The organism is Agromyces fucosus (assembly GCF_004134865.1).
Taxonomy (GTDB): Bacteria; Actinomycetota; Actinomycetes; order Actinomycetales; family Microbacteriaceae; genus Agromyces; species Agromyces fucosus.
This window is the reverse complement of sequence record NZ_SDPO01000002.1, coordinates 1,073,965-1,129,908: the sequence shown is the minus strand read 5'-3', so window position 1 is coordinate 1,129,908 and position 55,944 is coordinate 1,073,965. Positions and strand designations below refer to the sequence as shown.

Annotated in this window: 57 protein-coding genes, 2 tRNA genes and 1 pseudogene (2 of these 60 cut by a window edge); 29 read left to right on the top strand and 31 right to left on the bottom strand. The window is 67.4% G+C overall.

Annotation, left to right across the window (positions count from 1 at the left end; all coding sequences use genetic code 11):
- Together xylB and ESP57_RS10990 are read left to right on the top strand one after the other, a co-directional pair.
- A protein-coding gene (gene xylB / locus ESP57_RS10995; RefSeq protein ID WP_165877441.1) for a xylulokinase crosses the window boundary here: on the top strand, positions 1-1,060 show its 3' portion. 464 nt of this gene lie to the left of the window's left edge; only the last 1,060 of its 1,524 coding nucleotides appear in the window; its start codon lies beyond the left edge, outside the window; the stop codon is at positions 1,058-1,060.
- A 63-nt stretch (positions 1,061-1,123) separates the two neighbouring features.
- On the top strand, positions 1,124-2,197 hold the full coding sequence (locus ESP57_RS10990; RefSeq protein WP_129231556.1) for a Gfo/Idh/MocA family protein: 1,074 nt from the start codon (positions 1,124-1,126) through the stop codon (positions 2,195-2,197).
- Here ESP57_RS10990 and ESP57_RS10985 read toward each other — a convergent pair.
- The 5 genes from ESP57_RS10985 to ESP57_RS10965 form a co-directional block, all read right to left on the bottom strand.
- Positions 2,153-2,803, bottom strand: a complete 651-nt coding sequence (locus tag ESP57_RS10985) for a DedA family protein (protein ID WP_129231555.1) — start codon at positions 2,801-2,803, stop codon at positions 2,153-2,155. The genes ESP57_RS10990 and ESP57_RS10985 overlap by 45 nt on opposite strands.
- A 117-nt stretch (positions 2,804-2,920) precedes the next feature.
- A complete protein-coding gene (locus ESP57_RS10980) occupies positions 2,921-4,228 on the bottom strand; it encodes a DJ-1/PfpI family protein (RefSeq protein ID WP_129231554.1) in 1,308 nt (435 codons plus the stop codon).
- 4 nt (positions 4,229-4,232) lie between these two features.
- On the bottom strand, positions 4,233-4,628 hold the full coding sequence (locus tag ESP57_RS10975; protein ID WP_129231553.1) for a hypothetical protein: 396 nt from the start codon (positions 4,626-4,628) through the stop codon (positions 4,233-4,235).
- 111 nt (positions 4,629-4,739) lie between these two features.
- Positions 4,740-5,378, bottom strand: coding sequence for a response regulator (locus ESP57_RS10970; protein WP_129231552.1), 639 nt, complete (start codon positions 5,376-5,378; stop codon positions 4,740-4,742).
- On the bottom strand, positions 5,375-6,457 hold the full coding sequence (locus ESP57_RS10965; protein ID WP_056007163.1) for a sensor histidine kinase: 1,083 nt from the start codon (positions 6,455-6,457) through the stop codon (positions 5,375-5,377). Before ESP57_RS10965 ends, ESP57_RS10970 begins: the two co-directional genes overlap by 4 nt.
- A gap of 117 nt (positions 6,458-6,574) precedes the next feature.
- Between ESP57_RS10965 and ESP57_RS10960 the strand changes: the two genes are divergently transcribed.
- On the top strand, positions 6,575-7,057 hold the full coding sequence (locus tag ESP57_RS10960; RefSeq protein WP_129231551.1) for a hypothetical protein: 483 nt from the start codon (positions 6,575-6,577) through the stop codon (positions 7,055-7,057).
- A gap of 62 nt (positions 7,058-7,119) precedes the next feature.
- Here the strand turns inward: ESP57_RS10960 and ESP57_RS10955 are convergent, their stop codons facing one another.
- Together ESP57_RS10955 and ESP57_RS10950 are read right to left on the bottom strand one after the other, a co-directional pair.
- The gene (locus ESP57_RS10955) at positions 7,120-7,491 is read right to left on the bottom strand and encodes a hypothetical protein (RefSeq protein ID WP_129231550.1); all 372 of its coding nucleotides are present in this window, start codon (positions 7,489-7,491) and stop codon (positions 7,120-7,122) included.
- 109 nt (positions 7,492-7,600) lie between these two features.
- The gene (locus ESP57_RS10950) at positions 7,601-8,854 is read right to left on the bottom strand and encodes an amidohydrolase family protein (protein WP_129231549.1); all 1,254 of its coding nucleotides are present in this window, start codon (positions 8,852-8,854) and stop codon (positions 7,601-7,603) included.
- 103 nt (positions 8,855-8,957) lie between these two features.
- Here ESP57_RS10950 and ESP57_RS10945 point away from each other — a divergent pair, with 103 nt between their 5' ends.
- On the top strand, positions 8,958-9,434 hold the full coding sequence (locus ESP57_RS10945; RefSeq protein ID WP_129231548.1) for a MarR family winged helix-turn-helix transcriptional regulator: 477 nt from the start codon (positions 8,958-8,960) through the stop codon (positions 9,432-9,434).
- 104 nt (positions 9,435-9,538) lie between these two features.
- Here the strand turns inward: ESP57_RS10945 and ESP57_RS10940 are convergent, their stop codons facing one another.
- The gene (locus ESP57_RS10940; RefSeq protein ID WP_129231547.1) at positions 9,539-9,898 is read right to left on the bottom strand and encodes an MmcQ/YjbR family DNA-binding protein; all 360 of its coding nucleotides are present in this window, start codon (positions 9,896-9,898) and stop codon (positions 9,539-9,541) included.
- Positions 9,899-10,030: 132 nt separating this feature from the next.
- Here ESP57_RS10940 and ESP57_RS10935 point away from each other — a divergent pair, with 132 nt between their 5' ends.
- Positions 10,031-10,807, top strand: coding sequence for an SAM-dependent methyltransferase (locus tag ESP57_RS10935; protein WP_129231546.1), 777 nt, complete (start codon positions 10,031-10,033; stop codon positions 10,805-10,807).
- Here ESP57_RS10935 and ESP57_RS10930 read toward each other — a convergent pair.
- Entirely contained in the window at positions 10,773-11,357 is a 585-nt protein-coding gene (locus ESP57_RS10930; protein ID WP_129231545.1) for a TetR/AcrR family transcriptional regulator, read from the bottom strand. The genes ESP57_RS10935 and ESP57_RS10930 overlap by 35 nt on opposite strands.
- Positions 11,358-11,433: 76 nt before the next feature.
- Here ESP57_RS10930 and ESP57_RS10925 point away from each other — a divergent pair, with 76 nt between their 5' ends.
- Positions 11,434-12,006: a dihydrofolate reductase family protein gene (locus ESP57_RS10925; RefSeq protein WP_129231544.1), complete on the top strand. Its 573-nt coding sequence runs from the start codon at positions 11,434-11,436 to the stop codon at positions 12,004-12,006.
- 42 nt (positions 12,007-12,048) lie between these two features.
- Here the strand turns inward: ESP57_RS10925 and ESP57_RS10920 are convergent, their stop codons facing one another.
- The gene (locus tag ESP57_RS10920) at positions 12,049-12,546 is read right to left on the bottom strand and encodes an SRPBCC family protein (protein WP_165877440.1); all 498 of its coding nucleotides are present in this window, start codon (positions 12,544-12,546) and stop codon (positions 12,049-12,051) included.
- Positions 12,547-12,649: 103 nt separating this feature from the next.
- Between ESP57_RS10920 and ESP57_RS10915 the strand changes: the two genes are divergently transcribed.
- A complete protein-coding gene (locus tag ESP57_RS10915) occupies positions 12,650-13,123 on the top strand; it encodes a winged helix-turn-helix transcriptional regulator (protein WP_129231542.1) in 474 nt (157 codons plus the stop codon).
- Between the two features lie 4 nt (positions 13,124-13,127).
- Here the strand turns inward: ESP57_RS10915 and dnaB are convergent, their stop codons facing one another.
- The 7 genes and pseudogenes from dnaB to ESP57_RS10880 form a co-directional block, all read right to left on the bottom strand.
- Entirely contained in the window at positions 13,128-14,501 is a 1,374-nt protein-coding gene (gene dnaB, locus ESP57_RS10910; protein WP_056007924.1) for a replicative DNA helicase, read from the bottom strand.
- Between the two features lie 475 nt (positions 14,502-14,976).
- Positions 14,977-15,429, bottom strand: a complete 453-nt coding sequence (gene rplI, locus ESP57_RS10905) for a 50S ribosomal protein L9 (protein WP_056007140.1) — start codon at positions 15,427-15,429, stop codon at positions 14,977-14,979.
- 11 nt (positions 15,430-15,440) lie between these two features.
- Entirely contained in the window at positions 15,441-15,701 is a 261-nt protein-coding gene (gene rpsR, locus ESP57_RS10900; RefSeq protein ID WP_022892391.1) for a 30S ribosomal protein S18, read from the bottom strand.
- Positions 15,702-15,790: 89 nt separating this feature from the next.
- Entirely contained in the window at positions 15,791-16,315 is a 525-nt protein-coding gene (locus tag ESP57_RS10895; RefSeq protein WP_056007138.1) for a single-stranded DNA-binding protein, read from the bottom strand.
- Positions 16,316-16,413: 98 nt separating this feature from the next.
- Positions 16,414-16,776 (bottom strand): annotated as a pseudogene (gene rpsF / locus ESP57_RS10890) (30S ribosomal protein S6); the annotation flags it as partial.
- Between the two features lie 156 nt (positions 16,777-16,932).
- Positions 16,933-17,742 (bottom strand): hypothetical protein, encoded by an 810-nt coding sequence (locus ESP57_RS10885; protein ID WP_129231541.1) that lies wholly within the window; start codon positions 17,740-17,742, stop codon positions 16,933-16,935.
- A complete protein-coding gene (locus ESP57_RS10880) occupies positions 17,739-19,178 on the bottom strand; it encodes a CCA tRNA nucleotidyltransferase (RefSeq protein WP_129231540.1) in 1,440 nt (479 codons plus the stop codon). The genes ESP57_RS10885 and ESP57_RS10880 overlap by 4 nt, the downstream gene beginning before the upstream one ends.
- 104 nt (positions 19,179-19,282) lie before the next feature.
- Between ESP57_RS10880 and ESP57_RS10875 the strand changes: the two genes are divergently transcribed.
- From ESP57_RS10875 to ESP57_RS10850, 6 genes are all read left to right on the top strand, one after another.
- Positions 19,283-21,733, top strand: a complete 2,451-nt coding sequence (locus ESP57_RS10875) for a DUF6049 family protein (protein WP_129231539.1) — start codon at positions 19,283-19,285, stop codon at positions 21,731-21,733.
- A complete protein-coding gene (murJ, locus tag ESP57_RS10870; RefSeq protein ID WP_056007121.1) occupies positions 21,726-23,345 on the top strand; it encodes a murein biosynthesis integral membrane protein MurJ in 1,620 nt (539 codons plus the stop codon). The genes ESP57_RS10875 and murJ overlap by 8 nt, the downstream gene beginning before the upstream one ends.
- A gap of 131 nt (positions 23,346-23,476) precedes the next feature.
- Positions 23,477-24,451 carry a thioredoxin-disulfide reductase gene (gene trxB, locus ESP57_RS10865; RefSeq protein WP_129231538.1) on the top strand — a complete coding sequence of 325 codons (975 nt, stop codon included), beginning with the start codon at positions 23,477-23,479 and terminating at the stop codon, positions 24,449-24,451.
- Positions 24,452-24,505: 54 nt separating this feature from the next.
- Positions 24,506-24,829, top strand: coding sequence for a thioredoxin (gene trxA, locus ESP57_RS10860; RefSeq protein WP_056007113.1), 324 nt, complete (start codon positions 24,506-24,508; stop codon positions 24,827-24,829).
- A 163-nt stretch (positions 24,830-24,992) separates the two neighbouring features.
- Positions 24,993-26,315, top strand: coding sequence for an aminotransferase-like domain-containing protein (locus ESP57_RS10855; RefSeq protein WP_056007109.1), 1,323 nt, complete (start codon positions 24,993-24,995; stop codon positions 26,313-26,315).
- 17 nt (positions 26,316-26,332) lie between these two features.
- Positions 26,333-27,292, top strand: coding sequence for a D-alanine--D-alanine ligase family protein (locus tag ESP57_RS10850; RefSeq protein WP_129231537.1), 960 nt, complete (start codon positions 26,333-26,335; stop codon positions 27,290-27,292).
- Between the two features lie 154 nt (positions 27,293-27,446).
- Here the strand turns inward: ESP57_RS10850 and ESP57_RS10845 are convergent, their stop codons facing one another.
- The 8 genes from ESP57_RS10845 to rpmH all read right to left on the bottom strand — a co-directional run bounded on the left by ESP57_RS10845 (position 27,447) and on the right by rpmH (position 37,692).
- The gene (locus ESP57_RS10845) at positions 27,447-28,427 is read right to left on the bottom strand and encodes a ParB/RepB/Spo0J family partition protein (RefSeq protein WP_129231536.1); all 981 of its coding nucleotides are present in this window, start codon (positions 28,425-28,427) and stop codon (positions 27,447-27,449) included.
- Positions 28,427-30,463, bottom strand: a complete 2,037-nt coding sequence (locus ESP57_RS18730) for a ParA family protein (protein WP_243648507.1) — start codon at positions 30,461-30,463, stop codon at positions 28,427-28,429. The genes ESP57_RS10845 and ESP57_RS18730 overlap by 1 nt, the downstream gene beginning before the upstream one ends.
- A gap of 4,122 nt (positions 30,464-34,585) precedes the next feature.
- Positions 34,586-35,215, bottom strand: coding sequence for a 16S rRNA (guanine(527)-N(7))-methyltransferase RsmG (gene rsmG / locus ESP57_RS10830; protein ID WP_115959540.1), 630 nt, complete (start codon positions 35,213-35,215; stop codon positions 34,586-34,588).
- A 16-nt stretch (positions 35,216-35,231) separates the two neighbouring features.
- Positions 35,232-35,729: a Jag family protein gene (locus tag ESP57_RS10825; RefSeq protein ID WP_129231534.1), complete on the bottom strand. Its 498-nt coding sequence runs from the start codon at positions 35,727-35,729 to the stop codon at positions 35,232-35,234.
- Positions 35,730-35,732: 3 nt separating this feature from the next.
- On the bottom strand, positions 35,733-36,692 hold the full coding sequence (gene yidC / locus ESP57_RS10820; RefSeq protein WP_056007097.1) for a membrane protein insertase YidC: 960 nt from the start codon (positions 36,690-36,692) through the stop codon (positions 35,733-35,735).
- Positions 36,693-36,700: 8 nt separating this feature from the next.
- A complete protein-coding gene (gene yidD, locus ESP57_RS18900) occupies positions 36,701-37,174 on the bottom strand; it encodes a membrane protein insertion efficiency factor YidD (protein WP_165877385.1) in 474 nt (157 codons plus the stop codon).
- 1 nt (position 37,175) lies between these two features.
- A complete protein-coding gene (rnpA, locus tag ESP57_RS10810; protein ID WP_129231532.1) occupies positions 37,176-37,547 on the bottom strand; it encodes a ribonuclease P protein component in 372 nt (123 codons plus the stop codon).
- A gap of 7 nt (positions 37,548-37,554) precedes the next feature.
- Complete coding sequence (gene rpmH / locus ESP57_RS10805; protein ID WP_055854070.1) at positions 37,555-37,692, bottom strand: 50S ribosomal protein L34; 138 nt, start codon at positions 37,690-37,692, stop codon at positions 37,555-37,557.
- A gap of 429 nt (positions 37,693-38,121) precedes the next feature.
- Here rpmH and dnaA point away from each other — a divergent pair, with 429 nt between their 5' ends.
- From dnaA to ESP57_RS10745, 12 genes are all read left to right on the top strand, one after another.
- A complete protein-coding gene (gene dnaA / locus ESP57_RS10800) occupies positions 38,122-39,543 on the top strand; it encodes a chromosomal replication initiator protein DnaA (protein WP_056007090.1) in 1,422 nt (473 codons plus the stop codon).
- Positions 39,544-40,030: 487 nt separating this feature from the next.
- Positions 40,031-41,179 carry a DNA polymerase III subunit beta gene (dnaN, locus tag ESP57_RS10795; RefSeq protein WP_115959520.1) on the top strand — a complete coding sequence of 383 codons (1,149 nt, stop codon included), beginning with the start codon at positions 40,031-40,033 and terminating at the stop codon, positions 41,177-41,179.
- A gap of 104 nt (positions 41,180-41,283) precedes the next feature.
- Complete coding sequence (gene recF, locus ESP57_RS10790; protein WP_115959518.1) at positions 41,284-42,519, top strand: DNA replication/repair protein RecF; 1,236 nt, start codon at positions 41,284-41,286, stop codon at positions 42,517-42,519.
- Positions 42,512-42,994, top strand: coding sequence for a DciA family protein (locus tag ESP57_RS10785; RefSeq protein WP_056007076.1), 483 nt, complete (start codon positions 42,512-42,514; stop codon positions 42,992-42,994). Before recF ends, ESP57_RS10785 begins: the two co-directional genes overlap by 8 nt.
- 123 nt (positions 42,995-43,117) lie before the next feature.
- Complete coding sequence (gene gyrB / locus ESP57_RS10780) at positions 43,118-45,136, top strand: DNA topoisomerase (ATP-hydrolyzing) subunit B (RefSeq protein WP_056007073.1); 2,019 nt, start codon at positions 43,118-43,120, stop codon at positions 45,134-45,136.
- A gap of 82 nt (positions 45,137-45,218) precedes the next feature.
- On the top strand, positions 45,219-47,726 hold the full coding sequence (gyrA, locus tag ESP57_RS10775; protein ID WP_424219769.1) for a DNA gyrase subunit A: 2,508 nt from the start codon (positions 45,219-45,221) through the stop codon (positions 47,724-47,726).
- Positions 47,727-47,732: 6 nt separating this feature from the next.
- Positions 47,733-48,212, top strand: a complete 480-nt coding sequence (locus ESP57_RS10770) for a DUF3566 domain-containing protein (RefSeq protein WP_129231531.1) — start codon at positions 47,733-47,735, stop codon at positions 48,210-48,212.
- A tRNA-Ile gene (locus tag ESP57_RS10765) sits at positions 48,203-48,276 on the top strand. Before ESP57_RS10770 ends, ESP57_RS10765 begins: the two co-directional genes overlap by 10 nt.
- 46 nt (positions 48,277-48,322) lie before the next feature.
- A tRNA-Ala gene (locus ESP57_RS10760) sits at positions 48,323-48,395 on the top strand.
- Between the two features lie 242 nt (positions 48,396-48,637).
- Positions 48,638-49,219 (top strand): RNA polymerase sigma factor, encoded by a 582-nt coding sequence (locus ESP57_RS10755; protein WP_129231530.1) that lies wholly within the window; start codon positions 48,638-48,640, stop codon positions 49,217-49,219.
- Entirely contained in the window at positions 49,216-49,746 is a 531-nt protein-coding gene (locus ESP57_RS10750; protein ID WP_129231529.1) for a hypothetical protein, read from the top strand. The genes ESP57_RS10755 and ESP57_RS10750 overlap by 4 nt, the downstream gene beginning before the upstream one ends.
- A 159-nt stretch (positions 49,747-49,905) precedes the next feature.
- Positions 49,906-50,160: a hypothetical protein gene (locus ESP57_RS10745; protein ID WP_129231528.1), complete on the top strand. Its 255-nt coding sequence runs from the start codon at positions 49,906-49,908 to the stop codon at positions 50,158-50,160.
- A gap of 364 nt (positions 50,161-50,524) precedes the next feature.
- Here ESP57_RS10745 and ESP57_RS10740 read toward each other — a convergent pair whose 3' ends face one another.
- Together ESP57_RS10740 and ESP57_RS10735 are read right to left on the bottom strand one after the other, a co-directional pair.
- The gene (locus ESP57_RS10740) at positions 50,525-50,902 is read right to left on the bottom strand and encodes a hypothetical protein (RefSeq protein ID WP_129231527.1); all 378 of its coding nucleotides are present in this window, start codon (positions 50,900-50,902) and stop codon (positions 50,525-50,527) included.
- A gap of 292 nt (positions 50,903-51,194) precedes the next feature.
- On the bottom strand, positions 51,195-51,593 hold the full coding sequence (locus tag ESP57_RS10735; RefSeq protein ID WP_129231526.1) for a DUF1801 domain-containing protein: 399 nt from the start codon (positions 51,591-51,593) through the stop codon (positions 51,195-51,197).
- 79 nt (positions 51,594-51,672) lie between these two features.
- Between ESP57_RS10735 and ESP57_RS10730 the strand changes: the two genes are divergently transcribed.
- The gene (locus ESP57_RS10730; protein WP_165877439.1) at positions 51,673-52,122 is read left to right on the top strand and encodes an NUDIX hydrolase; all 450 of its coding nucleotides are present in this window, start codon (positions 51,673-51,675) and stop codon (positions 52,120-52,122) included.
- Between the two features lie 209 nt (positions 52,123-52,331).
- Here ESP57_RS10730 and ESP57_RS10725 read toward each other — a convergent pair whose 3' ends face one another.
- Positions 52,332-52,583 (bottom strand): hypothetical protein, encoded by a 252-nt coding sequence (locus ESP57_RS10725; protein ID WP_056007061.1) that lies wholly within the window; start codon positions 52,581-52,583, stop codon positions 52,332-52,334.
- A 616-nt stretch (positions 52,584-53,199) separates the two neighbouring features.
- Entirely contained in the window at positions 53,200-53,718 is a 519-nt protein-coding gene (locus ESP57_RS10720) for a hypothetical protein (RefSeq protein WP_056007912.1), read from the bottom strand.
- A gap of 119 nt (positions 53,719-53,837) precedes the next feature.
- Between ESP57_RS10720 and ESP57_RS10715 the strand changes: the two genes are divergently transcribed.
- Positions 53,838-54,377 (top strand): peptidylprolyl isomerase, encoded by a 540-nt coding sequence (locus ESP57_RS10715; protein ID WP_056007058.1) that lies wholly within the window; start codon positions 53,838-53,840, stop codon positions 54,375-54,377.
- A gap of 111 nt (positions 54,378-54,488) precedes the next feature.
- Here the strand turns inward: ESP57_RS10715 and ESP57_RS18845 are convergent, their stop codons facing one another.
- The gene (locus ESP57_RS18845) at positions 54,489-54,620 is read right to left on the bottom strand and encodes a hypothetical protein (protein ID WP_279387793.1); all 132 of its coding nucleotides are present in this window, start codon (positions 54,618-54,620) and stop codon (positions 54,489-54,491) included.
- A gap of 22 nt (positions 54,621-54,642) precedes the next feature.
- On the opposite strand from ESP57_RS18845, the gene ESP57_RS10710 reads away from it, so the two are divergent.
- On the top strand, positions 54,643-55,236 hold the full coding sequence (locus tag ESP57_RS10710) for a rhomboid family intramembrane serine protease (protein WP_341539082.1): 594 nt from the start codon (positions 54,643-54,645) through the stop codon (positions 55,234-55,236).
- 277 nt (positions 55,237-55,513) lie between these two features.
- Here ESP57_RS10710 and ESP57_RS10705 read toward each other — a convergent pair whose 3' ends face one another.
- Positions 55,514-55,789, bottom strand: a complete 276-nt coding sequence (locus tag ESP57_RS10705; RefSeq protein WP_341539081.1) for a cell division protein CrgA — start codon at positions 55,787-55,789, stop codon at positions 55,514-55,516.
- Between the two features lie 36 nt (positions 55,790-55,825).
- Between ESP57_RS10705 and ESP57_RS10700 the strand changes: the two genes are divergently transcribed.
- On the top strand, positions 55,826-55,944 hold the 5' end (the start) of the coding sequence (locus ESP57_RS10700; protein WP_082571194.1) for a class E sortase. It continues 673 nt past the right edge of the window; 119 of the gene's 792 nt are visible here — the first part of the coding sequence; its start codon is at positions 55,826-55,828; its stop codon lies beyond the right edge, outside the window.

Sequence of the window (55,944 nt, the reverse complement as noted above, 5' to 3'; positions counted from 1 at the left end):
CTGGATGGCCGAGTACAAGCCCGAACTGCTGGGACAGGCGGCCACCGTGCTGCTGCCGCACGACTACCTGACCTTCCGCCTCACGGGCCGGTTCGTCACCGATCGATCCGACGCATCGGGCACCGGGTACTTCGCGGCGCACGAAGGGCGGTGGCGCACCGACCTGCTCGATCGCGTCATCGGCGCCCGAGACTGGGACACGATGCTTCCCACCGTCCTGGGGCCCGACGAAGCCGCAGGGACGATCGCCGCGGCCGTCGCCGACGAGCTCGGCCTCGACAGGGACGTCCTCGTCGGCGCCGGCGGCGGCGACCAGCACCTCAGTGCTGTCGGGATCGGGCTCGCGAACGGCGACGTTGCGTACAGCCTCGGCACGTCGGGCGTGGTGATGACCGCGAGTGCACACCCGGTGTTCGACCCCGAAGGCATCGTGACCGGTGTCGCGAGCGCGGTCGGCGGATACCTCCCACTCGCCTGCACGTTGAACGCGACGAAGGTGACCGACTGGGCGGCGCGAATGCTCGGCGTCAGCGTCCAAGGGCTGGGTGAACTGGCGCTGCGCGGCAACCCGGCCGACCGCCCCGTGCTCGCCGCCTTCCTCGATGGCGAACGCACCCCGAATCGGCCCGACGCCGTCGGGGTGCTCGCCGGTCTCACCACGACGACCACCCGCGAGGAGCTGGCTCGGGCGGCGTTCGAGGGCGTTCTGCTGGGGCTGGTCGAGGCGCACGCGAGACTCGGCGCAGTCGGAGCAGCAGCCGACGGCGAGGTGACGATCACGGGCGGCGGCGCGCGGTCCTCCGCCTTCCGGCAATTGCTCGCCGATCTCCTCGGCCGACCGATCAGCACGCGGGACTCCGCGGAATCGACCGCTCGCGGCGCGGCGCTCCAAGCGTCGGCGGTACTCCGCGAGCGTTCGGTCGCCGACGTCGCCGTCGAGCTCCGGCCCGACACGACGAGCGTCACCGATCCGCAGCACGAGGCCCCGGCGCGACTCCGCGACCAGTATCGGACGCTCTCCGCCTGGACAGGTGCCGACCGTCGACCCGACGCTCCATGACTCCCTCCGCCTGAACCGTTCGAACCGATGCGCCGTCGTGCGCAGAATCAAGGAGTACCGATCTTGTTCCCCACCACGTTCCCCGAAGCCGAGCTCTTCACTCCCGGTACCGATGCACCGGCGCTGCGTTGGGGGTTGCTGGCACCGGGGTGGATCGCGGACCTCTTCGTGTCGGCCGTGCACGAGCACACCGATCAACGATTCGTCGCCGTGGCATCGCGGTCCGCTGAACGCGCCCGATCGTTCTCGGCACAGCACGGTATCGCCAAGGCGTACGACTCGTACGAGCAGCTCGTCGCCGACCCCGAGGTCGACGTGGTCTACATCGCCGCGCCGCAGAGCGAGCACCTCGCACTGGGCCTCCTGGCCATCGCCGCGGGAAAGCACGTCCTCGTCGAGAAGCCGATGGCGACGACCGCCGACGAGGCTCGCGTGCTGGTCGCGGCCGCTCGAAGCGCCGGGATCCTGCTGATGGAGGCGCTGTGGAGCCGCTACCTGCCGCAGACCTCCGTGGTGCGCGCGCTCGTCCGCGACGGGGTGCTCGGAGACATCCGCTCGATCGCCGCTGATCACGGCCAGGCCATCCCCGACTACCCGCATCACCGCCTCCACCGCCGCGAACTCGGCGGAGGGGCACTGCTCGACCTCGGCATCTACCCCGTCCAACTGGATTCGATGGTGCTGGGCGCGCCGACCTCGATCACTGCGATCGGCGGCCTCCTCGACACCGGCGTGGACGCCTACTCGACGCTCGTGCTCGGACACGGGCCTTCCGTCCAATCCACCCTCACCACCACGCTCGTGGTGCGCACCCCGTCGACCGCGGTCATCGCCGGCACCGCGGCGAGGCTCGAGATGGCCGGCTCGTTCTACATGCCGACCACCCTCCGCCTCGCGGACAACGACGGCAACGCTCTCGTCTGGAACGACCCCACCGGAGTGACGTCCATGGCCGGGCTGTCGTGGGAGGCGACGGCACTGGCGCGATTCGTCGGCCAGGGTCGAACCGAGTCGCCCGTGCACACCCTCGATGAGACCGTCTCGATTCTCGAGACCCTCGACGAGGCGCGCCAACAGCTCGACGACGCGGCGTCAGGCCCCGCTCGTCCTGACGAGGTCGTCCGAGGTGCTGCGTGAGGCAGTTGTCTCGCGTCGCCGACGGGCCGCAGTAAGGCGGTCGATGACCAGCCCGATCACGAGGGCGAAAGCCACGCCGATCACGGCGCTGAGCAACGGCCGGCCCTCGAGCCACTGGCCCGCCACGATCCCGATCGTCGCGCTGTACACCGCCCACGTCACCCCGGCGACGGCGCTGATGGGCAGGAAGCGGCGCCAGGGATAGCGCAACGCACCCGCCGACATGTTGACGACGACGCGGCCGACCGGGATGTAGCGGGCACCGAGGATGACGGGCGTGCCCCGCTGCACCAGCGCTCGCTGAGCACGAGCGAAGGCCGCGGAGACCCGCGGAACTCGCATCCAGCGGAATCGCGTCGTGCCGACTGCGCCGCCGATCGCGCACGCGATGTTGTCGCCGATCGTCGCACCGATCGCCGCGACGAGGCACAGCAGCAGCAGCGTGGAGGGGTCGCCGGCGGATGCCGCGACGGCGGCGGCGGCCACGAGCACCATCTCGCTCGGGATCGGCGGGAAGAAGCCGTCGATGACGGCCGTCGCGAACATGATGAGGAGCAGCCAGGGCGACGCCGCGGCCTGCAGGATGAAGTCGTTGAGAACGTCCACATCTCGACGCTATGAACGCCATCGTCGTCGGCGCATCGGTCCGCGGTATCGCCCGCCTGGTACTTCGGAGTGATCTCCGCACGTCGCGGGTACCCGCGTCGTACGGTGCCGCGACGCTCAGCCGGTCTCCCGACGACGCCTCCGGGCGCGGAGGAGTGCGAACACGCCGACCGCGATGAGCACGCCGAGGAGGGCGAGGGCGACGGGCCGGATCGTCTCCGCCCACGGCCAGACCGGACCCTCGAGCGTCAGGTCGTCGACGGGGTACTCGAGCACCTTCGCAGTCCATCGCGCAGTGGCCGCGTCGGTCGTTCGGGCGAGGTCCTCCAGCACCGTGTCGAATGCGAAGCCCGCCTCCTCGTGTGGCCGCTGCACCGGCTCCATCCCGGGGAGCGCGTCGTGCCCGGTCGTTCCAGGCAGGACGAGCCGGTCGAGCCCGAGCCCGATCCCGTCCGCACGCGGCACGAAGGTGAGGCCGTGCCGAGACTGCACCGGTCCGGGTCCCACGGCGACGGTGTCGACGGCGAGCGATTGACCGTATGTGTCGAACACCGAGGCGAGCTCGATCTCGCCCACCCCGTCGGTGAGTTGGACGCCGACGTGCGGCCGGTCCCAGCCGAATGCCGTGTTGAACGCCACAACCGCATCGGATGGCGCGAGCCGCGACTCCTCGATGGGTGCGGCGCCCTCGGGGTCGTAGTGCGGCCACTCGATCGCGCGTGCCGCCTCGGCAGCAGCATCCCCGCCGACGAGGCGATCGACGACGTGCAGGGTTCCATCGATGCCCGACAGAATGCCGGCGGTGCTGACGAAGTCGCCGTCGTCGACGTACCTCGTGCCGCGATCCCATTCGACCGCCGGGTACGTGTCGGCCCATTCGTCGAGTCGCAGCCAGTGCGCAGTGGCCCGGTGGCCGTCGAGGAGCCCGGCCGAGGCGACGACGGCCGCCCCGTTGCAGATGCTGAGGATCAGCGTTCCGCCGTTCGCTTGCCGTTCGAGCCAGTCGGTGACGGGCTTCGTCGTGGGCCGGCCGACATCGGGCATCGCGGGGACCACGATGAGATCCGCCGGCCCGCCCACGAGATCTTCGAGCTCTGCGAAGGTGAGGTCGGGCACGAGGTCGAGTCCGCCGGTCAATGGCAGGGGGTTCGCATCGGATGCCACGGTGTAGACGTTGAAGGCACCCGTCGTGGCGAGGATCTCGTAGGGGGCGAGCGTGTCCGACACGACGGCGCCCCTGCCACCGACCACGACGACGGCCGTGGGCAGGGCCGGGTCGTATTCGGCCGGCGCGGGCGGCGGGGATGCGCCGTCGGATCGCGGCTCGTTCAGGGCGAGGGCGCCGACGACAGCGGGGGCGCCGAGCGCTGCCGGAAGCACCGCCGCGGCGAGCAGGAGCACGATGACTCGGAGGAAGGCACGCATTCGATCACCACCCGTACTCGCGCCGGCGGCGCAGCATCGCGATCAGCATGGCCGGCAGCATCAGCACGTGGCCGGCGGTCATGAGCCCCATCGCCGACAGCGCCCCCACCCAGTGGAACGGGAGCAGCACGAGGAACGACAGGTACATCGCCGCGGTCATCTCCGCGATGGCCGGCAGACCGTGGCCGCGGATCCGCATCCACACGGCCATGCCGATCGACATGTCGGTGGCCATCACGAGCACGTGCGCGGTCGTGTTCTCTGTGAGTCCGGGCCACGCCCAGGCCCAGATCTGGCCCAGCACGACCATCCCCAGCACCATGGCGATCACCATTTCGAGCCCGTGCAGCGCGAACCGCCACACCGACGGCCGTCGTCGGGTCATCGTTTCGTGGTTCATCTCGACTCCTCTCGGAATTCCAGCGTTCGGATACCGGAATCCTCCGAGAGTCGGAGGGGTGCGTCAGGTGCAGAAGGTCATGCCTCGGGTCACGTCTCGGCTGTGACCCCGTCAGAGGATGCCGACGTCGCGAGCGCGGAGGGCCGCCTGCGTGCGGTCGCGCACGTCGAGCTTGGCCAGCACGCTCGTGACGAGATTCTTCACCGTGCCTTCCGCGAGGTACAGGGCCCGGGCGATCTCCCGGTTGCTGCGCCCGTCGGCGAGCAGCCGAACCACCTCGACCTCACGCTCGGTGAGCGGATGCTCCGGCGCCGGTGCTTCCTGCGGCAGCTTCGCCACTCGTGCGACGACCTTCGCAGCCACCGACGGCTGGAGGACGGACTCGCCTCGATCGGCCGCGCCGAGGGCTTCGACGAGCTTCGCAGAGCTGACGTCCTTCAGCAGGTAGCCGATGGCGCCGGCACGTAGTGCCGCGAACACGTCCTCATCGTCGTCGAAGGTCGTCAGGGCGAGTACCCGTACATCGGGTTGCTCGGTTCGGAGTCGCGCGGTCGCTGCGATGCCGTCGAGCACCGGCATCCGGAGGTCCATGAGCACGACGTCGGGACGCAGCTGGCTGCTGCGCCGCACTGCCTCCTCGCCGTTGCCGGCCTCACCGACGACCTCGATTCCCTGCTGTACCTCGAGCAAGGTCGTGAGCGCTTCGCGGAAGAGCGCCTGGTCGTCGGCGACGAGCACGCGGATCGTCACCCCGGGACCTCCACGGTGAGGGCGAGTCCGGCGGAGCCGGCCGGGCCGAGCGAGACCCGTCCGCCGAGATTCGCCATCCGCTCTCGCAATCCCGTGAGACCGAACCCGTCACCGGGGGCTTCGGGCAGGCCCCTGCCGTCGTCGCGTACCTCGAGCCTGACGTGATCCTCATCGGAGAAGTCGAGCACGACGCTCGTGCTGCTCGCCCCGGCGTGCTTGCGGACGTTGGTGAGGCCCTCCTGGGCGGCCCGGAACAGCGACTCGTCCACCTCAGCACGGATCGCCCGTGGTCGGCCGACCACCTCGAGCTCGGTCGGCACGCCCGCCTCGGTCGCCTCCGCGGTCAGCGTCTGCAGCGCCTCGGCCAGCGCGGGGCGATGCTCGCGCAGGGCCGACACAGATCGCCGCACCTCGGCGAGGGCCTGACCCGACTGATCCTGCGCCGTCGCCAGCATCGCATCGAGTCGCTCCGGCTCGGCGGTGCGGATGACCGCGCGAGCCGCCTCGAGTTGCATCTGCACGACCGTCAGGTGGTGTCCGACCCCGTCGTGGATGTCGCGCGCGAGCCGGTTCCGCTCCTGGATGACGGCCAGCTGCTCGGCCTGGGCGGCGTAGCCGCGCAGGCGCTCGTTGGCGTCGGCGAGCTCGGCCCGTGCCTTCTGCTCCCGCACGAGGAGCCACGTCACGACGAGCGTGAACATCGTGACCGCGAGGGTGCCGAGTCCTTCGCGGAGCCCGCCCTGCCAGTCCATGCCGAGATGCACCAGCGGAATCACGGCGGCGACAACCGCGGCGACGGGCAGCGGGAGGAGCAGGACGCTCTGCGACACGAGCACCACGAGCAGCAGGATCGATCCGACCGCCGCACCCGACAGGGAGAACAGCACGAACCCGAGAGGCAATTGCACGGCCACGTAGGCCACAGCCCACCAGATCGAGCGGCCCTGAACGAAGCGGAACCCGAAGATCGCGAGCAGCGTGAATGCGAGTCCGACGAGCAGCGTCGGGAGCGGCTGCTGCTCGAAGCTCGCAGACCCGAGCGGCAGCGTCACGTACGCGACGACGGTGAGGATGGCCATGGCCCACTGCACTGTTCCACTGTGCGGGTCTGCGGGCGTCTGGTCAACCGTCGGCCGCTCATGCCTCGAAGGCGGAAGCTCCTTCACCTGATCGTCGAGAACTGCAAGGCTGGGCCCGTGAGCATCGCATCGGCGGACGAAGCCGCAGCCTTCGCAGGAAACTCGGCCCTCGGGCCCGACGGCTCCGTTCCACCTCGTATCCGCATCCGTTGGGGCTGGTTCTTCGGGTGCATCGTGCTCGGCCTCGCTGCGATCGTCGCCGGGTGGTTCCTCGTCTCGCCCGCGAGCCGACTCGGCTACGTCGGCGGTGTGCTCGCCGGCATCGGCACCACGCTCCTGCTCGTCGGCGTCGTCGTGCTGCTCGAGCGTCGCATCGTCGGCTCCGCAGTGAAGGTCGTACAGGACGCCACCAAGGAGGCGCGAATCAGAACCAACGAGGAAGTGCGCGCTCAGATACGCGACTTCGAAGACCGGGTCGCCGGAATCTGGGAGACCGGCACGCCGGCGGCCGCCGCGGAGGAGACGCTGCGAATGAGCGATGAGTTCACGAAACGCGTGGTCGACACCTACACCGATGACGGCAACGCCCGTTCCAGGTAGGGCGATGGCGTGCCGAGGCATCCGAGGTGGTCCGCGACGCACCTCGGATGTCGCGGGGCAGGTCAGCGCCTGCTGGTGTACCGGGCTGCGCCGATGATGACCGCCAGCGCTGCGCCGAGCGCCGAGACCAACGGCACGGCGACCACCGCGAGTGCGATCGTGTTGGGGCGGAACCTCAGTCCGTCGGGGCCTCCGATGTACGCCCCGATCGGCACCGAGTACCCACCGCCACCGCCACCGCTGCCCTCACCCCGACCGGCCGGGGTCTTCTCGGATGCCGGCATGTCGCCGGAGCCCTCGCCCCCGCCGAATCCGAACGCCACGAGGGCGACGGGCACGAGTTCCTGCCCGTCGACCGTGGTCTTCTCGCCGTATGCCACCTTCGCGCCCCACGCGGGCACCGATTCCGCCAGGTTCTCGATGAGCTTCGCCATGGTTCGACGCTACGCGCGATGTCCGCGCGCGGCTACCCTTCAGGGTGTCGGGATGACGTCGGTTCGAGCGTCAGCACGAACGCCGGCTACGCGTCCCATGGGCCGCCGCTCAGACGGCCGGCTGACGGACGCCGCGACGCCAGACGTCGCGGAGGTTCAGCGTGTCGCTGATCGTCGTGGTCGGATCGCCGTCCACGAGGAGGAGATCGGCGCGCTGGCCCGCCGCGATCGTGCCTCGATCGGTGAGACCGAAACGACGAGCCGTCACCGCCGTGGCAGCGCTGAGCGCAGTCGTGGGCGCCAGGCCGGCATCGACGAAGTACTGCAGTTCCTGGTGCACGCTCGCGCCGTGAGCGAGCCCGCCGAGGAAGGGCAGCGGCTGGGATACGTCGGTACCGATGAGGAGATCGACTCCGGCGGCGTCGAGAGCTCGAACGGTCGCCAGCACATCCTCGAGCCGACCCTCCGGGTAGTGGTTGAAGCTGCTGCGCAGTGTCGAGTCCCACTCCGGGGTGAGCTTGCCGGCGACCCGCGGGTCGTCAGCGAGCGCCGAGCCGGTGATCCCCATCATCGAGGCGTCGAGCACCACGCAGGCGACGACGAAGGCGCCGGACCGTGCGATGGCGTCGATGATCTCGGGGGAGTGGGGTCGGTCCATGAACAGGTGCGCCAGGCCGTCGATGCCGGCCTGGATGCTCATCTGGGTGGCCTCGATGGTGAGCGCATGCGCCACGGTCAGCATTCCGAGTCGGTGGGCTTCGGCGACGCCGGCGTTCAGCGTCGCCTGGTCGAGCATGGGCAGTCCGGGGTGTCCCTCCACGCTGCCGTCGTCGACCATGAACTTGATGTAGTCGGAGCCGGCGCGAGCGAGCTGACCGACGACGTCGACGGCCTCCTCCGGCGTCGTGACCTTCGCGCGCACGATCGGGTCGACCCGGTCGGGTGTGCCGGGGCGGCCGCCCGGACCGCCACGACCTCCGCCTCGCTGGGGGTTGAAGTCCTTGGGGAAGAGCTCCTCCGGGTGCCCGCCGGGCGGGGTGAGACCGAACCCCGCGGAACGCACGTCGGCCAGGGTGTCGTCTCCCGTGATGTGTGCGCGGTCACGGGCGGTGTTCGCCCCCTGCATCTCGAGCTCCGTCGTCACGCCGAACTGCAACGCCATCCGGAGTCCCGCGGTATCGGTGTGCACGTGGGCATCGATGAGCCCGGGCAGCAGAGTCGCTCCGGGTGCCTCGATGATCTCCGCATCGCCGGGCGCGTGATCGCCGATGGACTCGATGAGCCCGTCCGCCAGGACCACCGTCTTCGGACCAAGACTCGTGGCGCCGTCGAAGACCCGTCCGGCCACAATTGCAGTACGCATACGACTTTCTCACCAATCCATGCACGAGAGCCCAGCCGATCGGCGGGCTCATATACGTGTATGTTAGCACCTATGTGCAGATTGCACGCACTTGGGAGGTGTCATGACGAGTGACGACCCCGCCGAAGCATCCGCTGCCGGCGACGACCAACTCCTCGATTCCATCGGGACGGCCTTCTCGAGACTGCGGCGACGCACGAGCAGCGTGCCGATCGGAGCGCCGGTGGCTCGGACGGATGTCCGGCGCGATCTCCTCCTGGCGATCGTCGAGGAGTCGGACGGACAACTGAGCGTCAACGCAGTGGCAGCCGCCATGGGGATGGAACGAACCGCGGTCAGCCGGCTCGCCGGCTCATGCGTCAGCGACGGACTGGTCGAACGCGTGGCATCCCAGACCGACGGGCGCAGCATCACCCTGCGTCTCACATCGCGAGGGCACGAGGTGCTCGCGAACTCCCGGCATCAGCAACGCCGAGCGTTCGAATACATCACCAGGGACTGGGACGACGGCGAACGACTGGAGTTCGCCCGACTGCTTCACAAGTACGTCGCCGCGTCGAACCAGCACGCATCCGACTAGAACCCTGCGGACGTGGCGACTCTCGGCGCCGCGCGCAGATGTCAACGGCGCCGAGTCCACCGCTTCACGTCAGCGTGCAGCGCCGATGGGCCTCGCGTCGGACCTCATCGCGGACCCATGGGATGGGCGAGATCGTAGGCGCGGGAGACCTTCGCCGGGACGACCATGCGCCAGGCATCGACGACGAGCTCGCGGGCCTCGGCGGGTTCAAGGGCCGCGAGATCGGCATGGACCCAGTTGAAGCGCAGATCCGAGTCCGAGGGCATCTGGAACTTGCGCGGATTCCCCCCGACGAGCGCTGCCCGCTCCTCTTTCGGGAAGGCGAACCCCATCACGCTCTCGTCGAGCGAGAACGCGACGTAGACCAGCTGACCGACCCGGAATTTCAATCGCCCGCGGACGTAGGCAAGGTAGGAGCGCTCCAGCTCCGTGCCCAGCGCCCGAACGTCGTCGATGACCGCCATGTCCACAGTCTCTCAGTTCGAATTGGCGGAGTCCTACGCGCTCGACCCGCTCTCCGCGATGCAGGCGCAGGCGCAGCCCTGGCCCTGGCACTGCCGGAATGGGCGTGCCACGATGTGCGTGGAGGGGGCACTGTGGACGAGGTCGCGTACAAGTCATTGGCGTCGGTGTACGAGTGGCTGGTGCCAGATGCCAAGGCGTCCCCGGCGGGCAACGCGCAGACGTTCGAGACGGTGACGGCCGGGCTCGAGCCGGGGGCGCAGATCCTGGACTGCGCCTGCGGGATCGGGTTGCTGGCGGTGGGGCTGGCTGAGGCCGGGTTCCGGGTCACTGCGTGCGATGCCAGCCCGGCGATGGTCGAACGGACCGAGGCGCTTGCTCGCGCGCACGGAGTCGAGGTGTCGACGCGCGTCTGCCGCTGGGACGAGCTACCCGACCAAGGCTGGCAGGACCGGTTCGACGCGGTGTTCTGCGTCGGGAACTCGCTCGCGCACGCGGTCGGACGCAGCGGCCGGCGCGCCGCACTCGACGGCATGGCATTCGTGTTGGCGACGGGCGGAGTGCTGACGCTGACCTCCCGCAATTGGGAGCAGATCCGCTCGGGTGGCAGCAGGCTGGACGTCTGGGACCGGCTCGTGGAACGTGCCGGCCGCAAGGCAGTGGTGGTCTACTCCTGGCAGGTCCCACCTTCATGGGACGCCGAACACCACCTGCAGATCTCCGTGGCAGCACTCCGGGACGATGACCAGCTGCCGGTGACGACCGAACTGCTGTCGATGTGGCCCTTCCGCCACGACGAACTCCTCGCCGATGTCGCGGCCGCGGGTCTCAGCCTGGAAGGCTCCAGCTACAACGCGACCCAGCCGCAGTATCTCGTCACCGCTCGGCGACCCGCGGCACCACAGCCGTGACGATCGTGTCGACGATCGCCGCGACGGCATCGGTACCCAGCAGTTCCGGCATCGTGAGGTGATCGAGCAACAGCCCGCTCATCGCGAGGTAGAGCACGAGCGCGGTCGACCGGTCGCCTGGGAAGCCGTGGTCGACGTGGTCCGAGGTCGCTACGGCGAGGTTGCCGGCGAACTGCCGGGTCACGGTCGGCGCGACGTGAGGATTCCTGGTCGCCTCGAGCCGCAGTTCGAAGAGCGCGAGGTGCGCGGCGCGATCGGCGAGCGCGCGTTCGACGAGCCACATCATGAGCCCGCGTTCACTTTCGCGCGTCGGCTCGGCAGCCATGCGGGCCGCGGCCTCGACCGGGTCTGGCGCGAGCCGGATGAAGACGTGCTCGGCGAGTTCGCGGAGCAGTTGGTCGCGTGACGCGAAGTAGTTCGACGCGGTACCCGGCGGCACCGAGGCAGCCCGGTCGACCGCGCCGAACGTCAGTCCGCGGCCGCCCTCGACCGCGATCACCTCGACCGCGGCATCCAGAAGGCGATGCCGTCGCTCCGTGTTCCTCGCCATCGCGTGATCTCCAGCCCTTGACTCGCCGACCACTATGACTATAGTGATTGAATTCCGTTCCCGACACGAAGGACCCATGCGAAACCTCACGTACTACATCGCCCTCTCCGTCGACGGCTTCATCTCCGGCCCCGCTGACGAGGTCGACTTCTTCCCCGGCTCCGATGACTACATGGCCTGGATGGCCGGCGACTACGGCGACGCCTTGCCCAGCCATGCTCGAGCACAGCTCGGCATCGCGGATGCCCCACTCACGCGCTTCGACACCATCGTGATGGGTCGCCGCACCTACGAGCCCGGTCTCCAGCTCGGCATCACCTCGCCGTACTCGCACCTGCGCCAGTTCGTCGCCTCGAGCACCCTCGAGCAGCTCGATCCGGCGGTCACGATGATCGCGAGCGACCCGATCGCCGCCGTGCGCGCCCTGAAGCAGGAGGACTCGCCGCTCGACATCTACCTCGCGGGCGGCGGCGTCCTCGCGGGCCAGCTGCTCGACGAGATCGACCGGCTCGTCATCAAGCGCTACCCCGTGGTCGCCGGAGCCGGCAGGACCGCCTTCGGCCCCGAGTTCAGCCCGACCGCGTTCGCGCTCGACGAGGTGCGCTCATTCGAGGGCGGAAACGTCGTCGAGTGGTACTCCAAGATCTGAACGGATGCCGCGGCATCGGCCGCCGACGCATGAGCACCGCCTTCACACGTAGATCGCGACGAGCTTGTCGAGGGACTCCTCGAGGCCCTTCTTCGAAAGCGCGAGCTGCTCGGGGTCGGTGTAGCCGAGTTCGGTGACGGTGAGTCGCGTCGCGTCGCCGTCGCCGATCGACTCGAATGCGATGACGTGCCGCACGTCGCGCGGGATGCCCGCTGCCCCGATGGTCGCCGGGTCGATCGTGGCGCCGTGCTCGTCGGCGATGTTGTGGATGAACTCGAGGCGGCGCGGTGCGTCGACGAGCGTGTACGCCCACGTGCTGTACAGCGCCGGGAACCCCCAGTCGGGGGCGGTCATGCACACGAGGGACGTGCCGCCGACGCGCACGTCGAGCTCGGCGACCGTGCAGGTGAAGCCGGTCGGGCCCCACCAGCGAAGCACCCGGTCGGGTTCGGTCCACGATTTCCAGGCCGCCTCGATGGGGGCGGGGATGTCGCGGCTCACGACGAGATCGTGCGTCTCGTGCTGGGTCGTGTCGTTCATCGTGGCTCCTCCGCTGTAGGCCGCCGCCGCGGCATCCGTTTCACTTCGATGATCGAAGCGTAGTTTACTTTGATGATCAAAGTCAATGCCGTAGACTCGACGCATGAAGCGAGCTGAAGGGCGGTCGACCTGCCCCACCAACTTCACCGTGGAGACCTTCGGCGACAGTTGGTCGCTGCTGATCATGCGCGACCTCCTCACACTCGGCAAGCACACCTTCGGGGAGTTCCTTCGGTCCGAGGAGCGCATCGGGCCGAGCGTGCTCGCCGACCGCCTCGCCCGACTCGAGCGCAGCGGAATCATCGTGCGCACCCCGAGCGAGACGGATGCCCGCAAGGTCACCTACTCGGCGACGGAGCGCGGCATCGCGGCGATCCCGCTCTTGTACGAGGCGGCGCGATGGGGCATGGGCGGCGTTCCCGTCGAGGAGGACGATCCGTGGGAGGCGGTCATGGCGATGGACCGCCACGACGTGCTCGACGCGTGGGAGCAAGCCGTGCGCGAGGGTGGTTCGCTCTTCGGAGACGCGGAGAGCGCGTTCGCGCGGCTGAGCGACGGGGCACGCGCGGTCGCGTGACGGATTACCCCTGCACCATGTCGGCAAACCGCGAGAAGTGGCCGTGGAACGCCACCGTGATCGTGCGGGTGGGGCCGTTGCGGTGCTTGGCGACGATGAGGTCGGCCTCGCCGGCGCGGGGGCTGTCGCGTTCGTAGGCGCTCTCGCGGTGCAGCAGGATCACCATGTCGGCGTCCTGCTCGATCGAGCCCGACTCGCGCAGGTCGCTGATGGCGGGCATCTTGTCGGCGCGCTGCTCGGGGCCACGGTTCAGCTGCGAGAGGGCGATGACCGGCACCTGCAGCTCCTTCGCGAGCAGCTTGAGCGCACGCGAGAACTCCGAGACCTCTTGCTGGCGGCTCTCGACGCGCTTGCCGCTCGTCATGAGCTGGAGGTAGTCGATGACGACCATCTTCAGTCCGACCTTCTGCTTGAGACGGCGGCACTTCGCGCGGATCTCGACGAGCGTCATGTTGGGGGAGTCGTCGATGTAGAGCGGTGCGTCGTTGATGCGCCCGCGGGTCGCCGCGATCGTGGTCCAGTCGCGCGAGTCGACGGTGCCCTTGCGCATCATCTGCAGCGGCACGGATGCCTCGGCGCTCAGCAGGCGCATCGCAATCTCGCTCTTGCCCATCTCGAGCGAGAAGAAGACCGACGGCTGGCCGTTCGTGATCGACGCGGCACGTGCGAAGTCGAGCGCGAGCGTCGACTTTCCCATGGCGGGTCGCGCCGCGACGATGATCATCTGGCCGGGGTGGAACCCGTTGGTCAGGTCGTCGAGGTCGGCGAAGCCGGTCGGCACACCGGTGAACTTGCCGTCGGTGTGCTTGGCCGCCTCGATCTCGTCGATGGCGACGGTCACGGCCTCGGAGAGCGGCACGTAGTCTTCGGTCTCGACCGAGCCGGTCACGGCGTAGATCTCAGCCTGGGCGTTGTTGACGAGGTCGGTGACCTCGCCCTCGCCCTGGTAGCCCATCTGCACGATACGCGTGCCGGCCTCGACGAGGCGGCGCAGCATCGCCCGCTCGGCGACGATCGACGAGTAGAAGCCGGCGTTCGCCGCGGTCGGCACGATGCTCGTGAGCGTGTGCAGGTACTCGACGCCGCCGGCGCGCTGGAGGTCGCCGGTCTTGGTCAGCTCATCAGTGACGGCGATGACGTCGGTGGGCTCGCCGTGCGAGTAGAGGGTGAGGATCGCGTTGAAGACGACCTCGTGCTTCGGCACGTAGAAGTCGACGCCGCGCACGGTCTCGATGACGTCGGCGACCGCGTCTTTCGAGAGCATCATGCCGCCGAGCGCGCTCTGCTCGGCGAGGAGGTCGTGGGGAGGAACGCGTTCGCCCCGTCGGGCGTCACCGTCGTCGACCGGTTCAGCGAGCCCGATGTGCGCGATCGACAACTTCATGACCTCCGGTTCGGCTCAAGCGGGTGAGCGACCCGCGCCCACGACCCAGTGTCTCGGAGGCCGCTGACACAGCTGGTCGACCGGGATTTCGAACGGGGTGGAATGGACGCTGCTTCACGATAGGGAAGCCGGTGTGCACAACACAACCCAGCCTGTGGATAACTCTGGGGACAATCTGGGCGAAACGCCGTGGAATGTGTGCACTTCGCCTGTGGATAACTGTGGAAACTCGGTGAATTACACGGGTTGAATTCAAGTCTGACCGGGTTTTATATCTACTCACACCTGTGGGGGAAAACTTCTTTGGAAGTCCACCGCACCTGTGCGTCGACCTGTGTACAACCATCACAGGAAACACCGATACGACTTGCGCGCACCACGCCGGCGGGTGTACGCGACACGGCCCGCGAACACGCGAAAGCGGCGGCCGGGCCGAGGCCCGAACCGCCGCTTCCGTGCGTTCTGCGAACTACTTCGCTGCGACCACCTGAAGGGTGATCGTCGCCGAGAGCTCGTCGTGCAGACGAACCGTCGCCTCGTGATCGCCGACCGCCTTGATAGGGGTCGTGATCTCGATCTTGCGCTTGTCGAGCTCGCCGAGACCGGCGGTCGCGACGGCAGCCGCGACATCCGAGGTCTTGACGGAGCCGAAGAGGCGCCCGCCCTGGCCTGCCTTGACGGCCAGCTTGACCTTCGTCGACTCGAGCTTGGCCTTGACGGCCTGCGCGTCTTCGAGCGAGTGCAGGGCGCGAGCGGCGCGAGCCGCCTTGATCTGCTCGACCTGCTTCTCGCCACCGCGCGACCACGCCACAGCGAAGCCCTGGGGAACGAGGTAGTTGCGAGCGTAACCGCTCTTGACCTCGACGACGTCGCCGGCCGTGCCGAGGCCGGTGACCTCGTGGGTGAGAATTACCTTAGCCATTGTCGTGCTCCTTAGCGGCCAGAGCCCGAGTAGGGCAGAAGGGCCATCTCGCGTGCGTTCTTGACGGCACGGGCGATCAGGCGCTGCTCCTGCACGGAGACACCGGTGATACGGCGGGCGCGGATCTTTCCACGCTCGGAGATGAACTTGCGGAGGGTCGCGACGTCCTTGTAGTCGATGACACCGACCTTGATGGACTTCGCCGGGGCGGCGTTCTTCGCGCCCTTCCCGCGGGTCGGCTTGCGGCGATCGCCGCTCGACTTTCCAGCCATTGTCTTTCCTGTCTATTGAAAACGATTCGAGCGAGCGGATGCCTGCGGCATCCGTTCACCGGCCGTTGCGCCTGTTGAGGACGCCGGGCCTAGAAGGGGGTCTCGTCGCCGTAGCTCGTACCGGGGGTGTTCCAGACGTCTCCGCCGCCGCCACCCTGAGGGGCTGCTGCGGGGGCGCTGGGTGCCCACGGCTCGTCGGCACCGGCGCCGCCCCCGAAGGAGCTGTTGCCGCCGCCGACACCACGGTTGGACTGTGCGCGAGTCACGGACGCGGTGGCGTAGCGCAGGCTCGGGCCGATTTCATCGACCTCGAGCTCGATGGTGGTGCGCTTCTCGCCTTCCTTCGTCTCGTAGGAACGCTGCTTGAGACGCCCGGAAGCGATGACCCGGGATCCCTTGGTGAGTGAACCGGCCACGTGCTCGGCGAATTCACGCCAGACGCTCGCGCGCAGGAACAGCGCTTCGCCGTCCTTCCACTCGTTCGCCTGACGGTCGAACGTACGAGGAGTGGAAGCGATGGTGAAGTTGGCAACCGCGAGGCCGTTCTGCGTGTAACGCAGCTCGGGATCTGCAGTGAGGTTGCCCACCACGGTGATGATGGTCTCGCCGGCCATGAGGACTAGTCGTCCTTCTTGGCCGCGGCGGGAGCCGCGGCGACGGCGGCAGCAGGGGCAGCGGCGACGGCAGCTGCAGGAGCAGCAGCCTTCGCGCCGGCCTTCGCCTGGGCGGCGGCCTTCTTCGCGGCCTTCGCCTCCTGGGCCTTCGCGTGAGCGGCGACCTGGGCGATGCCCTCTTCGGCACGGAGGACCTTGGTGCGCATGACGGCTTCGCTGAGGTTCAGCTGGCGGTCGAGCTCATCGGTGGTCTTGGACTCGGCGGTGAAGTCGACGACGGCGTAGATGCCCTCGTTCTTCTTGTTGATCTCGTACGCCAGACGACGACGTCCCCAGATGTCGACCTTGTCGACACTGCCGCCATCGTTTCGGATGACGTTGAGGAACTTGTCAAGGCTGGGAGCAACGGTGCGCTCATCGATCTCGGGATCGAGGATAACCATCAGCTCGTATTGGTGCATGACTAACCCACCTCCTTCGGACTCAAACGGCTACAGGATCTCTGCAGCAGGAGGGTTGTACATACGTCACGCCATGGAGGCCGCACATTCGCGGCACACGGGCAACCTTGACAGCATAGCGGATGCCTCGTACCCGCGCCATTCGACCGGGACGGGTCAGACGTCGGCGATCTTCTCGCCGATGGAGACCGGCCACCACGCGGCATCCGCACCGAAGCGCACGACCGCGAGCCCGCTCGTCGCGCCGGCCTTCACGAACACGCCTTCGAGTCGGGTGCCCGGCTGCGGCACGCCCGGCGCGGCAGTCGCCTGGGCCGTCAGCACGAGTTCCCGGCCGGCCGGGATGCCGTCGATGGCCGAAGCCGGCACCGCGCTGATGTCGATCGCGGTGTTCTTCGGGGTCGCGGCCTTCTTCTGGTTGACGACGCGCACGTTCGTCGACGTGACCTCGACCGCGAACTCGGGCGTCCGCGACGTGTCGAAGCGCGCCAGACGGATGGTGCCGGCGATCGAACGGACGTACGCGATGAGGCCGCCGGCGAGCACGAGACCCCCGGCGATGCCCCAGAACCAGCCCCAGAAGTCGATGGGTGCGGGCGCATCGAACGAGACGCGCTCGGTGCTGGTGTTCAGGTACACCGTGACGTCCCCGAGCTGCTCGTCGTCAGTCGCGAGCGTCTCGCGGTACTGCGTGCCGGCGTACTCGAACTCGACCACGACCGCGCGGACCTCTTCGAGGTGACGGCTGCGGCGCGAGCCCTGCGTCTGCATGACCGTCGTCTCCTCGACCGCGACGCCCGAGACCGGCTCGGTGCGCTCGGTCGCCTGCGCGACGACCGGGCCGACGAAGACCAGGGACCAGAACCCCACCCCGAGCATGAGCACGACAGCCCAGAGCAGGTGGAAGCGCACCCGCGCCTTCGTGAAGGTCGAGAGGTGGGAGCGGTCGATGGTGGTCGTGGTCATGCGTGCGGTTCCTCGCGCGAGGCCCACCAGGCGAGCAGGCGATCGGTCGCGGCATCCGGGCCGATGGGGCCCTCGTCGAGCCGCACCTCGAGCAGGTACCGGTACGCCTCGCCGACGACCGGGCCGGGCGGAACGTCCAGCAGCCGCATGATGTCGGCGCCGTCGAGCTCGGGCCGCACCGCGGCGAGCTCCTCCTCCTCGGCGAGCACCGAGATGCGCTCCTCGAGGTCGTCGTAGGCGAACGCGAGCTGGTCGGCCTTGCGGCGATTGCGGGTCGTGACGTCGGCCCGCGCGAGGATGTGGAGGCGCTCCAGCTGGTCGCCGGCGTCGCGCACGTACCGGCGCACGGCGGAGTCGCTCCACGCGCCGTCCGTGTACCCGAAGAAGCGGAGGTGCAGCTCGATGAGCCGCGAGACCGCGGCGATCGTGTCGTTGTCGAAGCGCAGCGCGCGGAGGCGCTTGCGCGCGAGCTTGGCGCCGACCACGTCGTGGTGATGGAAGCTGACCGCGCCGCCCGCCTCGAACCGCCGCGTCGCGGGCTTGCCGATGTCGTGCAGCAGAGCTGCGAGGCGGAGGACGAGGTCGGGGGAGTCGAGCACGCCGCGCTCGATCTCGTAGTCGATGGCCTGGTCGAGCACGGTGAGGCTGTGCTCGTACACGTCCTTGTGACGGTGGTGCTCGTCGCGTTCGAGCGAGAGCGCCGGCAACTCGGGCAGCACGCGCTCGGCCAGGCCCGACTCGACAAGCAGCCGGATGCCGCTGCGCGGGGACCTCGAGAGCAGCAGCTTCGTCAGCTCGTCGCGCACGCGCTCGGCCGAGATGCGGTCGATCTCGGCGGCGAGATCGGTCATGGCCTGCTCGGTCGCCTGCTCGACCGTGAACCCGAGCTGGGCCGAGAATCGTGCGGCACGGAGCATCCGCAGCGGATCGTCGCCGAAGGACTGCTCGGGAGCCGCGGGGGTGCGCAGCACCTTCGCCACGAGATCCTCCACGCCGCCCGACGGGTCGACGAGCTCGAGCTTCGGCAGGCGCAGCGCGAGGGCGTTGACCGTGAAGTCGCGGCGCGTGAGGTCGTCTTCGAGGCTCGAGCCGAACACGACCTCGGGCTTCCGCGATGCGCCGTCGTACGCATCGGCGCGGTACGTCGTGATCTCGACGGTCTCGCCGGCGATCCTCGCCCCGATCGTGCCGAATGCGCGACCGATGTCCCAGTGGGCCTCCGCGATCGGCTTCACGATCGCGAGGATGGCGTCGGGCGTGGCATCCGTCGTGAAATCGAGGTCGTTGACCGGCCGGCCGAGGAATGCGTCGCGCACCGGGCCGCCGACGAGGGCGAGTTCGTGGCCGGCTGCCTCGAACGCCGCCGCCAGTCGCGAAACGGTCGGCGAAGCCGCCAGCTCGCCCAGCCGGTCGAGGGCTGCCGCGACACTCTGCATGCCCCCATGTTAAGCGTCCGGCGAAGGATGCCCCGGTCGGCGCTGCCCGAAGCGCCTGTGGATGCCGAGCGAATGCCCGGGTGCCACGCCGTAGAATCGCCAGCATGGTGCCCGAGTCGAACCCTGCGCGCCGCCGGTGCTCACGGGTCGAATCGACGGATGGCGCCCAGCGGTCGCCCTCGTCGCCCTCGTCACCGCTCCGCGGTCGGTCCCGCCGACACGGCCTCACCGCCTTCGGCGCGGCGATCGCAGCGGCGTCGATGCTCGCGGCGGCCCCTCTGGCGGCGAACGCCGCCTCCCTCGCCGTGACGAGCGCATCGGCCGCCGCGCACGGCGCCCGCTCCATGCCGACCGAGACCCGTGAGGTGACCGAGGTCATCCTGCGGGTCGCGCCCACGATCGCGACGAGCATCGCGACCGACGCACCCGTCACCTTCGACGTGGAGATCGAGAACGCGACGTCCGAACCCGTCGCGGCGGGCACCCTCCGACTCGTACGCTCGGCCGCGCCGATCGACGACACCGCAGAACTCGACGCGTGGCTCGCCCAGGCACCCGACGCCGAGGCACCCTCTGCTGAGGCCCCGGCCTCCGACGCCCCTGCGGCTGAGGCGGCGGAACTCGACGGCGTCGACGTGGCCGACGTCCCGTCGACGACGGTCGCCCCCGGTGCCGTCGAGGTCGTGTCGATCACGCTCCCGCCCGAGGCGATCGACGCCCTCGACGACTCGCCGGTGCTCGGGTTCGGTGCCGAGCTCTTCGTGGGCGGCACGGTCGTCTCCTCCTCCACCGAGGTCTTCGCCAACGCGGCCGCGCCGGTCACGAGCTCGACCACGGTCGCACTCGCCGTTCCCGTGACCGTCCCGGCATCCGCAGCAGGCCTGCTCGGCGCCGACGACCTGGCCACCTGGACCTCGCCGTTCGGACTCCTGTCACGGCAGCTCGACGCCGTCGAGGGGCGCCCGGTCGCGATCGGCATCGACCCGCGCATCATCGCGTCGGTCCGCGTGCTCGGCACCTCGGCGCCGAGCACCGCGACCTCGTGGCTCGAGCGCCTCGCCGGCCTCCCGAACGAGATATTCCCTCTCGCGTATGCAGATGCGGATGTCGCGGCGCAGGCGCAGCTCGGCGTGCCGGCCCTGCTCGGTCCGACGTCGTTCTCCGACGTGCTCGATCCGGCGAACTTCTCGGGCACGGCCGATGCGGCGGGCGAGAACCCGGGGGAGCCGGCCGACGGCGACGCCGTTCCGAGTGCCACCCCGGTTCCGACCCAACCGGCGGCCGGTGAAGTGCCGACCACCGAAGACCTGCTTGCATGGCCCTACACCCGCACGGACATCGCGTGGCCCGCTGACGACACGATCACCGCGGGCGATCTCGCGTTCCTCGGCACGGCGGGGCTGACCTCGTCGATCCTCGCGCCCGGCAACGTCGTTCCGGCGGAGCAGTGGGTGAACGCCGCCTCGAATGTCGACGGGTCATCGGCCGTCGTCGCTGACGGCCGACTCACCGCTCCGCTGCGCGCGGCGACCGAGGCGGTCAGCGACACCGAGTGGCGAGCGGCAACGGGCCGGCTCGGTGCCGAACTCGCCCTGCTCGACGACGGCGGCGCGGACCAGCCCGCGACGCTGCTGGCGACCCTCGGTCGCGGCGCAGGCACGCAGTCGGCGCGCGTGTCGGCCACCCTGGACGAGCTCGCCGCGAATCCGCGCGTCACCCCGGCATCTCTCACCGACGCGATCGGCGCACCTCCCGTCGCGCGAACCCTCGTCGATGAACCCGAAGACCGCCAGCGCATCGACAACGTCGACCGCATCCTCCGCACCGATGCGAACGTGACGGCGTTCGCGACCGTGCTCGACGACCCCGAAGATATCACCGGCCCGACCCGACGCGACGCCCTCGCGCTGCTCGACGTCGCCTGGCTCGACGACCGACCGGCGTGGGATGCGGCGGTCGGCGAGTGGCTCGTGGCGCAGCGCCGAACCCTCGACGCGGTCTCGATCGTGCCCAGCAGCCCCATCAACGTGGTGTCGTCGGAGACCGGCGTACCCACCACCATCCTCAATGCGCTGCCCTACCCCGTCACCGTCGTCGTCGACGTCAGGCCGTCGAACGGCCGACTCGTCGTCGAAGATCAGGTCGAGGTCGAGATCGACCCCGAGTCGCGGAGCACCGTCACGGTGCCCGTCGCCGCCGGCATCGGCAATGGCGAGGTCACCCTGACCGTCTCGCTGACCTCACCCGAGGGAGTGCCCGTCGGCAGTCCCGTTTCGATCCCCGTCAACGTGCAGGCCGACTGGGAGGGCCTCGGCGCCGCCATCATCGGCGTCATCGTCGTCGTGTTCTTCGGCGTCGGCATCTGGCGCAACATCCGCCGCCATCGCAAGCGGAAGGCTGAGGCTGCGGAGACCGAAGAGAACGACGACGCGGATGCCGCGGTCGAGACGGATGCCGCCGAGCCAGCCGAAGCCGATGGGTCCGCACGGGTCCCCGAGGCCGAGCAGACCGTCGCACGCGGCGACGAGCAGGGAGACGGACGCCGCGATGGCTGAAGACCGAATCGGGCGGGCGAGCGCATTCCTCGCATCGGGCACGATCGTCTCGCGCATCCTGGGGTTCGTGAAGGCCGCGCTGCTCGCCGCCGTCATCGGTGCGGGTGGTGCCGGCGCGAACGCATTCGCGGTGGCGAACCAGTTGCCGAACACCATCTACGCAGTCGTCGCCGGCGGTGTCCTGAGCGCGGTGCTCGTGCCGTTGATCGTCCGCTCCGCGGCGCATCGCGATGGCGGAGTCGCCTACATCAACAAGGTCATGACGCTGGGCTTCGTGATCCTCGCGGCGGCGGCCCTCGTCGCGACACTGCTCACGCCACTGCTGACGGCGCTCGTCGGCTCGCGTCTGACCGACGGTGTCTTCGCACTCGCCGTCGCGTTCGGGTACTGGTGCCTGCCGCAGATCTTCTTCTACGGCATGTACTCGCTGCTGGGTGAAGTGCTGAACGCCAAACGCGTGTTCGGGCCCTTCACGTGGGTGCCGGTGCTGAACAACGTCGTCGCCATCGCCGGACTCGCCGTGTTCGCATTCGTCTTCGGCTCCGACCCCGACGGTCTGCGCACCGCCGGCGAGTGGTCGCCCGGCATGATCGCGCTCCTCGCCGGCAGCGCGACCCTCGGCGTCGCCATCCAGGGCCTCGTGCTCTTCTGGTTCTGGAGGCGGGCGGGGCTCCGGTACCGCCCCGACTTCGCCTGGCGCGGTGTCGGACTGCGGTCGACCGCCGGCGTCGCCAGCTGGACCTTCGGCATGCTGCTGCTCACGACGATCGCGGGCTTCGTCGAGACCTCCGTCGTCGGTGTCTCCGCGGCATCGCCCGACGAGGCTTCGGTCAGCATGCAGCAGACCGCCTGGTTGATCTTCATGCTGCCGCACTCGGTGATCACCGTGTCGATCGCCACCGCCTACTTCACGCGCATGAGCGAGCACGCCGCGACCGGCGACCTCCCGAAGGTCCGCGACGACCTCTCGAGCGCCGTGCGCGGGGTCGGCGTGATCCTGATGCTCGCCACGGCGGTCCTCATGGTGTGCGCCTTCCTCTTCGCCCGGGTGTTCTCCTCGGTCGAACCGCTCGTGTTCGCTGGTGGGGCGCTGGTGCTCGCCTATCTCGTCGGCCTCATCCCGTTCAGCGTGCTCTTCGTCGTGCAGCGCACCTTCTACTCGCTCGGGGACACGAAGACGCCGTTCTTCATCACGCTCGTGCAGGTCGTGCTGATCATCGCCGGCACGTTGGGCTGCATCGCCCTGCCCAGCGCTTGGGTGGCATTCGGCATCGCCGTGGTCATCACGGTCGCAGGCACCATCCAGGCGGTCCTCGCCGTCGTCCTGTTACGTCGCCGCATCGGCGCGCTCGACGGTCGACGCATCTTCATCGCCTACGGCCGGTCGGCTCTCGCGCTCGTGCTGCCCGTCATCGTCGGCCTCGCCCTGCTCTGGGCGCTCGGTGGAACCTCGTTCGACGGTTACGCCTTCTCGAGCATCTTCAGCGCGATCCTGTCGATGGCCATCATCGGCGCCTCGATGAGCATCGTGTACTTCGCGGTGCTCTGGATGCTGCGCTCGCCCGAGCTTCGCGGGTTCGCCGCCCCGCTCATCACCCGCCTCAAGCGCTGAGCCCACGCGGCATCCGTCACACGCTGTACCGCGGGGCTGCGGCGGAATAGTCGCCGCTTAGACTGTGTTGAGCATCTCGTGGCATCCGATTCGTTGAATGCTACGAATCACCAGCAACGACGGGAGCGGCTTTGCGCGACATCATCATCATCGGCTCGGGCCCGGCCGGATTCACGGCCGCGATCTACGCCGCACGCGCGCAGCTGAAACCCCTGCTCATCGCGAGCTCGGTCGAGATCGGCGGCGAGCTGATGAACACGACCGAGGTCGAGAACTACCCCGGCTTCCCCGAGGGCATCATGGGCCCCGATCTCATGACGAAGTTCCAGGAGCAGGCCGAGCGGTTCGGCACCGAGGTCGTCTACGACGACGTCGTCGAGCTCGAACTCGACGGCCCCGTCAAGCGCGTCAAGCTGGGCAACGGCGACGAGCACGAAGCGGCTGCGGTCATCTACGCGACCGGCTCCGCCTATCGCAAGCTCGGCCTCCCCGAAGAAGAGGTGCTCTCCGGCCACGGTCTCTCGTGGTGCGCGACGTGCGACGGCTTCTTCTTCCGCGAGAAGACGATCGCCGTCATCGGCGGCGGCGACTCCGCGATGGAGGAGGCAACCTTCCTCACCCGCTTCGCCAGCAAGGTCTACGTCATCCACCGTCGCGACTCGCTCAAGGCGTCGAAGATCATGCAGCAGCGCGCCTTCGACAACGAGAAGATCGAGTTCATCTGGAACTCCGAGATCGCCGCGATCCACGGCACCGAAGCGGTGACCGGCGTCACCCTGCGCGACACCGTGACCGGTGACGAGCGCGGGCTCGACCTCGACGGCCTCTTCGTCGCGATCGGCAACGACCCGCGCACGCACCTCGTGCACGGCAAGCTCGACCTCACCCCTGAAGGCACCATCGCGGTCGAGGGCCGCACCTCGAAGACCTCGTTGCCGGGCGTCTTCGCCGCCGGCGACGTCATCGACCCGCACTACCGCCAGGCGATCACCGCTGCCGGTTCCGGCGCGGCCGCCGCGCTCGACGCCGAGCACTACCTCGCAGCCCTCGGCAACGAGAACGCCGCCGAGGCCGTGCTCGAGACCGAGTTCGCCGTCATCACCTGATCAAGCGCTGCTCCGCGGCATCCGATCACCCAGACTTCACCAAAGGAGAACGCAATGACTGCACGTGCAGTGACCGAGGCCACCTTCGAGCAGGAGGTCCTCAACAACGAGAAGGCCGTCCTCGTGGACTTCTGGGCCGAATGGTGCGGCCCGTGTCGCGCCGTGAGCCCGATCCTCGACCAGATCGCGACGGAGCACGCCGACAAGCTCGACATCGTCAAGCTCAACGTCGACGAGAACCCCGGCCTCGCGATGAAGTACCAGATCACCGCGATTCCCGCGTTCAAGGTCTTCGAGAAGGGCGAGGTCGTCAAGACCGTCATCGGCGCCAAGCCGAAGCCCGCACTCGAGGCCGACCTCGCCGCCTACATCTCGTAGTCGGCGGTCGAATTCCAGACCCGTCCGGCGAAAGCCGGGCGGGTCTTTCGCGTCTCCGGCGCCGAGGCGACAGACGAGCGGATGTCGCGGCGCACGACCCCGAACGACCACCCCGGAACCCAGCAACTACAGTGGAAACCCTGAACAGAACGGAAGCAGCGCAGTGACATCTGACGGCGTCCCCCAGCGGACCGGCAACAATCTCGACCCTTGGTACGCGAATTACGCCGAGCGAGCCGCCGGGCTGGCCGCCTCCGAAGTCCGAGCCCTGTTCGCCGTTGCCTCACGACCCGAGGTCGTCTCGCTGGCCGGCGGCATGCCGTACGTGTCGGCGCTGCCGCACGACCTCATCACCTCCTCCATGGAGCGGGTCATGCGTGAACGCGGTGCCGTGGCGCTGCAGTACGGTTCCGGGCAGGGGATTCCCGAGCTGCGCGAGCAGATCCTCGAGGTCATGTCGATCGAGGGCATCCGCGGCAGCGTCGACAACGTCGTGACCGCGACCGGCTCGCAACAGGCCCTCGATCTCGTCGCCAAGCTCTTCATCGATCCCGGAGACGTGATCCTCGCCGAATCGCCGAGCTATGTCGGGGCACTCGGCATCTTCCGCTCGTACCAGGCGAATGTGGCGCATGTCGCGACCGACGAGCACGGACTGATCCCCGAGGCCTTGCGGCAGACGATCGCGGCACTTCGCGGACAGGGCCGCCGAATCAAGTTCCTGTACACGATTCCGAACTTCCACAACCCGGCCGGCGTCACGCTCTCCGCCGAACGGCGGCCCGAGATCCTCGAGATCTGCCGTTCGAACGAGATCCTCGTGCTCGAGGACAACCCCTACGGTCTGCTGCACTTCGACGAGCCTGCGCCCAACGCGCTCCGCTCCCTCGACCCCGAGGGCGTCATCTACCTCGGCTCGTTCTCGAAGACGCTCGCGCCCGGCTTCCGGGTCGGATGGGCGCTCGCTCCCCACGCCATCCGCGAGAAGCTGATCCTCGCGGCCGAGTCCGCGATCCTGTCGCCGAGCTCCTTCAGCCAGATGGTCGTGTCGGAGTACCTCGCGACCGCCGACTGGCGCGCGCAGATCGACACCTTCCGCGGGGTGTATCGCGAGCGCAAGGACGCGATGATCGAGGCGCTGGGGGAGTACCTGCCGCAGCTCAACTGGACCAATCCCAACGGAGGGTTCTACGTCTGGGTCACGATGCCCGATGTCCTCGACTCGAAGCAGATGTTGCCGCGGGCGGTGAAGGAACTCGTCGCGTATACGCCCGGAACGGCATTCTTCGCCGACGGGCGGGGTCGCCACGCGATGCGACTGTCGTTCTGCTATCCGACGCCCGACGCGATCCGGCTCGGCATCCGCCGACTCGCGACCGTGATCAACGGCGAACTCGACCTGCTCGACACCTTCGCGGGAACTGGCCCGCTGCAACTGCCTTCGAGTGCGGGGTACGACTCCGCGCCACCGTCCGACCTGAAGTAGTGGAGAAACCCCTGATCATGAGCGATTCCTCCGGTCTTTACGTCGTCGTTCTCGCTGGCGGCATCTCGCACGAGCGCGATGTGTCCCTCCGTTCCGGCCGACGCGTCGCCGACGCGCTGACCGCAGCCGGCCATCGGGTGGCCCTCCGCGACCCCGATGCGGGACTCCTGCCCTTCCTCGTGAACGAACGACCCGACGTCGTATTCCCCGCACTGCATGGATCGAGCGGTGAGGATGGTTCGCTGCTCGAGCTGCTCGCGGCGATCGGGGTTCCGACCGTCGGCTCGTCGGGCGCCGCGTCGCGGCGAGCCTGGTCGAAGCCCGTTGCGAGTTCGTTGCTCGCATCGGTCGGCGTCGACGTTCCCGAATCGATCGTGCTCTCCCACGAAGCGTTCAGGGAGCTCGGTGCATCGAGCGTGCTCAAGGTCGTGCGCTCGGCACTCGAGGGCGACCTCGTCGTGAAGCCCGCATCCGGTGGATCGGCCCAGGGAGTGACGATCGTCGAGGACACGAACGATCTCGCACGCGCAATGGTCGAGGCGTTCACCTATGCCGACGTCGCGGTCGTCGAGCGGCGGATCCACGGGACTGAGATCGCGGTCACCGTCGTCGACACCGGCGATGGACCCCGTACACTGCCCGCGGTGGAGATCGAGCCGACGGCCGGCGTCTACAGTTTCCAGGCTCGGTACAACGCCGGCGAGACGACCTTCTATGCTCCGTCGCGTCTCGATGACGCCACCGTGTCGGCGGTATCGGATGCCGCGGTGCTCGCGCATCGCACCCTCGGACTCCGCGATCTCTCGCGGGTGGACTTCATCGTCGACGGCAGCGGCCGTCCCTGGTTCCTCGAGGCGAATGTCATCCCGGGGCTCACGGAGACATCGCTCGTACCACTGGCGATCGAGGCTTCTGGCTCGAGCGCAGCAGCGATCTACGGCGCTCTCGTGGAAGCCGCGCACGCTCGCGCGAACTGACGAGTGCGGAGCATGAAGAAGGGCCGGTCCACTCGGACCGGCCCTTCTTCATGTCGCGATCACATACGGCTTCTCGCCGAAGGCTCGACACGATTCTTCGGCCGAAATCACATGATTTCGGTTCGTCAGAACGGATTCTGCGAGCGACCGATGCTCACACTCCGTCGAGATTCTCGCCGAGTTCCGTGAGAATCCGACGCAAGTCCTGAACGGTCGCGAAATCGATGCTGATCTGGCCTTTCCTTGCACCCAACGCGATCTTGACGCGGGTGTTCAGGCGGTCGCCCAACCGAGTGGACAGGTCCTCGAGGAAATCCTGTCGTTTGCCGGCAGAGGGCTTCGGTCGGGATGTCTTCGGCTCCTTCGTCGCGACGGCTTCGGCCGCACGCACCGACAGCTCCTCGTTCACGATCTTGTCGGCGAAACGCTGCATCTCCGCCGCGTCGTCACCGATCGACAGGATGGCTCGAGCGTGGCCCGCGCTCAGCACGCCCGCCGCGACCCGGAGTTGCACGGGCTCGGGGAGCCGCAGAAGTCGGAGAGTGTTCGAGATCTGCGGACGTGAGCGACCGATGCGCGAGGCGAGCTGTTCCTGCGTGATGCCGAAGTCGGAGAGCAATTGCTGGTAGGCCGAGGCCTCCTCGAGAGGGTTCAGCTGCGAGCGGTGAAGGTTTTCGAGCAGCGCGTCGCGCAGCATGTCTTCATTCGCGGTGTCCTTCACCACCGCGGGGATGGAGTCCAAGCCCGCTGCCTTGGTGGCTCGAAGGCGCCGCTCGCCCATGACCAGTTCGTACTTGCCGGCGAGCTCGGGGTGACGGCGAACCACGATGGGCTGCAGCACTCCGAACTCGCGGACGCTGTGCACGAGCTCAGCGAGGTCGTCGGGGTCGAAGACGCTTCGCGGCTGGTGGGCGTTCGGAAGGATGTCGTTCGGGTCGAGTCGGGCCAGGTGAGCACCCGGGACGTTGACGAGCCCTTCGGCCGACGCGGCCTGCTCGACGACCGCAACCGCGGTGGGCTGTTGCGCATCCGTTTCCGGGAAGAATACGTCGACCGGGCGTGCCCGCGTGCTGTCTTCGCCGCTCGGGATCAGCGCGCCGATCCCACGTCCGAGACCGGTTCGTTTCGTTGCCATCAGTTCGACTCCTCGGGTGTTGCCGCTCCGCGACGGGCGATTTCGGCGGCCGCCTCACGATACGACAATGATCCGGTGGATCCGAAGTCGTAGCTGATGACGCTCTGCCCATAGCTCGGTGCTTCCGAGACTCGGACCGATCGGGGGATGATCGTTTCCAGCGTCTGGGCGGGGAAGTGGTCGCGGACCTCCTGCGCAACCTGCTGGGCGAGGTTGGTACGCGAGTCGTACATCGTCAGCAGGATCGTCGACAAGCGGAGCTCGGGATTGAGGTGCTTCTCGATCAACTCGATGTTACTGAGCAGTTGAGAGAGACCCTCGAGCGCGTAGTACTCGCACTGGATCGGGATGAGCACTTCGCGCGCGGCGACGAATGCGTTGATCGTCAGGAGTCCGAGGGAGGGCGGGCAGTCGATGAAGACGTAGTCGTACGGGCGATCCATCGAAGCGAGATGAGCGTCGAGCGCACGCCGGAGCCGCTGTTCACGCGCCACGAGTGACACGAGTTCGATCTCGGCGCCGGCGAGGTGAATGGTCGCCGGCACGCAGTCGAGCAGCTCGTGTTCGGTGGATGGCTGCACAACTTCGGCCAACGAAACATCGGAGACGAGCACCTCGTAGACGCTCTTGCGCTCCGATCGGTGATCGACGCCGAGTGCCGTCGAGGCGTTGCCCTGCGGGTCCAGGTCGATCACGAGCACTCGGGCTCCGGAGCGAGCAAGGCCTGCGGCAAGGTTCACGGCGGTGGTCGTCTTGCCGACGCCGCCCTTCTGGTTGGAGATCGTCAGCACGCGAGTCGACGGGGGAAGCGGGAGAACCGCTTCGTCGAGTGCGGTGCGCCGACGGGTCTCGTCGGCGAGTTCGTAAGCCAGGGGAGTTCCTCCGTGATCTGACGATGTTTCACGTGAAACATCGGGGGCTTCGGTTGGTGCGTGGGGGCCTGCAGCAGGTGCGGACTGGGGTGCGGGGCTGATGCTCGCGTCATTGCCCGGGGGAGTGGTGGTCACCGGGCGAGGCGCAGAACTCACAGCTTCAGAATCGGGACGCTGAAGCGGAGCGGGACCAGGACCCGCCGTAGCGGCAGCCTCGGGTGGACGAGTACTCGGCTGTGGAACGGCTGCCGAAATGCGCTCCCCGGTACCATCGCCGACCACTGGCATGGGTCGTGCCGCGTCCGAGGTCAACGGAATCGTGGCTTCGGGGGAGTCGATCTCGCGCGTCGGGCCCGATGAAAGCGGCACTGAACCAGGCGTCGCTCCAGCCGGCGCGATCCTGGGCGATGCGCTTTGCGCCACGACTGCATCGGTCGCCGCGGCCTGCGTCTCCGCCATCGCCGCCGTCTCACGCGTCTCTGGCTCCGTCTCCGCCGCCGTATCGGCCGTCGGCACAGCCGTCGGTGTCTCGGCCGTCGTTGTCTGCACGACCTGGTTCTGCACCGTCACGCTCTGCACCGTCGTGCCGCCATCTGCTTGAGCACGCGCAGGGTGGAGCGATGACGCAGTATCTGCGGTTGCGTCACCGACGATTTCGCGGATCAGGTCTTCGAGCAGACGGTCGGGTCCCGTCGGGTGATGGTCGGGGACGACTCCGGCAGGATCGGGATCTGCGCTGAGCGCTGCCGCTGTTGCGGCATCCCAATCGATCGCACGGCCGCCGGACGAAGCAACCGCCTGCTGCGCGGAGGGCACAGTCGGCATGCCGGGAGCATCGGGCGTCACGGCCGATGCGATGTAATCGGGTCCGCCAGCCTGAGCAGCCGCGCCTTCGATGGGTGGCACGGTCTCGCCGGCCGAGCCGGGGGGAGCGCCGGTCTCACCTTCCCCCCCGACCGTCGCAGGGCTGGACGGCGCCGCGGCGGTCCATTCGGCGAACTGGCCGCGGTCGGCGCCGCTGGGCTGCGGCTGCTGGGACTCAGGCAGCGTCTCCGGAGGAGTCAGCGGAGCCGATTTCGAATGCGTCGTGCCGCGGGCGGGCTCATCGGGGGAGGGCTGAGGGCGCTTGCGGTGAAACCATCCACGTCCCCCGCCCTGTGCCATGCCGACGCTCCAAATCCTTGGTATTCGAGAGATCTGCCGCGTTCTGCGGCGTCCTCGATCCGAGAGTCAAGCCTAACCGGCGCGACCGACTCTCAAGTTGAAACACGAGCGAACTACGAGAGATCCGCACCGATCGTCCTGCGCACGGGTGAGTGTCGGCGCGGCTGGGCAGGGCGAGTCGAGTGAGGCGAGCCAAACGGTGGGTCGGGTCGGCCGACGCTCGATGACTGACAAGTGGACCGCCACCGGAGGAGGTGTCCCCCCTGTGACGGCCGCCGCGGCCGGCGGACCGGGTGAGTTCGATTGCGGGGAGCGGGTCAACCACACACGTGCACCGTGGGTTGTCGCGAGAGCCACGGGATGGTTCAGCCTTGCGTCGCCCGATGAAGCGCGGTTTCGTGTCCCAAATGGAGGCTGCGATGACGAACTCCCCTGGCCGCGCTCGATCGCCTCCTCATCCCCCGATCGTCCGCATCCGACCGATGTTTCACGTGAAACATCGGCTGACAAGCAAAGTGGATATCCAATGTTTCACGTGAAACACCATCGGACCTCGAGTGGGCCACGCGATTGAGGAGAGTTGGAGACCGGTCGGATGGAGGCGCCAGTTCAAGACGTGGGGCGTCGGTCTCCGTTCGTCGCGCCACCGAAGGGCTCGGAAACGCAAGGGGGTGAGGCACTTGCACAGCTCTTCTCGTTGGAAACCCTTCACCATGTCCGGCTGGTCTGGGCCGAGAGCCCGAACCGCTCGTACGAAAGTGCTGACGATCCGCGGCGGCCTGAACGGCCTCGCCGTCTGCCTCGTCGTGAAAGGTCCCCCCTGGTGACTGATCACCGACGACCGATGTCGGTCTACACGCGGGAGTGCGCTGCGCCGCCGTGCAGAGGCGGCGTTCGGTCCGTTGGACGGCTTTGATTCGGCGCTTCCAAGCCGCCGGTCCACGTTGCCCGCGTCCCTGAACCGATCGATGTTTCACGTGAAACATCGGTGCACGATCTCGTGGGCAACCTCCACGAATCTCCCGGCTCCCTCGGCGCCCACACTCGTCTCGGTGGTCAGACTCGTGTCGGCGCATGCGCTGGCCTGCACGTTCTAGATCGGCGCCACAGCCCCGCTCATCCACACAGACCCGCGCATCCCCACAGCCCGCATCTCCACAGCCCCGCGCATCCTCACAGCCCCCCATCTCCTCAGCCCCGCGCATCCCCACAGCCCCGCCCATCCCACAGCCTCGCGCATCTTCACGGCACTCGTCTCTACCGGCGCACTGCTCTCAACCGGTTCCGGACCGGGCCGCCCTGCGATCGGTCAGACTCGGTCGTTGCCGATTCCCATTCCGTCGGCTGGTACACGCCGTTTCGCTGCTTGCCCGCATCGTCGAGCAAATCCGTGCCGATCCCTGTGATGGCGGCGTCCGGAAGGCGGGTGCGGCGCAAGGTCCACGCGACCTCACATCGGTGGAACGCCTCCGATTACGGGATCCGGGCATCCGGGCATCGAGGCATCCGGGCATCGAGGCATCGGGGCATCGGGGCAGCAGGGCAGCAGGGCAGCAGGGCAGCAGGGCAGCAGGGCAGCAGGGCAGCAGGGCAGCAGGGCAGCAGGGCAGCAGGGCAGCAGGGCAGCAGGGCAGCAGGGCAGCAGGGCAGCAGGGCAGCAGGGCATCGGGGCATCGGGGCATCGGGGCATCGGGATGCTGGCACACATCACGCGCGCACACCCGCTGCACCCGCACCCCAGCGCCCGCCGACGCGCCACCCGCGCCCGCACCCGCACCCGCACCTGCACCCGCACCCGCACCCGCACCCGCACCCGCCGGTAGCATCGAGCATGGGTCTCCCCGTCCTCCGCGGCAATTCACGGGGGAGTGGATCAACGACACACCATTGGCGCGCGAGACCGGTTGGGTTCGGTTCATTGGCATGCTCGCTGCATCAGTGACACCCAGCGCTTCCGTGCGACGCTGAGATCGGCCAAGCGTCGCGCCAGAGTGCGGTGTCGGATCAATTGGCCGTCGAGTTCAACGTCCTCACCAGTGGGCCGAAGCTCAGCGCCGGTTGCGCTGCGCTCACCACTGACGAACAGGATTGAGGAATACAGACTGAATGCCTCGCAGGGACCGGAGATCACGGCCAGACAACGCGCACCGGAGACGTGATCGCCCGAGCTGTGCGCCCTCACCTCTCGACGTGCCAGTGCGCCGGTCATGCAGTACGTCCGACCGCGTGAACCAGGCCCAGAAGCTCGTGCCACAGCAGCAGTTTCGTCGACGCTTCTTATGCACCTGCCGCTTGCCGGGCGCTCGTTCCTCATACCTCGAGGACTCCGGCCCTCCGATGCGGCCCGGCGCTCCGAACCCTGCCGCTCCATGGGAGGCGTCCACCATCCGGCCGCGGAGGCGTGTGATCTGTTTGCAGGCGCGCGAATGGCAGGCGCACCGGTTCCATCGCGCGAAGGTGTGCGATTGGCCAGGCTCGATCCGAGTCCGGACCGGCGGACACTGAAGCGACGAGATGCCGCCGAGGGAAGACCGGTGCCGGGGAACCTGAATCGCCGCACTATCCGCGAACCCCGCCACAACACGTACTGCACGATGGGCGGCGGCCCGGGGCGTGGCCGAACCGGTCGGAGGCGTCGTTCACGGAACGAAGGCAGCGGCGCGGGGTCGCGAGCGGGATCCATCACTCCCGGCGCCGGCCGGGGCATGAGCTGCGCGGGGTCCGGCGCTTGGACTCCGCCGGGGGGTGACATGCAGTACGACGATTCGAGTTCTAGGTGATTGTCTCCGAGAGCCAGGTACCCGTCCTCACTTATCTGCGTCGGTCACCCCTGGGTATCGCGATGCCAACGCGGTCTGCAGAGGTTTCGGCCGCTTCGGCCAGCGACACACCAGGGGAACCGATCGGTTCATGCAATGCGACCGATCCCGCCGACCTTCGCGTGGCGGAGCTTTGATCCAACCCGGGCCGAGGCAGTGGGCTGTATCGGCCAAGCCGCGCCGCAGAGTGCCGGCAACTTCGAGTCGAGCGCCGCGAGCTTCAACGTGCCGAGGATGCACACGCTGATACCAACGACCGTTTCACGTGAAACGCCATTGAGGAACCGGGGTGGGCTGAGGGTTAGACGATCTCAGTAACAGCTCAGCGAGCGATCGCCCGGAGCGAAGCGGATCACATTGCGAAGAGACAGGGGCCTTGATCGCAGGGGAGCCTGGCACAGAGCACGGCTTGGTGTGGAGGAGCTATAGCGGAGGATCCGCGAACACTCAGACACATGCGGGTGGCTGTCGCGTGCGCCAAGCACCGCACACTGTCGCGTTCTCTGAAAGAGAGCAGCAGGGGGAGAAGCGATGGGAAGCCGGAGAGAGACGAATGCGACCGAGAGTGGGGAGCAAGGTGAGGAGCACGGGGCAAGGAGCGCGGTCACCGTTCGACCGCGCCGCGGACAGGTCGAAGACAAGGGATCCAGCAGGGGACACCTTCGATGGACCACCGACCGCCGTCGCCCATCGAACCCAGCGCCTTGCGTGCGTTTCACGTGAAACGCTCACGGCACCACGTCGACCGAGAGAGAACCGACGCTGTTCGAGCACCGTCATGTCGCACCGCTGGCCCCTTGCGGCAACGTTCCTCACCGCGGGGCGCGAGCTGGACAGATCTCGAGAGTCGCGGGCGTCACACGTGCTCGACGTGATGGCCAACGTCAGACCGGCGCCCAGTTCGACGACTCGCCGCCACCCGCGCGACCAACCCCCCGACCGTCGCAACAGCAGCGCCCACACCGACGACAGATCCACAGGGATGCCAGCTGGCACGAGGTCGGCCAGACGTCGGCATCGATTGGGTCGACGGGTGCAGGTTCTGGGAGGCGGCGCTAGCCGTCACCATGCGAGCGTCCGAAACGCCGTCAGGCATGACCATCCACGCAGACGCTGCCGCCTCCGCGCTTCACACGACCGAGCCAAGGCTCGTGCGCCCCAGTGCTCGTGCGCCTCAATGGATGAAGGTGCAGAACACGAACGGCATCAGCGCCACAACGGCTGACGTTCGGCCGAACGACGCCCTTGCGATGTGCGACAAGCCCTGCCCGGGACCGCAGAGCGCGGCTCGCGACGAGGAGCTTCAGCCCGCAGTTGCGCGGAACACCCTCGTGACCTCGGAGACGACACCTTCGCCGAGCACGAGGACCTCGACATCATGCAGTTGGTACTTGCGAATGACCTTCTCGGCCGCACCGATCTCACCGTCGACTCCGGCGCCCTTCATGAGCACCAGTTCACCGCCTGGTCGCAGGAGGGGAGCGGTGACCGGAATGAGCGTGCGGAGCGCGCTCACAGCGCGAGCAGTCACCTGGTCGAGCTGGTCGAAGAGCTTGGACTCCTCTGCGCGCGCCCGCACGACGGTCACGTTCGAGAGGCCGAGTTCATCGGCCTGCCGCTCGAGCCACGCGACGCGACGCTCCATCGGTTCGATGAGGGTGAACGAGACATCCGGTCGCATGATCGCGAGCACGATGCCGGGCAGACCGGCGCCGGATCCGACGTCGCCCACTCGACCGGGCCGAAGCAAGGGTGCGACCAGCGCGCTGTTCAGGATGTGGCGGGTCCACAGGCGAGGCAACTCAAGCGGGCCGATCAGGCCGAGCTCCTCGCCGTGCCGTGCAAGGGCGTTCGCGAAGGCCCGCCCGCCCTCGATGTGCTCGCCGAAGAGCTCGACGGCAGCGGCCGGTTCGGGTTCGAGTCCGTCGGTCATCGTTTCACGTGAAACGTCAGCCAACGCGAGTGATGACCGTGTGACGATCGGAGCCTTCACCGCGCGACTCCGAGTGCAGGCCGCGCTCCGCGACGAGGTCGTGCACGAGCTTGCGCTCGTACGACGACATCGGGGGCAGGGATGCCTCGGCGGCTCCGCCCTCGATGCGCTCAGCCGCGCGCTCGACGAGACCGGCGAGCTCGTCACGACGTGCGTCGCGCGAACCGCCGATGTCGAGGATCAGACGCGAGAACGCACCCGTCTTCGTCTGCACGGCCAGGCGCGTGAGCTCCTGGAAGGCGCTGACGGTCTCGGGCTTCGCGAGCAGGTTGAGGTTCGCGCCTTCACCGGCGTTGACCGAGACGTATGCGCGTCCGTTGCGTGCATCGATGTCGATGTCGCCATCGAGATCCATGATGTCGAGGAGCTCTTCGATGTAGTCGGCCGCGATGTCGCCCTCTTCTTCGAGCTGCGAAGTGGAACGCTCGGCGGCGTCGTGCTGTACGTCGGTCATGGGTTACTTCCCCTGCTTCTTCGCGCGAGCCTTGCTCACGGGCTGCTGGCGCTGAGTCTTCTTCGCTTCAGTCGCTTCGATCTCGGTCTGGGTCGGGCTCTTCTCTTCGACGACGAGCTTGCCCTTGCGGGCGAGGCGCTCTTCGCGGGCCTTCGCGGCCTCACTGCCGGGAGTCGGCATGTTGCGGATGACCACGAACTGCTGACCCATGGTCCAGAAGTTCGAGACGAGCCAGTAGAACATGACGCCGATCGGGAAGGCGACACCCGAGAATGCGAACACCAGGGGCAGCAGGTAGAGCATGATGCGCTGCTGACGGAACATGGGGCTCGCCTTGGTCTCGGGCGACATGTTCTTGGAGACGATCTGCAGCTGCGTGATGAACTGCGATGCGGTCATCAGCACGATCATCGTGGCGGCGATCACCATGACCTGCCACGGGTACTCGCCATTCATCGCTCCAATGAAGGTGCCCTTCAGCGGCGCGCCGAGGAACTCGGCGTTGGCGAAGGAGTTGGCGAGGTCCTGCGTGAATACGCCGACACCGGCCTTGTCGTGCTGAGCGTCGTTGAGCACGGAGAACAGGCCGAAGAAGATCGGCATCTGCAGCAGCAGCGGCAGGCACGACGAGAGCGGGTTGGTGCCCGTCTTCTTGTAGAGCTCCATGGTCTCGCGCGACATTGCCTCGCGCGAGAACTGGTCCTTCTTGCCCTTGTACTTGTCTTGGATCTTCTTGAGCTGCGGCGCCACCTCGAGCATGCGGCGCTGGCTCTTGATCTGCTTGACGAAGATCGGGATGAGAGCGGCTCGAACGACGATGACGAGACCGACGATCGACAGCACCCAGGTCACACCGGCGTTGGGGTCGAGTCCGAAGAACGTCCACATCGAGTGGAACGCGACGAGGATCAGCTCGATGACCCATTTGATGGGCCAGAGGATCAGGCTGATGATATCGGGCATTGGGTGGGTCAGTCCTTTCGGAACACGGTGGGGGAGGAGAGCGCGAGGGCCGCGTCGTCGCGGCGGGGAACGGCAGCCGAGTCGGCTGCAGCGGCGGTGGATGCACCGTGGCCCGTGGAGCCGGAAGTGTGGGAGTGCCCGTGGCCGGGCGCCTCGAGATCAGCGGAGGCCGTGGCATCCGTCCACCCGGCGGGGATGACCCACCCGAACCGGGTGATGCGGTAGCGGGAGTGCTTCGCGGCACGGACGTCGTCGATGCCGCCAGCCGTCCAGGGATTGCACCTGAGGATGCGCCAGGCCGTGAGACCGGACCCGATGACGAGGCCGCGCTGCTGCACGGAACCCAGGCCGTAGGCCGAGCATGACGGGTAGTACCGGCAGACGTCGCCGTATAACGGCGAAATCGCGGCTCGATAGCCGCGAATGAGGAGGACCCCGACGTTGCGGGGGATGAGCGCGGTGAACAGGACGGCGTTCTTCACGCTATTCGCCCTTCTCCTGCGCTGCTGCGGCCGACGATCGTGCCCGTCGGCGTTGGAGTGCGCCGAGTACTTCGGCGCGGATCTCGTTCCAGTCGGCGAGCGACGCCGACGGCAGGGCTCGCACGACGACGTCGACATCGGAGATGCCGTCGCCGAGAGCCTCATGGCAGACGGCTTTCAACCGCCGGCGGACGAGATTTCGGCGGACTGCGCCGCCGACCTTCTTCGAAACGATGAAGCCGAAGCGTGCGTCGGTGCCCGACTCCCGTGAGCGCACATAGCTCACGGTGTGGGCACCGCCGACCTTCGCCCCACGGCGCACGATGACTCGATAGTCGTCGGCGCTCGTGATGCGATTCGCTTTGGCGAGCACCGAAGATCTACGCGGAGAGCTCGGTGCGACCCTTGCTGCGTCGTGCCGACAGGATGGCACGGCCGGCGCGGGTGCGCATGCGAAGGCGGAAGCCGTGCTTCTTGGCGCGACGACGGTTGTTCGGCTGGAAAGTACGCTTGCTCATTCTTCTTCTCCGGCGTTCGGATCTCCTCGCCGAAATTCGCTGGTTGCGTGATGGCGGGAAAACTGGGTGCCCTTGACGGGCTGGGGTCAACTGATTAAAACTACGGCCTCGAAGGCTCGGGGTCAAACCGAACCGAATCCGAAGTGGCCGCAGTACAAAAGAGACAGTATCGCCCGAACCTCAGGATCGCCTGTGGAACGACACACCCGAGCTATCGAATCCCTCAATCGGCATTTGTCGGGAGCGCCTTCCTCGGATAGCGTTTGACACCAGTTATCCCCAGCTTGGTGCGCGGATTCTCGGGCTTCTTCCGAAATCTCCCCACAGGCCGTGGATAACGCAGAGAACACGCGCCTCGCGCCGCTTGCTCCGTCGATCGGGGGATCGATGAGCGGCCAGACGACGGCCACCGAATGATTGCGGGGAACGATGACAGAGCAGCCCATCACGGATACGTGGGCGACGATCCTCGATCGGCTGTCAGACGACGACGCGATCACTCCGATGCTCCAGGGGTTCCTGAACCTGGTCGAGCCCAAGGGCATCGCAGCGGGCACCTTCTATCTCGAGGTGCCGAACGACTTCACGGCGAGCATGCTCAATCAGCGCATGCGGGTGTCGTTGCTGTCGGCGATGAGCGTGGTCGAGGCGCCGTCTCCCGTCACCTCCTTCTACGTGGTCGTCAATCCCGAGCTCGAGGAGACGAGGGCGGCCGAGCCGCAGTCGCCGTTCGTCGATGAGGCGATCGATCCGGTCGAACTGCCGGCGTCTCCTCAGTCGGTCTTCGAGAACACGAGTCCCGTCGCGTCGCGCGACACCCGGCTCAACCCGAAGTACGGGTTCGAGAGCTTCGTCATCGGTCAGTCCAACCGCTTCGCGCATGCGGCGGCGGTCGCGGTGGCCGAGGCACCGGCGAAGGCCTACAACCCGCTCTTCATCTACGGTGACTCGGGCCTTGGCAAGACCCACCTCCTGCACGCCATCGGCCACTACGCGATGAGCCTGTATCCGGGCATCCGCGTGCGATACGTGAGTTCCGAGGAGTTCACGAACGACTTCATCAACTCGATCGCGAACAACCGCGGCTCGCTGTTCCAGCAGCGGTACCGCAACATCGACATCCTCCTGATCGACGACATCCAGTTCCTGCAGGGCAAGGCGGAGACGCAGGAGGCGTTCTTCCACACCTTCAACACGCTGCACGATCACAACAAGCAGGTCGTCATCACGAGCGATGTGCCGCCGAAGCACCTGACGGGCTTCGAAGACCGCATGCGCAGTCGTTTCGAGTGGGGCCTCATCACCGATGTCCAGGCGCCCGACCTCGAGACGCGCATCGCGATCCTCCGGAAGAAGGCCCAGTCCGAGCGTCTCCAGGTGCCCGACGACATCCTCGAGTACATGGCGTCGAAGGTCTCGAGCAACATCCGAGAGCTCGAGGGCACGCTCATCCGTGTGACCGCGTTCGCGAGCCTCAACCGCACGCCGGTCGACATGCCGCTCGTGCAGACGGTGTTGAAGGACCTGATCACGGATGACTCGGACAACGTGGTGTCGCCGGTCGACATCATCACGGCGACCGCCGACTACTTCAAGCTCACCGTCGACGACCTCTACGGATCGAGCCGATCGCAGGCCGTGGCGACTGCGCGTCAGATCGCGATGTACCTCTGCCGCGAGCTCACGAGCCTGTCGCTGCCGAAGATCGGGCAGCTCTTCGGGAACCGCGACCACACGACCGTCATGTACGCGAACAAGAAGATCTCGGAACTCATGAAGGAGCGTCGCTCCATCTACAACCAGGTCACCGAGCTCACCGCACGCATCAAGCAGGTCAGCCGCTACCGCTGAGTCGGACCCTCGCCGGTCGAGCAAGCGCCTCCTCGACCGACCCTCGGCGCGCCCGAAAACGACCCGAACCGAGGTCTGCAGGCCCCGTGCAGGCCTCAGACGACCGATTCCCACAGTTGTGGAGAACCTGTGGATTGTTAACGAGCAACCGCCCAGCGCCTGTTGAGACAGGGTGCTCGCCTGTGCAGAACGGTGTCCTGAGATCGAGGACGGCGGGTGGCATCCGCTCACGAACCCACACACTGTGCACAGATCGGATGCCCCGCGATCAGCGTCGTTCCGCGGGTCTCCGAACACCATCCACAGTTTCCACAGCGGTTAACACTGTTAAGAGTTAAGGGTTTAAGTGGGGATTCCCACAACCTTGTGAATCGGCGCACCTCGAACGAAGGTCGTCGTGATCCGGTTCGTGATCGATTCGCCCGCGTCTGGACGATCTCTGCGGATAGCATGGGAGCCACCCAGCGACATCCACGACGGGAGTACCGTGAAGTTCCAGGTCAACCGCGACGTCTTCAGTGAGGCCGTTTCCTTCGCCGTCAAGCTGCTGCCTCAGCGCACCACGCTGCCGATCCTCTCGGGCGTGCTGATCCAGGCGAACGCCGACGGTCTCGTGCTCTCCTCCTTCGACTACGAGGTCTCATCGCAGACCGAGATCCAGGCCGACGTCGAAGAGACCGGTACCGTCCTCGTCTCCGGCCGACTCCTCGCCGAGATCGCCGGCCGCCTTCCGAACGCACCCGTGCGCGTGGCGACCGAAGAGAGTCGTATCTCCGTGAGCTGCGGCTCCGCGAGCTTCACCCTGCTGTCGATGCCGGTCGAGGAGTACCCCTCCATTCCCGAGATCGGCGAGCAGTCGGGCGTGGTTCCGGCCGAGGAGTTCGCCGCGGCCGTCGCACAGGTCGCCGTCGCCGCTTCGCGTGACGACGTCACTCCCGTCATCACGGGCGTCCAGCTCGAGGTGCGCGAGAACAACCTCAGCCTCGTCGCCACCGACCGCTACCGCGTCGCCGTCCGCGAACTCGACTGGGACGGCGGATCCGTCGCGAGCGAGGAATCGGTCACGGCACTCGTGCCCGCCCGCACCCTGCAAGAGGTCGGCAAGACCTTCGGCCACTCCGGCACCATCTCGGTCTCGATCACGAGCCGCGACGACCGCGAGCTCATCGCGTTCAGCGCCGAGAAGAAGACCGTCACCTCCCTCCTCATCAAGGGCAACTTCCCGCCCGTACGCCGGCTCTTCCCCGAGACGGTCGACAACTACGCGGTGGTCAACACGGCCGAGCTCATCGAGGCCACCCGTCGCGTCGCCCTCGTCCTGGAGCGCGAGGCCGCCCTTCGGTACAGCTTCTCCGCCGACGGTCTCACCCTCGAGGCGATCGGCAGCGAGCAGGCCCAAGCCTCAGAGACGATCGACGCGATCCTCACGGGCGACGACACGGTCGTCTCGCTGAAGCCGCAGTTCCTGCTCGACGGGCTCGGCGCCGTGCACTCGGAGTTCGTGCGCGTCTCGTTCACGAAGACCGAGAATCCCAACAAGCCGGGCCCAGTGCTCATCACGAGCCAGTCCTCTCGCGAGCAGGCCGGCGCCGACAGCTACCGCTACCTGCTGCAGCCGAACCTGCTGCTGCGCTAGTCGGTCGCCACGGGCCCGTCGTCGGCGGTGCGGGGTAGCGTGGACCATTGCGAATCCGTCGGCTCCGGGGCATCCGGATGCCTCGCTGCTGAAGGGAGCCCAGCGTGCACGTCGCCCGGCTCTCGTTGACCGACTACCGCAACTACGCGCGGGCCGAGCTCGAACTCGGCCCCGGGGCGACGGTGCTGGTCGGGCGCAACGGGCAGGGCAAGACCAACCTCGTCGAAGCCATCGGCTACCTGGCGACCCTCGGCTCGCACAGGGTGTCGGGCGACCAGGCGCTCATCCGCGCCGGCGCCGACGCCGCGATCGTGCGAGCGCTCCTCTCGCACGGCGATCGAGAGTTGCTCGTCGAGCTGCAGCTGAACCGTCAGGGTGCCAACCGTGCCCAGCTGAACCGCTCTCCCGTGAAGACCCGCGAGCTGCCGCGTTATGCGCACAGCGTGCTCTTCGCTCCCGAAGACCTCGCGATCGTGCGCGGCGAGCCCTCGGTGCGCCGGCGCATGCTCGACGAGTTGCTCATCCAGCGCACGCCGCGCCTCGCGGGCGTCATGGCCGACTACGAGCGGGTGCTCAAGCAGCGCAACTCGCTGCTGAAGAGCGCCAGGGCCCGCGGTCTCGCCGTCGACAAACTCACGACGCTCGACATCTGGGACGAACGGCTCGTCACGTTCGGGTCCGAGCTCATCGACCAGCGACTCGCGCTCGTCGAAGAGCTCCGCGAACCCCTCGCCGCGGCGTACCGGGCGATCGTCGACGCCGATCACGGGCCGGGCATGACGCCGTTGCTCTCGATCGACGGCGCCGACCCCGATGCCGATGCCGATCAGGTGGTCGGTGCCGCAGCGTCGACCGCCGGTACCCGCGAGCGATTCGCCGAGGCGTTGCGCGTGCTCCGCCCGAAGGAGCTCGAGCGCGGCGTCACGCTCGTCGGCCCGCATCGCGACGATGTCGTGCTGCTCCTGAACGACCTTCCCGCAAAGGGATACGCGAGCCACGGGGAGTCGTGGTCCTTCGCCCTCGCGCTTCGACTGGCCTCGGCCGAGCTGCTGCGTCGCGACTCGATGACGGGCGACCCGGTCCTCGTGCTCGACGACGTGTTCGCCGAACTCGACCGCCTACGGCGGGAACGGCTCGCCCACGCGATCGCCGGTTTCGAGCAGGTGCTGGTGACGGCCGCGGTGCTCGAAGACGTTCCGCTTCCGCTCACCGCCCGCATCGTGCACATCGCCGCCGGCCGGATCGTCGACGGCGAGCCCGCGAGCGAGTCTGAGACTGACCCCGCCGGCGAGCCCGAACCGTCGTCGACCACCACCGAGCCCGAGGCCGCGGATGTCTGAGGCCTCACGCGTCTACCAGCACTTCCGCGAGATCTTCGGCGGCCAGCCCCGCTCGCACACCGGGCGTGCCGGGCGGGTTCGCACCCGCGAGGCCTCCGGCAGCGAGCCGTTCAGCCCGGGCCGCGACCCGAAGCCGCTCGGTGACACGATCGATTCCCTGAGCGCCCAGCTCGGATGGAGCGGCCCGCTCTCGCAGCACGACGTGCTCGCCTCCTGGGCGGAGATCGCCGGTGAGGAGACCGCGCGGCACACCGAACCCATCGCGATCGAAGGCGGCGTGCTGCAGGTCAGGTGCGAGTCGACTGCGTGGGCCACGCAGCTCCGCATGATGCGCACCCAACTGGTCACCGAGATCACGACGAGATTCCCCGGAGCGGGCGTCGACACGATCCGCTTTCAGGGGCCGGATGCCCCCACCTGGAAAAAGGGTCCCAGATCGGTTCCAGGGCGTGGTCCACGCGATACCTACGGCTAGGCAGGCAAATTCGGTCACTGGGAATCTGAAATCGCCCCAGAACGGCGCTTCGAGGCTTGCGTCGACCCTCGGTTTGATAGGATCGAGAGTCGCCAGAATGACGGTCAGGAGCCCGATTCACACATGACAGCGGAACCGACGAACCCCCAGGAGTCACCGGCTTACGGTGCTGATGAGATCCAGGTACTCGAGGGGCTCGAAGCGGTTCGCAAGCGGCCGGGTATGTACATCGGCTCGACGGGCCCACGAGGCCTGCACCATCTCGTCTCCGAGATCGTCGACAACTCGGTCGATGAAGCGCTTGCGGGCCATGCCACCACGATCGACGTGACGATCCTGCCCGATGGCGGTGTGCGCGTCATCGACGACGGCCGCGGCATCCCCGTCGACGTCCACAAGACCGAAGGCCGCTCCACGGTCGAGGTCGTCCACACCGTGCTGCACGCGGGCGGCAAGTTCGGCGGCGGCGGGTATGCGGTTTCGGGCGGTCTGCACGGCGTCGGTGCATCCGTCGTCAATGCGCTCTCGACCAAGTTCGACGTCGCGGTGCGACGCCAGGGCCATGTGTGGCGACAGTCCTACACGGTCGGCGTGCCCGACGCACCGCTGTCGAAGGACGAGCCCAACGACGAGACCGGCACGACGACCACGTTCTGGCCGAGCCCCGACATCTTCGAGACCGTCGAGTTCGACTACGAGACGCTGCGCGCCCGGTTCCAGCAGATGGCCTTCCTCAACAAGGGCCTGCGCATCACGCTCACCGATGAACGCGTCGGCCATGTCGAGATCGATCCCGACGACACCGCGGCGAACGAAGCGGATGCCGCGACTCCCGGTCAGCGCACCGACACCTTCCTCTACGAGCGCGGCCTCGTCGACTACGTCGAATACCTCAACCGCTCGAAGAAGTCCGATGTCGTGAACGACGAGATCATCTCGTTCGAGACCGAAGACACCGAGCGCAAGATCGCGCTCGAGGTCGCGATGCAGTGGACGACGTCGTACACCGAGTCGGTGCACACGTATGCGAACACCATCAACACGCACGAGGGCGGCACCCACGAAGAGGGCTTCCGGTCGGCGCTGACCACCCTCGTGAACAAGTACGCCCGCGAGAAGGGCATCATCAAGGAGAAGGACGAGAACCTCTCCGGCGATGATGTGCGCGAGGGACTCACGGCCGTCATCTCGGTCAAGCTCTCCGAGCCGCAGTTCGAGGGCCAGACGAAGACGAAGCTCGGCAACACCGAGGTGAAGTCGTTCGTGCAGAAGGTCACCTCCGATCAGCTGGGCGACTGGTTCGAGCGCAACCCGACGCAGGCCCGCGACATCATCCGCAAGGCGATCCAGGCGGCCACCGCACGACTCGCTGCGCGCAAGGCGCGCGAGGCGACGAGGCGCAAGGGCCTGCTCGAGTCGGGCGGAATGCCGGGCAAGCTCAAGGACTGCTCGTCGAAGGACCCGTCGGTCTCCGAGATCTTCATCGTCGAGGGCGACTCGGCGGGCGGCTCCGCCGTGCAGGGTCGCAACCCCGAGACGCAGGCCATCCTGCCGCTGCGCGGCAAGATCCTGAACGTCGAGAAGGCCCGACTCGACCGCGCGCTCGGCAATGCCGAAGTCCAGGCGATGATCACCGCCTTCGGCGCCGGCATCGGCGAGGACTTCAACACCGAGAAGGCCAGGTACCACAAGATCGTGCTCATGGCCGACGCCGACGTCGACGGCCAGCACATCACGACCCTGTTGCTCACGCTGCTGTTCCGCTACATGCGCCCGCTCATCGAGTTCGGCTACGTGTACCTCGCGCAGCCGCCGCTGTACCGCCTGAAGTGGACCAATGCCGATCACGAGTACGTCTACTCCGACAAGGAGCGCGATGCGCTGCTCACCGCCGGCGTCGCCGCCGGCAAGCGCATCCCGAAAGACAACGGCGTGCAGCGCTACAAGGGTCTCGGCGAGATGAACCACCAGGAACTGTGGGAGACCACGATGAACCCCGAGACCCGCACGCTGCTGCAGGTCACGATGGACGACGCGGCCGCCGCCGACGAGATCTTCTCCACCCTGATGGGCGAAGACGTCGAGAGCCGCCGCAACTTCATCCAGAAGAACGCGAAGGACGTGCGTTTCCTTGACATCTGATGTGATCAACCCCGGCGGCGACGAGCCGGTCGAGGGCCCCGGCATCCACGGCAGGATCGACCAGGTCGACCTGCAGCTCGAGATGCAGCGCTCGTACCTCGACTACGCGATGAGCGTCATCGTCGGGCGTGCGCTGCCCGACGTGCGCGACGGCCTGAAGCCGGTGCACCGCCGCGTCATCTACGCGATGTACGACGGCGGCTACCGCCCCGACCGTGCGTTCTCGAAGTGCGCCCGCGTCGTCGGCGACGTCATGGGCCAGTTCCACCCGCACGGCGACACGGCGATCTACGACGCCCTCGTGCGCCTCGTGCAGCCGTGGAGCCTGCGCTACCCGCTCGCGCTCGGCCAAGGCAACTTCGGCTCGCCCGGCAACGACGGCGCGGCCGCTCCTCGATACACCGAGACCAAGATGGCTCCGCTCGCGCTCGAGATGGTGCGCGACATCGAGAAGGAGACTGTCGACTTCCAGGACAACTACGACGGGCGCACCCAGGAGCCGGCGATTCTGCCGGCCCGGTTCCCGAACCTCCTGGTCAACGGCTCGGTCGGCATCGCGGTCGGCATGGCCACGAACATCCCGCCGCACAACCTCCGCGAAGTGGCATCCGGCGCCCAGTGGTACCTCGAGCACCCCGATGCCTCGCGCGAGGAGCTGCAGGAGGCGCTGATTCAGCGCATCAAGGGCCCCGACTTCCCGACGGGCGCGCAGATCCTCGGTGTCAAGGGCATCAACGACGCCTACCGTACCGGTCGCGGATCCATCACGATGCGCGCCGTCGTCTCGGTTGAAGAGCTGCAGGGGCGCACCTGCCTCGTCATCACCGAGCTGCCGTACCAGGTCAACCCCGACAACCTCGCGATCAAGATCGCCGACCTCGTGAAGGACGGCAAGGTCGGCGGCATCGCCGACATCCGCGACGAGACCTCGGGCCGCACCGGCCAGCGCCTCGTGATCGTGCTGAAGCGCGACGCGGTCGCGAAGGTCGTGCTGAACAACCTGTACAAGCACACGCAGCTGCAGGACAACTTCGGCGCGAACATGCTCGCGATCGTCGACGGCATTCCGCGCACCCTCTCGATCGACGGATTCATCGCCCACTGGGTCGATCACCAGATCGAGGTCATCGTTCGGCGCACGCAGTTCCTGCTGCGCGAGGCCGAGGCCCGCATGCACATCCTGCGGGCCTACCTCAAGGCACTCGACGCCCTCGATGAGGTGATCGCGCTCATCCGCGCTTCGGCGACGGTCGACGTCGCACGAGACGGGCTCAAGGACCTCCTCGACATCGACGACCTCCAGGCCGACGCGATCCTCGCGATGCAGCTCCGACGTCTCGCCGCCCTCGAGCGCCAGAAGATCAACGAGGAAGCCGAGGAGCTCGGCGAGAAGATCGCCGACTACGAGTCGATCCTCGCCTCGCCTCAGCGCCAGCGCACCATCGTCTCCGAAGAGCTCGCCGAGATCGTCGCGAAGTACGGCGACGAGCGACGCACGCACATCATGCCGGGCTACGACGGCGACATGTCGGTCGAAGACCTCATCCCCGAAGAGGAGATGGTGGTCACCGTCACGCGTGGCGGCTACGTCAAGCGCACGCGCAGCGACAACTACCGCTCGCAGCACCGCGGCGGCAAGGGCGTGAAGGGCGCGCAACTGCGCGCCGACGACGTCGTCGAGCACTTCTTCGTCACCACGACGCACCACTGGCTGCTGTTCTTCACGAACATGGGCCGCGTCTACCGGGCGAAGGCGTACGAGATCCAGGAGGCCGGCCGCGACGCGAAGGGCCAGCACGTCGCGAACCTGCTCGAGATGCAGCCCGACGAGCAGATCGCCGAGATCCTCGACATCCGCGACTACAGCGTGGCGCAGTACCTCGTGCTGGCCACGCGCGATGGACTCGTCAAGAAGACGGAGCTGACGGCGTACGACACCAACCGCTCCCGGGGCGTCATCGCGATCAACCTCCGCGAGGGTGACGAGCTCGTCTCGGCGATGCTCGCGGGCGTGCACGACGAGATCCTCCTCGTCTCGAAGAAGGGCATGTCCCTGCGCTTCGAGGCCACTGATGAGGCGCTGCGACCCATGGGCCGCTCGACGTCCGGTGTGAAGGGCATGTCGTTCCGTGAGGGCGACCAGTTGCTCGAGGCATCCGTCGTCGCCGCTTCGCTCACCGACGGCACGGAGACCGACGAGACCGAGGCCGACGCCGGCGACGACGACGCCAGGTACGTCTTCGTCGTCACCGAGGGCGGGTACGCCAAGCGCACCGCCGTCGACCAGTACCGCCTGCAGAACCGCGGCGGTCTGGGCATCAAGGTGGCCAAGCTGAGCGAGGATCGAGGCGACCTCGCAGGGGCCCTGATCGTCGGTCACGACGACGAGGTCCTTGTGGTTCTTGCCAGTGGCAAGGTGGTACGCTCTGACGTCGCCGAGGTTCCCGCCAAGGGCAGGGACACGATGGGCGTCGTGTTCGCGAAGTTCGCGAACGACGACAGGATCATCGCCATCGCGAAGAATTCCGAGCGGAATCTCGTGGAGGAGGCCGCCGAGTCCGAAGCGGCCGAGCCCGCGCGAGAGGAGTAACCCTAGATGAGTAGCGTCGCTGAGAAGCTGGCCCGCAAGTCGAACCGCAAGACCCCTGCCAAGCAGGTGCGCCTCCGGCTCGTCTACATCGACTTCTGGTCGGCGGTGAAGTTGTCGTTCCTCGTCGCCGTGTGCCTCGCGGTCGTCAGCATCGTCGCGACGTTCCTCATCTACACGGTGTTGAACTCGACCGGCATCTTCGACAAGGTCAACGAGCTCGTGCAAGACGTCGCGGGCGCCGGCGGCGACCTCACGTCGATCCTGTCGCTCGGCAACGTCATGGGCTTCGCGGTCGTCGCGGCACTCCTGAACCTCGTCGTCACGACGGCGCTCGGCGCCATCATCGCCGTGCTCTACAACCTGAGCGTCAAGATCACGGGCGGCATCCTCGTCGGATTCACCAACAACTCATGCGATTCTCGGCCCGATTCGGAGATTCCTGCCACGTCCGGTAGTCTTTCCTCTGGCCGAAATTCGGGGATATAGCTCAGGCGGTTAGAGCGCTTCGCTGATAACGAAGAGGTCCGAGGTTCAAGTCCTCGTATCCCCACTGTGAACAATTCAATATGAAGAACGGATGCCTCAGGCATCCGCTCGGGGCCTTAGCTCAGTTGGTAGAGCGCCTGCTTTGCAAGCAGGATGTCAGGAGTTCGAATCTCCTAGGCTCCACAGCAACTCAGAACCTCAGAACCTCGGAATCCCGCAAATACCGCGAGATTCCGGGGTTTTTCTCTGCCGTGAGCGATTCCCAGCCAGGCTGCGCGCTCGCTCGTTCTCGATCTCTCCCCGCACATGCCCTTCTGGAGAGAGATAGCCGGGTATGCCACCTTGGTTGTATTCGTGGGATCACGGTACTTCACGGTCGACGTTCCGGTACCGCGTTCGCGTGACCTCCTGCTTAGACTTCGGGTGTGAATTACGAGGTGCAGGATGCTGTTCTGTGGCTGGAGGCGACCTCTGGTACCGACGCTTCGTACGCCGTCATCTTCGACCGGTATCGGCGTCTCGTATTCAAACGGGCATACGACCGCCTCCGTGATGTCACGGAGGCCGAGGATGTCGTCGCGATCGTCTTCATGGAGGCATGGCGGAAGCGCGACAGTGTCAGGTTCGTGGATGGCTCGCTCCGGCCGTGGCTGCTGGTCGTCACCCTGAATGTCTGCCTGAACCACGATCGCGCGAGCCGCCGGTATCGGCGGCTGCTTGCGAAGCTGCCTCCTCCCGATCACGAGCCCGATCTGAGTGAGCGCACCCTCGCGCAGATCGCAGCCAGCGAAGCCTTCCAAGCGCTGCGAGTCGCGATGAAGCGCTACAGCGAATCGGATCAGCGTGTGATCGAGCTCTGCTTGATCGATGAACTGCCCGTCTCCGCAGCAGCAATCGTCCTCGATATGCCCGTCGGCACTGTGAAGGCGAAGCTGTCCCGCACCCGGAAGAAGCTCCAGGTGGAGCTCGAACGATTCGCTCCAGCATCGGAAGTGGTCGACATATGAACGAACCGCTGGACGGCCGCCCCGAAATGCGCCCGGGGCGCGAGGCTGCGATCAAGAGTCTCGTGCTCGAGAACCTCGAAGAGTCGCGCGAAAAGAGAGCACGCTGGCGCCGCAACCGCTGGTTCGCGTGGGGCGGCGCCGGGGTGCTGGTTGTTGGCATTGGCGCTACGGCCGCAGGAGTCGTATTGCAGGCACAGACGGTGTCGAACGAGCAGATCGTGCACTGCCTGGAGTCCGACCAGCGTGCGGCCGACGGCAGCTACCCGGGAGGGATGGGCTCGCTTGCCTCCGCGAACGGCGAAGCCCGCGCGATCGAAGCTGTGGAATTCTGCACGATGATGTGGGAGCAGGGTGCGATGGAGCCGGGATTCGATCCCCGGTCGACGACGAACGCCCCAGGCGAGGTGCCCGAGGCATTCATCGTTTGCGTGATGCCTGATGGCAGCGCGGCCGCAGTTCCCTCGTCAGAGCCGGCGGTCTGCCAACGCCTCGGCCTCGCGCCCGTTGATGGCGGTGACGGCGGGTAGTTAGCCACAGTCCCCTGAGGCGGAACACGATCGCAGCGCAGCGCGACGCGTCGGTGCGTCGCTATGCAGCTGCCGTCGAAGTCGGCGCCTTTATGCATCCGGAGGCGTTGCGCCGGACATCTCTTGGTGACCGACCATTTCTCGAGGGAGCACTACCTGATGACGTTCAACGTGACTGGATCTGCCAAGACACTCCTGTGGGTTGGTGTCGCGCTGCTCGCACTCTGCGCGGTGCTCATCGTCATCCTCCCGCCGGTTCTCGGCGGAATCGGCGGCGATAGAGTCGTCGGTCAGACGGCCGGCGTATTCATTGATCTGCTCGTCCGGCTCGTGCGCGAGATCGGCGCTCCTCTCGGCGCTGCTTTCATCGGTGCGGCGCTCGTCATCGGCCACCGAACTGATTCTCGCGAATAGGCAACCTCCCGAGCCGGTCCGGGCATTCTTCACCGGAGGATCGACCGATCTCCTCCTTTTCTGATCGAAGGAGACCACATGTTGAACAGGGCAACGTCCTCGCCTAACGCAAGCGAGCGGCAAGTCGATCTCCACGGTCACGGGCGGCGCCTACATCCGGTGGGACTGAGATCGACACAGCTGAGTTCGCGTCGGCGGTAGCCGGCTGACCTCGCACCATGTGGCAAGGGCGCAGTCTCCTGTTGAAGGGGCGCACCCTGGCCACTTCCATGCTTGGCGCTCACCTCGCCCTCGCGCGCCTCGGATCTCGAGGTGCACTGCGTCGGCGAAGCGCTCCTCTCAGCACATGAAACGGATCGCGAGCTCACCCTTCCTCGTGTCTCCGTTGAGGGCCGGGCACTCGTTGCTCAGGAGGATCCACGACGATGCGATTACCCCGAATGTCGCCCTGCCCGCCATCCTCGACAATCGAGGTCGACGGCTCCTGGTCAATCGGCCATTCGATGCGATGAGGGAGTCGGTTGAGGTAGTTGGACTCGTAGGCTTCGAGCGCTCCGCGTCCAGGCTCCTGCGCCGGCGGGCCGGATCGCTTCGTGAACACTCTGATTACCGAACCGACTGCGATCGAGCCCCAGAGAATCACCGCGATCCACGGTCCTATCGCGTCTGGGAACAGCGCCATCGTGACTGCCACAGCCGCAAGGCTGGCGATCGCTACTACAACCCAGATGATCTTGGGCATCACCATCTCCCTCTCCCGCGATCATACGCACGCCGCTCATAGCGCACGAGGGCGGCTCCCTGTCCGGATTGCTGGACACCTCTCGCCCCGAGGCCCACACGTCGCGCTCACGACATCGCGGAAGCATGCTCGGTGACCAGCTCCGGGCCGTGTTGTGTCTGGCTGCTGGCCACACTGCGCGCCCGAGGTCTACCACTACCAACGGCATGTCCAGAAGCGGGAGCTCATCGACATCAAGATGGCCCTCGGGCGCGTGGCGAACCTCGTGTCGCAGTGATGGCCGGATCCGCCGTCAGAGCTGCAGCCAGCGTTCGATCAGTGCGACGATCTCGTCGCGATGCGCATCGATCTCGGCCGGGTCCAGGGCGATCACGCCGCGGTCGGCCGCCGCCCAGCGCACGAGCCCGGTGTCGTCGTCGAAGCTGAAGCCCTCGGCATCGACGATCTTCACGCCCCGGTGGATGACGATGCGCACCTTGCCCCTGGGGTCGGTGCCGACCGTCACGCGGTCGACACCGTCGAGCGCGTAGTTCGGCCCGTTCCACTTGATGTTCTCGACGGTGCCCGCGGGCGCCGCGCTGCGGATGCCGTCGCGGAGACGGACGAGCGGGCCTCCGAATTCCGACGGGAGACCGTCTAGATAGCGATCGACTTCGGGTGCGGCTGCGATCATCTTCGAGGCTTCGGTCATCGCGGGTTCCGTTCGCTCGGGTGCCTCGACCATAGCGGCGTCGGGGCGGGCACGTCGATCGCCCCGCTACAGTGTCCTGATGGACATCCGCATCGCCGCGTACGGGGTCATCATCCGCGATGGCCGGATCCTGCTCTCGCACTGGAACGAGCACGGTCGCTCCGGATGGACGCTGCCCGGAGGCGGCATCGAGGGCTCCGAGCACCCGATCGTTGCGGCGCGGCGGGAGATCTTCGAGGAGACGGGGTACGAGGCATCCGTCGACCGCCTGCTCGGCATCGACACCATGGTCGTGCCGACCTCGAAGCGTCATTCGGGAGCTGCGCCGCTCTACGCGATGCGCGTCGTGTACCGGGCGAGCGTGGTCGGCGGCGAGCTCCGCAACGAGGTCGACGGTTCGAGTGACGAGGCCCGCTGGTTCGACCTCGACGAGGTGTCGCGCCTGAAGCGCGTGAGCCTGCTCGACATCGCCTTGCGGTTGAACGCGGCCGAACCCGCAGACGGCGTGCCGCCGTCGGCTCGGGAGTAGGGCCCGGCTCCGAGCCCGTCGAGGAGGATCTCGCCCGTCGAAGGGGAGACGCGCCCGCGGCCGCGTCGCCGACGTTCCGGCCGCCTGGCCGAACCGTTCGCGACACGGCCGCGGGTGGCCGAGCTCCCCGCGGGCCGACTCGCAAATGCTGCGACGCCGACCTGCGGGGGCCTGGCTGAGGTGGTGCTGTCGATGGTGCGCATGGTCGCTCAGATCAGCGGCTGCGCCATCAGGGTGACGCGCTGGAACTCGGCGGCCTGCAGGCGGGCTGCGGCCTGTTCGTTCCAGCGGCGCTCGGCGGTCGCCGAGTGCGTGCGCTGCTCGTCACGTCGTCGGCTCCACGCGAGGAGCGCGTGGCCCGCACGGCGTGCGATCCGGTCGCTGAGCTGTCGGGCGTCAGCGCGGAGGGTGACAGCCTGCACCTGTGCGGTGCGGCCGGCGGAGATGGTACTCGTATTCACGGTGATTCCTTCTGATGGGTGGTGCGGATTGGGCGTTGCGGGTGGTGCAGCGGCCGATGCGGTCGATGGTCGATCGGATCGAGCCGACGTGATCCCGGATGTCGGTGCGCGGGCGCTTCAATGGCGGCGCGCACGGACTCGTCCGGGCATGGCGGCGCGCGAGCACTCATGGCGAGTGATGCGCGCCTCCGCGGTCTGGCGTGAGCCGGGACATCCGCTCGTGTCTCATGAGGTTCGACTCATGCGAGACGGCCGGCGACGTGGTCGCTGACGGATGCGCGGCTGCTGCCGCAGGGTCACGCCCGAGGGGCGGATCGGACGTTCAGGCGCGAAGGCGCGTGACGTCGAGGCGAACTGCTAGCAGGCCCGAGGCGCGAGGAGGACTCCCGTGTGGGCCGCAGTAAATGCTGGCGTGAAGATGTGCTTCATCATGGGTATCAACTCCTCTCTGCATTGCGTGTTCGACAACGGTTTTAGACACTAGCGGGACTTTCACGTCGACCGCAAGGCGAATTCACAGATTCTTCGAGATTCAGTGCCTGCACTGACGTTGGGCGACCGCGGAGACGACGAAGGCCCCGCCTGCAACAGGCGGGGCCTTCGGAAACTCGTGCGGTCAGGCCGCGGTCGACGCGCCCGGCGTCGGCTCGTCGTCGGCCACCCAGAGCTCGTCGTCGGCGCGGAACGTCTGCCAGACCGCGTAGGCCACACCAGCAGCGGCGACGATTCCGGCGCCGATCGCCAGGTAGGTGCCGAAGCCCGGGCCGCGCTTCTCCTTGACGACCTCGGCCGCACGTGGTGAGACGCGCTCGAGGGCGCGGCGCACGCGGGCGTCGTTGGCGATGTCGCCGATCGAGAGCACGGAGCCGAGCGCGTTGCCCACCGTTCGCTCGACGGTGTCACCGGCGACGCGTGCGGCGGTGCCGGCCCGCTGGACGTTGGGGCGGACGTAGCTGTCGTACCCCGTGCGGACGCGTGGCACGACCTCTTCGCGCGTGAGGTGGCCGAGTTGACGGCTGGCCTCGCGGGCGACGGCGTTGGCGTGCTCGAGCACGTGCTGCTGGTTCTCCCAGAGTTCCCCAGCGTTGCTCTGCAGTCGCTTGAGTTCCTTCCGGCGCTTGCGTGACAGGCTCATCTCGACCTCCATCGATGTGCAGCGAACCACTCCATCTTGCCACCGAAACGGCTGGAAGCGAGGTGGGAGTCCGAATACGGCATGCCGGTTGACGAATCCACCCGTGACAGAATATGAGGATGCCGATTCCCACTGCAGTCGCGACGCTCAACACCAACCACGGACCGATCAAGGTCGACCTCTACGGCGACCACGCCCCGAAGACGGTCAAGAACTTCGTCGGCCTCGCCACCGGCGAGATCGAATGGACCCACCCCGCCACGGGCGAGAAGTCCACCGCGCCGCTGTACGACGGCGTCATCTTCCACCGCATCATCCCCGGCTTCATGATCCAGGGCGGCGACCCGCTCGGTCAGGGCGTTGGCGGCCCCGGCTACCAGTTCGACGACGAGATCAACTCCGAGCTCGACTTCACCGAGCCCTACGTGCTCGCGATGGCCAACGCCGGCATCCAGATGGGCCGCGGCACCAACGGTTCGCAGTTCTTCATCACCACCGCCCCCACCACCTGGTTGCAGGGCAAGCACTCGATCTTCGGCAAGGTGAACGACGAGGCCAGCCGCGCCGTCGTCGACCGCCTCGGCGCCGTCGCCACCGACGGTCGTGACAAGCCGCTCGAGGACGTCGTCATCGAGAGCGTCACCGTCGAGCAGCTCTGACCCGCGGGTGAGCGACTCGGGGCCTGATCGGGCGAACTTCTGTTACCGGCATCCCGATCGGCAGAGTTACATCCTCTGCCAGCGATGCGGGCGCACGATCTGCCCCGAGTGTCAGACCCAGGCCCCCGTCGGGGTCATCTGCCCCGAGTGCATGCGCGAGCAGCGCGCGAGCGCCCCGCGGACGAAGCCGGCGGTGCTGACGCGCATGCGCTCGGCCGCCGGGCGGGGTGCACCGGTGGTCACCTATGCCCTCATCGGAATCTCCGTGGCGGTGTATCTGCTGCAGATGATCCCTGGCCTCGGCGTCACGGGCGCGATCCGGTACGCGGGCTTCTACTCGCACCCGGGTGCGCTCGAGCCGTGGCGCATGATGACGTCGGTGTTCGCGCACGGGAGCATCCTGCACCTGCTGCTGAACATGTACACCCTGTGGATCTTCGGCCAACTGCTCGAGGGCCTGCTCGGCAGGTGGCGCTACCTCACGCTGTACCTCCTGGCGGGCTTCGCCGGATCGGTGGGCGTGCTGTGGCTCGCTCCGCCGAACGTGCCGGTCGTCGGGGCATCCGGCGCGATCTTCGGCCTCATGGGCGCGTTCCTCGTCATCCAGCGCCGGCTCGGCGGTCAGGCGACGCAGCTGTTCGTGCTGCTCGGCATCAACCTCGTCATCGGCTTCATCCCCGGCATGAACGTGGCCTGGCAGGCGCACCTCGGCGGGCTCGCCGCCGGCGCGCTCATCGGGTTCATCCTCGTCGAGACCCGCAAGCGGTCGCAGCAGCGGCTGCAGATGTGGCTCCTGATCGCCGTGGGCGCGGTGCTGGTGCTGCTCAGCCTGCGATACCTGTTCTTCCCCATCGTCTAAGCAGGGCCCGATCGGCTGACGCCTCGCGGATCGCCTGACACCATTCGAAGTTATCCACAGGCCTCTCCACAGCTGGGGAGAGTTACACACGTGTAATTGTCGTCATTACGGGGGACACGGGGGCTTGGAGTTCTCCACACCCTGTGGAGAACTCTGCATCGAAGCGGCACGTACGACGTGCGGAACGCGGCGCGCGACTGGCGTGGCGTCGCAGCACGACCAACGACAGAGGGGCGGATGCCGCAGCATCCGCCCCTCTTCTGCGTCGTTGCGCCGGCTAACGCCAGCGAGTGGTCATGAGGAAGCCGACGAAGGCGATGCCGAATCCGATGAGGATGTTCCACGAGCCGAGGTCGGCGATCGGGAAGGCGCCCTGGCTCACGTAGAACACGATGATCCAGGCGAGCCCGACGAGCATGAAGCCGAACATGACGGGCTTGAACCACACCGGGTTCGGAGCCTCTTCGCCGCTCGCCTGTTCTGCGCGCGCGGGCTTCGATGATTTCGTACGTGCCATGCGGGTGATTCTAGCCGAGGGAAGGCCCGCGAACACATTCGGTTCACTGCTCCGCGGGCTAGAATCGCCCTCATGTCCGAGTCTCAGGCCGATGGACGGCGCGCACGCCGCTCCTCGGACGGTCGGCGCCCCCGAGTCAGCGTCGTCGGCGTGCTCGGCGAACTGCTGCTCACCGCCGGCGTGCTGATCCT

Coding starts and splice junctions, on each gene's coding strand:
- ESP57_RS10920 (WP_165877440.1), bottom strand. CDS start 12,546: ATGAACGACACGACCCAGCACGAGACGCACGATCTCGTCGTGAGCCGC.
- murJ (WP_056007121.1), top strand. CDS start 21,726: ATGGCTGAAGACCGAATCGGGCGGGCGAGCGCATTCCTCGCATCGGGC.
- ESP57_RS10975 (WP_129231553.1), bottom strand. CDS start 4,628: ATGAACCACGAAACGATGACCCGACGACGGCCGTCGGTGTGGCGGTTC.
- ESP57_RS10880 (WP_129231540.1), bottom strand. CDS start 19,178: ATGCAGAGTGTCGCGGCAGCCCTCGACCGGCTGGGCGAGCTGGCGGCT.
- ESP57_RS10850 (WP_129231537.1), top strand. CDS start 26,333: ATGAGCGATTCCTCCGGTCTTTACGTCGTCGTTCTCGCTGGCGGCATC.
- ESP57_RS10895 (WP_056007138.1), bottom strand. CDS start 16,315: ATGGCCGGCGAGACCATCATCACCGTGGTGGGCAACCTCACTGCAGAT.
- ESP57_RS10940 (WP_129231547.1), bottom strand. CDS start 9,898: ATGGCGGTCATCGACGACGTTCGGGCGCTGGGCACGGAGCTGGAGCGC.
- ESP57_RS10740 (WP_129231527.1), bottom strand. CDS start 50,902: ATGCCCAAGATCATCTGGGTTGTAGTAGCGATCGCCAGCCTTGCGGCT.
- ESP57_RS10950 (WP_129231549.1), bottom strand. CDS start 8,854: ATGCGTACTGCAATTGTGGCCGGACGGGTCTTCGACGGCGCCACGAGT.
- ESP57_RS10735 (WP_129231526.1), bottom strand. CDS start 51,593: ATGACCGAAGCCTCGAAGATGATCGCAGCCGCACCCGAAGTCGATCGC.
- ESP57_RS10945 (WP_129231548.1), top strand. CDS start 8,958: ATGACGAGTGACGACCCCGCCGAAGCATCCGCTGCCGGCGACGACCAA.
- rsmG (WP_115959540.1), bottom strand. CDS start 35,215: ATGACCGACGGACTCGAACCCGAACCGGCCGCTGCCGTCGAGCTCTTC.
- ESP57_RS18730 (WP_243648507.1), bottom strand. CDS start 30,463: ATGGCACAGGGCGGGGGACGTGGATGGTTTCACCGCAAGCGCCCTCAG.
- ESP57_RS10885 (WP_129231541.1), bottom strand. CDS start 17,742: ATGACCACGACCACCATCGACCGCTCCCACCTCTCGACCTTCACGAAG.
- ESP57_RS10770 (WP_129231531.1), top strand. CDS start 47,733: ATGAGTAGCGTCGCTGAGAAGCTGGCCCGCAAGTCGAACCGCAAGACC.
- dnaA (WP_056007090.1), top strand. CDS start 38,122: ATGACAGAGCAGCCCATCACGGATACGTGGGCGACGATCCTCGATCGG.
- gyrA (WP_424219769.1), top strand. CDS start 45,219: ATGCAGCGCTCGTACCTCGACTACGCGATGAGCGTCATCGTCGGGCGT.
- ESP57_RS10785 (WP_056007076.1), top strand. CDS start 42,512: ATGTCTGAGGCCTCACGCGTCTACCAGCACTTCCGCGAGATCTTCGGC.
- rpsR (WP_022892391.1), bottom strand. CDS start 15,701: ATGGCTGGAAAGTCGAGCGGCGATCGCCGCAAGCCGACCCGCGGGAAG.
- ESP57_RS10750 (WP_129231529.1), top strand. CDS start 49,216: ATGAACGAACCGCTGGACGGCCGCCCCGAAATGCGCCCGGGGCGCGAG.
- rpmH (WP_055854070.1), bottom strand. CDS start 37,692: ATGAGCAAGCGTACTTTCCAGCCGAACAACCGTCGTCGCGCCAAGAAG.
- ESP57_RS10875 (WP_129231539.1), top strand. CDS start 19,283: ATGGTGCCCGAGTCGAACCCTGCGCGCCGCCGGTGCTCACGGGTCGAA.
- ESP57_RS10825 (WP_129231534.1), bottom strand. CDS start 35,729: ATGACCGACGTACAGCACGACGCCGCCGAGCGTTCCACTTCGCAGCTC.
- ESP57_RS10845 (WP_129231536.1), bottom strand. CDS start 28,427: ATGGCAACGAAACGAACCGGTCTCGGACGTGGGATCGGCGCGCTGATC.
- ESP57_RS10965 (WP_056007163.1), bottom strand. CDS start 6,457: ATGGCCATCCTCACCGTCGTCGCGTACGTGACGCTGCCGCTCGGGTCT.
- yidC (WP_056007097.1), bottom strand. CDS start 36,692: ATGCCCGATATCATCAGCCTGATCCTCTGGCCCATCAAATGGGTCATC.
- ESP57_RS10930 (WP_129231545.1), bottom strand. CDS start 11,357: ATGGCGAGGAACACGGAGCGACGGCATCGCCTTCTGGATGCCGCGGTC.
- gyrB (WP_056007073.1), top strand. CDS start 43,118: ATGACAGCGGAACCGACGAACCCCCAGGAGTCACCGGCTTACGGTGCT.
- ESP57_RS10715 (WP_056007058.1), top strand. CDS start 53,838: ATGCCGATTCCCACTGCAGTCGCGACGCTCAACACCAACCACGGACCG.
- ESP57_RS10720 (WP_056007912.1), bottom strand. CDS start 53,718: ATGAGCCTGTCACGCAAGCGCCGGAAGGAACTCAAGCGACTGCAGAGC.
- ESP57_RS10730 (WP_165877439.1), top strand. CDS start 51,673: ATGGACATCCGCATCGCCGCGTACGGGGTCATCATCCGCGATGGCCGG.
- rplI (WP_056007140.1), bottom strand. CDS start 15,429: ATGGCTAAGGTAATTCTCACCCACGAGGTCACCGGCCTCGGCACGGCC.
- ESP57_RS10925 (WP_129231544.1), top strand. CDS start 11,434: ATGCGAAACCTCACGTACTACATCGCCCTCTCCGTCGACGGCTTCATC.
- ESP57_RS10915 (WP_129231542.1), top strand. CDS start 12,650: ATGAAGCGAGCTGAAGGGCGGTCGACCTGCCCCACCAACTTCACCGTG.
- trxA (WP_056007113.1), top strand. CDS start 24,506: ATGACTGCACGTGCAGTGACCGAGGCCACCTTCGAGCAGGAGGTCCTC.
- ESP57_RS10745 (WP_129231528.1), top strand. CDS start 49,906: ATGACGTTCAACGTGACTGGATCTGCCAAGACACTCCTGTGGGTTGGT.
- ESP57_RS10955 (WP_129231550.1), bottom strand. CDS start 7,491: ATGGCGAAGCTCATCGAGAACCTGGCGGAATCGGTGCCCGCGTGGGGC.
- ESP57_RS10980 (WP_129231554.1), bottom strand. CDS start 4,228: ATGCGTGCCTTCCTCCGAGTCATCGTGCTCCTGCTCGCCGCGGCGGTG.